The organism is Aeromicrobium sp. WCS2018Hpa-31 (assembly GCF_031843905.1).
Lineage (GTDB): Bacteria > Actinomycetota > Actinomycetes > Propionibacteriales > Nocardioidaceae > Aeromicrobium.
In genome coordinates this window covers 1-54,645 of record NZ_JAVTJF010000014.1, presented here as the reverse complement: position 1 = coordinate 54,645, position 54,645 = coordinate 1, and the positions used below count along the sequence as shown (strand labels likewise).

General features: G+C 72.4%; 56 protein-coding genes (1 of these 56 only partly in view). 25 read left to right on the top strand and 31 right to left on the bottom strand.

Annotated features, from left to right (window positions below; all coding sequences use genetic code 11):
- The 6 genes from RQG84_RS17070 to RQG84_RS17045 form a co-directional block, all read left to right on the top strand.
- Window positions 1-1,563, top strand: the 3' portion of a protein-coding gene (locus tag RQG84_RS17070) for a maltotransferase domain-containing protein (RefSeq protein WP_311211012.1). It extends 408 nt beyond the left edge of the window; 1,563 of the gene's 1,971 nt are visible here — the last part of the coding sequence; the start codon falls outside the window, past its left edge; the stop codon is at window positions 1,561-1,563.
- Window positions 1,564-1,699: 136 nt separating this feature from the next.
- Window positions 1,700-3,433 (top strand): maltose alpha-D-glucosyltransferase, encoded by a 1,734-nt coding sequence (gene treS, locus RQG84_RS17065; RefSeq protein WP_311211028.1) that lies wholly within the window; start codon window positions 1,700-1,702, stop codon window positions 3,431-3,433.
- Complete coding sequence (locus tag RQG84_RS17060) at window positions 3,430-4,857, top strand: maltokinase N-terminal cap-like domain-containing protein (RefSeq protein ID WP_311211011.1); 1,428 nt, start codon at window positions 3,430-3,432, stop codon at window positions 4,855-4,857. Before treS ends, RQG84_RS17060 begins: the two co-directional genes overlap by 4 nt.
- A gap of 1 nt (window position 4,858) precedes the next feature.
- On the top strand, window positions 4,859-6,763 hold the full coding sequence (glgB, locus tag RQG84_RS17055; protein ID WP_311211010.1) for a 1,4-alpha-glucan branching protein GlgB: 1,905 nt from the start codon (window positions 4,859-4,861) through the stop codon (window positions 6,761-6,763).
- A 160-nt stretch (window positions 6,764-6,923) separates the two neighbouring features.
- On the top strand, window positions 6,924-8,258 hold the full coding sequence (locus RQG84_RS17050) for a DUF222 domain-containing protein (protein WP_311211009.1): 1,335 nt from the start codon (window positions 6,924-6,926) through the stop codon (window positions 8,256-8,258).
- A 194-nt stretch (window positions 8,259-8,452) separates the two neighbouring features.
- On the top strand, window positions 8,453-9,643 hold the full coding sequence (locus tag RQG84_RS17045; RefSeq protein WP_311211008.1) for an arginine deiminase: 1,191 nt from the start codon (window positions 8,453-8,455) through the stop codon (window positions 9,641-9,643).
- Window positions 9,644-9,646: 3 nt separating this feature from the next.
- Here the strand turns inward: RQG84_RS17045 and RQG84_RS17040 are convergent, their stop codons facing one another.
- Both RQG84_RS17040 and RQG84_RS17035 read right to left on the bottom strand, forming a co-directional pair.
- Window positions 9,647-10,168 carry a cysteine hydrolase gene (locus RQG84_RS17040; RefSeq protein ID WP_311211007.1) on the bottom strand — a complete coding sequence of 174 codons (522 nt, stop codon included), beginning with the start codon at window positions 10,166-10,168 and terminating at the stop codon, window positions 9,647-9,649.
- Complete coding sequence (locus RQG84_RS17035) at window positions 10,165-11,667, bottom strand: cytosine permease (protein ID WP_056557114.1); 1,503 nt, start codon at window positions 11,665-11,667, stop codon at window positions 10,165-10,167. Before RQG84_RS17035 ends, RQG84_RS17040 begins: the two co-directional genes overlap by 4 nt.
- A gap of 134 nt (window positions 11,668-11,801) precedes the next feature.
- Here RQG84_RS17035 and RQG84_RS17030 point away from each other — a divergent pair, with 134 nt between their 5' ends.
- Both RQG84_RS17030 and RQG84_RS17025 read left to right on the top strand, forming a co-directional pair.
- Entirely contained in the window at window positions 11,802-12,257 is a 456-nt protein-coding gene (locus tag RQG84_RS17030; RefSeq protein ID WP_311211006.1) for a hypothetical protein, read from the top strand.
- Window positions 12,258-12,285: 28 nt separating this feature from the next.
- Entirely contained in the window at window positions 12,286-12,756 is a 471-nt protein-coding gene (locus tag RQG84_RS17025) for a hypothetical protein (protein ID WP_311211005.1), read from the top strand.
- A 9-nt stretch (window positions 12,757-12,765) separates the two neighbouring features.
- Here the strand turns inward: RQG84_RS17025 and RQG84_RS17020 are convergent, their stop codons facing one another.
- Window positions 12,766-13,611: a DUF5926 family protein gene (locus RQG84_RS17020; RefSeq protein ID WP_311211004.1), complete on the bottom strand. Its 846-nt coding sequence runs from the start codon at window positions 13,609-13,611 to the stop codon at window positions 12,766-12,768.
- Between the two features lie 47 nt (window positions 13,612-13,658).
- Complete coding sequence (locus RQG84_RS17015; protein WP_311211003.1) at window positions 13,659-14,006, bottom strand: ATP-binding protein; 348 nt, start codon at window positions 14,004-14,006, stop codon at window positions 13,659-13,661.
- Window positions 14,007-14,219: 213 nt separating this feature from the next.
- Between RQG84_RS17015 and RQG84_RS17010 the strand changes: the two genes are divergently transcribed.
- Complete coding sequence (locus RQG84_RS17010) at window positions 14,220-14,525, top strand: rhodanese-like domain-containing protein (RefSeq protein ID WP_311211002.1); 306 nt, start codon at window positions 14,220-14,222, stop codon at window positions 14,523-14,525.
- A 110-nt stretch (window positions 14,526-14,635) separates the two neighbouring features.
- Here RQG84_RS17010 and RQG84_RS17005 read toward each other — a convergent pair whose 3' ends face one another.
- The 3 genes from RQG84_RS17005 to RQG84_RS16995 all read right to left on the bottom strand — a co-directional run bounded on the left by RQG84_RS17005 (window position 14,636) and on the right by RQG84_RS16995 (window position 16,660).
- Window positions 14,636-14,908, bottom strand: coding sequence for an HU family DNA-binding protein (locus RQG84_RS17005; RefSeq protein WP_200914486.1), 273 nt, complete (start codon window positions 14,906-14,908; stop codon window positions 14,636-14,638).
- A gap of 85 nt (window positions 14,909-14,993) precedes the next feature.
- Entirely contained in the window at window positions 14,994-15,683 is a 690-nt protein-coding gene (aat, locus tag RQG84_RS17000) for a leucyl/phenylalanyl-tRNA--protein transferase (protein WP_311211001.1), read from the bottom strand.
- A 17-nt stretch (window positions 15,684-15,700) separates the two neighbouring features.
- A complete protein-coding gene (locus tag RQG84_RS16995; protein ID WP_311211000.1) occupies window positions 15,701-16,660 on the bottom strand; it encodes a phosphotransferase in 960 nt (319 codons plus the stop codon).
- A 77-nt stretch (window positions 16,661-16,737) separates the two neighbouring features.
- Here RQG84_RS16995 and RQG84_RS16990 point away from each other — a divergent pair, with 77 nt between their 5' ends.
- Complete coding sequence (locus tag RQG84_RS16990; protein WP_311210999.1) at window positions 16,738-17,418, top strand: EcsC family protein; 681 nt, start codon at window positions 16,738-16,740, stop codon at window positions 17,416-17,418.
- A gap of 100 nt (window positions 17,419-17,518) precedes the next feature.
- Here RQG84_RS16990 and RQG84_RS16985 read toward each other — a convergent pair whose 3' ends face one another.
- On the bottom strand, window positions 17,519-18,157 hold the full coding sequence (locus tag RQG84_RS16985; RefSeq protein WP_311210998.1) for a GyrI-like domain-containing protein: 639 nt from the start codon (window positions 18,155-18,157) through the stop codon (window positions 17,519-17,521).
- The gene (locus RQG84_RS16980; protein WP_311210997.1) at window positions 18,154-18,693 is read right to left on the bottom strand and encodes a CGNR zinc finger domain-containing protein; all 540 of its coding nucleotides are present in this window, start codon (window positions 18,691-18,693) and stop codon (window positions 18,154-18,156) included. The genes RQG84_RS16985 and RQG84_RS16980 overlap by 4 nt, the downstream gene beginning before the upstream one ends.
- Before the next feature lie 39 nt (window positions 18,694-18,732).
- Here RQG84_RS16980 and RQG84_RS16975 point away from each other — a divergent pair, with 39 nt between their 5' ends.
- Window positions 18,733-19,731: a DMT family transporter gene (locus tag RQG84_RS16975; protein ID WP_311210996.1), complete on the top strand. Its 999-nt coding sequence runs from the start codon at window positions 18,733-18,735 to the stop codon at window positions 19,729-19,731.
- A gap of 18 nt (window positions 19,732-19,749) precedes the next feature.
- Here the strand turns inward: RQG84_RS16975 and RQG84_RS16970 are convergent, their stop codons facing one another.
- The gene (locus RQG84_RS16970) at window positions 19,750-20,319 is read right to left on the bottom strand and encodes an XRE family transcriptional regulator (protein ID WP_311210995.1); all 570 of its coding nucleotides are present in this window, start codon (window positions 20,317-20,319) and stop codon (window positions 19,750-19,752) included.
- 65 nt (window positions 20,320-20,384) lie between these two features.
- On the opposite strand from RQG84_RS16970, the gene RQG84_RS16965 reads away from it, so the two are divergent.
- Window positions 20,385-21,959 (top strand): bifunctional NAD(P)/FAD-dependent oxidoreductase/class I SAM-dependent methyltransferase, encoded by a 1,575-nt coding sequence (locus RQG84_RS16965; RefSeq protein ID WP_311210994.1) that lies wholly within the window; start codon window positions 20,385-20,387, stop codon window positions 21,957-21,959.
- On the opposite strand, the gene RQG84_RS16960 is transcribed toward RQG84_RS16965, so the two are convergent.
- Genes RQG84_RS16960 through RQG84_RS16945 form a run of 4 tightly spaced genes read right to left on the bottom strand, consistent with a single transcriptional unit; the run spans window position 21,956 to window position 27,915 of the window.
- Complete coding sequence (locus RQG84_RS16960) at window positions 21,956-23,380, bottom strand: NAD(P)/FAD-dependent oxidoreductase (RefSeq protein ID WP_311210993.1); 1,425 nt, start codon at window positions 23,378-23,380, stop codon at window positions 21,956-21,958. The genes RQG84_RS16965 and RQG84_RS16960 overlap by 4 nt on opposite strands.
- A gap of 56 nt (window positions 23,381-23,436) precedes the next feature.
- Window positions 23,437-24,396 (bottom strand): hydroxymethylglutaryl-CoA lyase, encoded by a 960-nt coding sequence (locus RQG84_RS16955; RefSeq protein WP_311210992.1) that lies wholly within the window; start codon window positions 24,394-24,396, stop codon window positions 23,437-23,439.
- Window positions 24,393-26,267 carry a biotin carboxylase N-terminal domain-containing protein gene (locus tag RQG84_RS16950; RefSeq protein WP_311210991.1) on the bottom strand — a complete coding sequence of 625 codons (1,875 nt, stop codon included), beginning with the start codon at window positions 26,265-26,267 and terminating at the stop codon, window positions 24,393-24,395. Before RQG84_RS16950 ends, RQG84_RS16955 begins: the two co-directional genes overlap by 4 nt.
- A 7-nt stretch (window positions 26,268-26,274) precedes the next feature.
- Window positions 26,275-27,915: a carboxyl transferase domain-containing protein gene (locus RQG84_RS16945; RefSeq protein ID WP_311210990.1), complete on the bottom strand. Its 1,641-nt coding sequence runs from the start codon at window positions 27,913-27,915 to the stop codon at window positions 26,275-26,277.
- Window positions 27,916-27,961: 46 nt separating this feature from the next.
- Here RQG84_RS16945 and RQG84_RS16940 point away from each other — a divergent pair, with 46 nt between their 5' ends.
- On the top strand, window positions 27,962-28,510 hold the full coding sequence (locus tag RQG84_RS16940) for a TetR/AcrR family transcriptional regulator (protein WP_056557304.1): 549 nt from the start codon (window positions 27,962-27,964) through the stop codon (window positions 28,508-28,510).
- A gap of 73 nt (window positions 28,511-28,583) precedes the next feature.
- Here the strand turns inward: RQG84_RS16940 and RQG84_RS16935 are convergent, their stop codons facing one another.
- On the bottom strand, window positions 28,584-29,468 hold the full coding sequence (locus RQG84_RS16935) for an EamA family transporter (RefSeq protein ID WP_311210989.1): 885 nt from the start codon (window positions 29,466-29,468) through the stop codon (window positions 28,584-28,586).
- Between the two features lie 72 nt (window positions 29,469-29,540).
- Between RQG84_RS16935 and RQG84_RS16930 the strand changes: the two genes are divergently transcribed.
- Window positions 29,541-30,434, top strand: a complete 894-nt coding sequence (locus RQG84_RS16930) for a LysR family transcriptional regulator (protein WP_311210988.1) — start codon at window positions 29,541-29,543, stop codon at window positions 30,432-30,434.
- A 20-nt stretch (window positions 30,435-30,454) separates the two neighbouring features.
- On the opposite strand, the gene RQG84_RS16925 is transcribed toward RQG84_RS16930, so the two are convergent.
- From RQG84_RS16925 to RQG84_RS16915, 3 genes are read right to left on the bottom strand one after another with little or no spacing between them, the layout of a single operon-like run.
- Window positions 30,455-32,044, bottom strand: a complete 1,590-nt coding sequence (locus tag RQG84_RS16925; RefSeq protein ID WP_311210987.1) for an FMN-binding glutamate synthase family protein — start codon at window positions 32,042-32,044, stop codon at window positions 30,455-30,457.
- 36 nt (window positions 32,045-32,080) lie between these two features.
- Entirely contained in the window at window positions 32,081-32,563 is a 483-nt protein-coding gene (locus RQG84_RS16920; RefSeq protein ID WP_311210986.1) for a hypothetical protein, read from the bottom strand.
- Window positions 32,564-32,582: 19 nt separating this feature from the next.
- Window positions 32,583-34,157 carry an MFS transporter gene (locus tag RQG84_RS16915; RefSeq protein ID WP_311210985.1) on the bottom strand — a complete coding sequence of 525 codons (1,575 nt, stop codon included), beginning with the start codon at window positions 34,155-34,157 and terminating at the stop codon, window positions 32,583-32,585.
- Window positions 34,158-34,303: 146 nt separating this feature from the next.
- Between RQG84_RS16915 and RQG84_RS16910 the strand changes: the two genes are divergently transcribed.
- Window positions 34,304-34,831 (top strand): TetR/AcrR family transcriptional regulator, encoded by a 528-nt coding sequence (locus RQG84_RS16910; protein ID WP_055961854.1) that lies wholly within the window; start codon window positions 34,304-34,306, stop codon window positions 34,829-34,831.
- A 62-nt stretch (window positions 34,832-34,893) separates the two neighbouring features.
- Complete coding sequence (locus RQG84_RS16905; protein WP_311210984.1) at window positions 34,894-36,024, top strand: glycerophosphodiester phosphodiesterase; 1,131 nt, start codon at window positions 34,894-34,896, stop codon at window positions 36,022-36,024.
- A gap of 78 nt (window positions 36,025-36,102) precedes the next feature.
- On the opposite strand, the gene RQG84_RS16900 is transcribed toward RQG84_RS16905, so the two are convergent.
- The 3 genes from RQG84_RS16900 to RQG84_RS16890 all read right to left on the bottom strand — a co-directional run bounded on the left by RQG84_RS16900 (window position 36,103) and on the right by RQG84_RS16890 (window position 39,036).
- Complete coding sequence (locus RQG84_RS16900; RefSeq protein WP_311210983.1) at window positions 36,103-36,864, bottom strand: class I SAM-dependent methyltransferase; 762 nt, start codon at window positions 36,862-36,864, stop codon at window positions 36,103-36,105.
- 350 nt (window positions 36,865-37,214) lie between these two features.
- Complete coding sequence (locus tag RQG84_RS16895; protein ID WP_311210982.1) at window positions 37,215-38,018, bottom strand: crotonase/enoyl-CoA hydratase family protein; 804 nt, start codon at window positions 38,016-38,018, stop codon at window positions 37,215-37,217.
- Between the two features lie 37 nt (window positions 38,019-38,055).
- Window positions 38,056-39,036, bottom strand: a complete 981-nt coding sequence (locus tag RQG84_RS16890) for a MerR family transcriptional regulator (RefSeq protein ID WP_311210981.1) — start codon at window positions 39,034-39,036, stop codon at window positions 38,056-38,058.
- A 183-nt stretch (window positions 39,037-39,219) separates the two neighbouring features.
- Here RQG84_RS16890 and RQG84_RS16885 point away from each other — a divergent pair, with 183 nt between their 5' ends.
- Window positions 39,220-39,516, top strand: coding sequence for a WhiB family transcriptional regulator (locus RQG84_RS16885; protein WP_311210980.1), 297 nt, complete (start codon window positions 39,220-39,222; stop codon window positions 39,514-39,516).
- A 31-nt stretch (window positions 39,517-39,547) separates the two neighbouring features.
- A complete protein-coding gene (locus tag RQG84_RS16880) occupies window positions 39,548-40,108 on the top strand; it encodes a DJ-1/PfpI/YhbO family deglycase/protease (protein WP_311210979.1) in 561 nt (186 codons plus the stop codon).
- Between the two features lie 85 nt (window positions 40,109-40,193).
- Here RQG84_RS16880 and RQG84_RS16875 read toward each other — a convergent pair whose 3' ends face one another.
- The 3 genes from RQG84_RS16875 to RQG84_RS16865 all read right to left on the bottom strand — a co-directional run bounded on the left by RQG84_RS16875 (window position 40,194) and on the right by RQG84_RS16865 (window position 41,833).
- Window positions 40,194-40,505, bottom strand: coding sequence for a DUF4235 domain-containing protein (locus RQG84_RS16875; RefSeq protein WP_055966037.1), 312 nt, complete (start codon window positions 40,503-40,505; stop codon window positions 40,194-40,196).
- Between the two features lie 118 nt (window positions 40,506-40,623).
- On the bottom strand, window positions 40,624-40,791 hold the full coding sequence (locus RQG84_RS16870) for a hypothetical protein (RefSeq protein WP_156364910.1): 168 nt from the start codon (window positions 40,789-40,791) through the stop codon (window positions 40,624-40,626).
- A gap of 121 nt (window positions 40,792-40,912) precedes the next feature.
- The gene (locus tag RQG84_RS16865) at window positions 40,913-41,833 is read right to left on the bottom strand and encodes an NADP-dependent oxidoreductase (RefSeq protein ID WP_311210978.1); all 921 of its coding nucleotides are present in this window, start codon (window positions 41,831-41,833) and stop codon (window positions 40,913-40,915) included.
- Window positions 41,834-41,918: 85 nt separating this feature from the next.
- Between RQG84_RS16865 and RQG84_RS16860 the strand changes: the two genes are divergently transcribed.
- Complete coding sequence (locus RQG84_RS16860) at window positions 41,919-42,392, top strand: NUDIX domain-containing protein (RefSeq protein ID WP_311210977.1); 474 nt, start codon at window positions 41,919-41,921, stop codon at window positions 42,390-42,392.
- Between the two features lie 3 nt (window positions 42,393-42,395).
- On the opposite strand, the gene RQG84_RS16855 is transcribed toward RQG84_RS16860, so the two are convergent.
- Window positions 42,396-43,016, bottom strand: a complete 621-nt coding sequence (locus tag RQG84_RS16855; RefSeq protein ID WP_311210976.1) for a LysE family translocator — start codon at window positions 43,014-43,016, stop codon at window positions 42,396-42,398.
- A gap of 154 nt (window positions 43,017-43,170) precedes the next feature.
- On the opposite strand from RQG84_RS16855, the gene RQG84_RS16850 reads away from it, so the two are divergent.
- Genes RQG84_RS16850 through RQG84_RS16835 form a run of 4 tightly spaced genes read left to right on the top strand, consistent with a single transcriptional unit; the run spans window position 43,171 to window position 45,033 of the window.
- Entirely contained in the window at window positions 43,171-43,641 is a 471-nt protein-coding gene (locus RQG84_RS16850) for a DoxX family protein (protein WP_311210975.1), read from the top strand.
- A gap of 25 nt (window positions 43,642-43,666) precedes the next feature.
- A complete protein-coding gene (locus RQG84_RS16845) occupies window positions 43,667-44,323 on the top strand; it encodes a class I SAM-dependent methyltransferase (protein WP_311210974.1) in 657 nt (218 codons plus the stop codon).
- The gene (locus RQG84_RS16840) at window positions 44,320-44,712 is read left to right on the top strand and encodes a universal stress protein (RefSeq protein WP_055961890.1); all 393 of its coding nucleotides are present in this window, start codon (window positions 44,320-44,322) and stop codon (window positions 44,710-44,712) included. The genes RQG84_RS16845 and RQG84_RS16840 overlap by 4 nt, the downstream gene beginning before the upstream one ends.
- A 12-nt stretch (window positions 44,713-44,724) precedes the next feature.
- Window positions 44,725-45,033, top strand: coding sequence for a hypothetical protein (locus RQG84_RS16835; RefSeq protein WP_311210973.1), 309 nt, complete (start codon window positions 44,725-44,727; stop codon window positions 45,031-45,033).
- Window positions 45,034-45,066: 33 nt separating this feature from the next.
- On the opposite strand, the gene RQG84_RS16830 is transcribed toward RQG84_RS16835, so the two are convergent.
- The gene (locus RQG84_RS16830; RefSeq protein ID WP_311210972.1) at window positions 45,067-46,527 is read right to left on the bottom strand and encodes a carboxypeptidase regulatory-like domain-containing protein; all 1,461 of its coding nucleotides are present in this window, start codon (window positions 46,525-46,527) and stop codon (window positions 45,067-45,069) included.
- 99 nt (window positions 46,528-46,626) lie between these two features.
- Between RQG84_RS16830 and RQG84_RS16825 the strand changes: the two genes are divergently transcribed.
- Window positions 46,627-48,807, top strand: coding sequence for an adenylate/guanylate cyclase domain-containing protein (locus RQG84_RS16825; protein WP_311210971.1), 2,181 nt, complete (start codon window positions 46,627-46,629; stop codon window positions 48,805-48,807).
- Window positions 48,800-50,242, top strand: a complete 1,443-nt coding sequence (locus RQG84_RS16820) for a mechanosensitive ion channel family protein (protein WP_311210970.1) — start codon at window positions 48,800-48,802, stop codon at window positions 50,240-50,242. Before RQG84_RS16825 ends, RQG84_RS16820 begins: the two co-directional genes overlap by 8 nt.
- Before the next feature lie 34 nt (window positions 50,243-50,276).
- On the opposite strand, the gene RQG84_RS16815 is transcribed toward RQG84_RS16820, so the two are convergent.
- The 5 genes from RQG84_RS16815 to RQG84_RS16795 are packed head-to-tail and all read right to left on the bottom strand — an operon-like array spanning window position 50,277 to window position 54,386.
- Window positions 50,277-50,714 (bottom strand): hypothetical protein, encoded by a 438-nt coding sequence (locus RQG84_RS16815; protein WP_311210969.1) that lies wholly within the window; start codon window positions 50,712-50,714, stop codon window positions 50,277-50,279.
- Entirely contained in the window at window positions 50,711-51,520 is an 810-nt protein-coding gene (locus tag RQG84_RS16810; protein ID WP_311210968.1) for an MFS transporter, read from the bottom strand. The genes RQG84_RS16815 and RQG84_RS16810 overlap by 4 nt, the downstream gene beginning before the upstream one ends.
- Window positions 51,521-51,550: 30 nt before the next feature.
- Window positions 51,551-52,522, bottom strand: a complete 972-nt coding sequence (locus RQG84_RS16805) for an ABC transporter substrate-binding protein (protein WP_311210967.1) — start codon at window positions 52,520-52,522, stop codon at window positions 51,551-51,553.
- Window positions 52,519-53,316 (bottom strand): ABC transporter ATP-binding protein, encoded by a 798-nt coding sequence (locus RQG84_RS16800; RefSeq protein ID WP_311210966.1) that lies wholly within the window; start codon window positions 53,314-53,316, stop codon window positions 52,519-52,521. The genes RQG84_RS16805 and RQG84_RS16800 overlap by 4 nt, the downstream gene beginning before the upstream one ends.
- Window positions 53,313-54,386 carry an iron ABC transporter permease gene (locus RQG84_RS16795; RefSeq protein ID WP_311210965.1) on the bottom strand — a complete coding sequence of 358 codons (1,074 nt, stop codon included), beginning with the start codon at window positions 54,384-54,386 and terminating at the stop codon, window positions 53,313-53,315. Before RQG84_RS16795 ends, RQG84_RS16800 begins: the two co-directional genes overlap by 4 nt.
- Window positions 54,387-54,645: the final 259 nt, after the last annotated feature.

Sequence of the window (54,645 nt, the reverse complement as noted above, 5' to 3'; positions counted from 1 at the left end):
GCCGAGCGCGCGACCCTCCTGGGTGCGGCCTCGGCCCTGCGCGACGACACCCTGCCGCTCGGGGCGCGTGTGGGCCCGGCCCTCGGCGACGCCGTCCGCTCCACGATGCAGGAGCACCCCGTCCGCGAGCTCGTCACCCAGGGGCCCGAGCGGCACGTCTGGGTCGACCGGCAGCGCGCCGCGTTCGGCTCCTGGTACGAGTTCTTCCCCCGCTCCACCGGTGGCGTCGACGCCCAGGGCACCCCCGTGCACGGCACGTTCGCCACGGCCACGAAGGAGCTCGACCGCGTCGCCGCGATGAAGTTCGACGTCGTCTACCTGCCCCCGATCCACCCGATCGGCCGCGACAACCGCAAGGGGCCCAACAACACTCTCACCCCCGGCCCCGACGACGTCGGCTCGCCGTGGGCCATCGGTGCAGCCGAGGGCGGTCACGACGCGATCCACCCCGCACTGGGCACCGAGGAGGACTTCGCGGCGTTCGTGGAGCGCGCCCGCGAGCTGGACCTGGAGGTCGCGCTCGACCTCGCCCTGCAGGCCGCGCCCGACCACCCCTGGGTGGCCGAGCACCCCGAGTTCTTCACGACGCTGCCCGACGGCACGATCGCCTACGCCGAGAACCCGCCCAAGAAGTACCAGGACATCTACCCGCTCAACTTCGACCTCGACCGCGACGCCATCTACGCCGAGATGCTGCGCGTCACCCTGCACTGGGTCGAGCGGGGGGTGCGCATCTTCCGCGTCGACAACCCGCACACCAAGCCGCCGGACTTCTGGGCGTGGCTGATCGCGTCGGTCAAGGCCGACCACCCCGACGTGCTGTTCCTCGCCGAGGCCTTCACCCGCCCCGCGCGGCTGTGGGGCCTGGCCCGGCTCGGGTTCACGCAGAGCTACACGTACTTCACCTGGCGCACGACCAAGCAGGAGATCACCGAGTTCGGCGAGGACCTGCGCGAGCACTGGGACGAGGGGCGCGCCAACCTCTTCGTCAACACGCCCGACATCCTGCCCGCGCACCTGCAGGTGGGTGGTCCGGGCATGTTCGCCCTGCGCGCCGCCCTCGCGGCGACGCTGGCCCCCACGTGGGGCGTGTACGCCGGCTACGAGCTGTTCGAGTCCGCGGTGCTGCGACCCGGCGCCGAGGAGTACCTCGACTCCGAGAAGTTCCAGCTGCGCCCGCGCGACTTCGCCGGGGCCCTGGCCGAGGGCCGCTCCCTCGAGCCGTGGCTGACCCGGCTCAACGAGATCCGCCGCGCACACCCGGCGCTGCAGCAGATGCGCACGCTGCACTTCCACCACGTCGACCACGACGCCCTGCTCGCCTGGTCCAAGCAGGACCCGGCCACGGGCGACACCGTCGTCGTCGTGCTCTCGCTCGACCCGCACGAGGCGCGCGAGGGCACCCTGTTCCTCGACCTGCACGAGCTCGGGTTCGACCACGACGCGCGTCTCGTCGCCCACGACGAGGTGACCGGCGAGACCTACGACTGGGGCGCGGCCAACTACGTGCGCCTCGACCCCGCGCGCACGTGCGCGCACGTCGTGCACGTCAGGTCCCGATGACATCCCTTCCCCCTGATCCCACCGAGGTGATCGCATGACCGACGACCCCACCCGCCAGGACACTGCACCCGATGCCGCCCTCGACGGCCTCGAGCAGACCCCCCACACCGGCGAGAGCGTCGAGGCCGACGGGACCATGACCGAGCCGAGCTCGGAGGACTTCGAGCACGCCGAGCAGGTGCCCGCCGACCCCGACTGGTTCAAGCGCGCCGTCTTCTACGAGGTGCTGGTCCGGGCGTTCAACGACTCCAACGGCGACGGCACGGGCGACCTGCGCGGCCTGGCCGACAAGCTCGACTACATCGAGTGGCTGGGCGTCGACTGCCTGTGGCTCCCCCCGTTCTACGCCTCCCCGCTGCGCGACGGCGGGTACGACATCAGCGACTTCCGCGCCGTGCTGCCGGAGTTCGGCACGGTCGACGACTTCGTGCACCTGCTCGAGGAGGCGCACCGGCGCGGCATCCGCGTCATCACCGACCTCGTCCTCAACCACACGTCCGACGCGCACCCCTGGTTCCAGGCGTCGCGGCAGGACCCCGACGGCCCGTACGGCGACTTCTACGTCTGGAGCGACGACGGCACCGAGTACAGCGACGCGCGGATCATCTTCGTCGACACCGAGACGTCGAACTGGACCTATGATCCCGTGCGCGGCCAGTTCTTCTGGCACCGCTTCTTCAGCCACCAGCCCGACCTGAACTTCGAGAACCCCGACGTCCGCGAGGCCATGCTCGACGTCCTGCGGTTCTGGCTCGACCTCGGCATCGACGGCTTCCGCCTCGACGCCGTGCCCTACCTGTTCGAGGAGGAGGGCACGAGCAGCGAGAACCTCCCGCGCACGCACGAGTACCTCCGCGAGGTGCGCGCGACGATCGACCGCGAGTACCCCGGTCGGGTGCTGCTGGCCGAGGCCAACCAGTGGCCGTCCGACGTCGTCGAGTACTTCGGCGACCCCGCGGTCGGCGGCGACGAGTGCCACATGGCCTTCCACTTCCCGCTCATGCCGCGCATCTTCATGGCGGTGCGGCGCGAGTCGCGCTTCCCGATCTCGGAGATCCTGGCGCAGACGCCGCCCATCCCTTCGGGCACCCAGTGGGGCATCTTCCTGCGCAACCACGATGAGCTGACGCTGGAGATGGTCACCGACGACGAGCGCGACTACATGTACCGCGAGTACGCGCGCGACCCACGCATGAAGGCCAACATCGGCATCCGCCGACGGCTCGCGCCCCTGCTGGAGAACGACCGCAACCAGCTGGAGCTGTTCACCGCCATGCTGCTGAGCCTGCCCGGCTCCCCCGTCCTCTACTACGGCGACGAGATCGGCATGGGCGACAACATCTGGCTCGGCGACCGCGACGCCGTCCGCACGCCCATGCAGTGGTCCCCCGACCGCAACGCCGGCTTCTCGCGGTCCGACCCCGGCCGCGTGTACCTGCCGCCGATCATGGACCCGACGTACGGCTACGAGGCGGTCAACGTCGAGGCGCAGATGGGCAACAGCGCCTCGCTGCTGTCGTGGACCCGACGCATGATCGAGGTGCGCAAGCAGCACCTCGCGTTCGCCGAGGGCGACTTCACCGACCTGGGCGGCTCGAACCCGAGCGTCCTCGCCTACAAGCGGGTCTGGACCCGCCCCGACGGCGAGCGCGACGTGGTGCTCTGCGTCAACAACCTGTCCCGCTTCCCCCAGCCCGTCGAGCTCGAGCTCGGCGAGCACGAGGGGTGCACCCCCGTCGAGCTGACCGGCAGCGTCCGCTTCCCCCGCGTCGGTGAGCTGCCGTACCTGCTCACCCTGCCGGGCCACGGCTTCTACTGGTTCCAGCTGTCCGAGCTCGGCGACGAGGGCGAACGAAGGAGCATGACATGAGCGATCCCGTGAGCACTCCCGACCAGGACACTCCCGACCACGGCCACGAGGTCGGGGCCGCCGACGTCGACCGCGTGGTGGCGGCCCTGCCCGACTGGCTTCCCGCGCAGCGGTGGTTCGGCGGCAAGGACCGACCCGTCACCGGCACCCGCACCGTCGACTGGACCGTGGTCCTGCCCGGTGAACCCCTTCTCGTGCACCTCGTGGTGGAGGTGCAGCAGGGCGACCGCACCGAGGCCTACCAGCTGCTCCTCGGTCGACGCAGCGACGGACTGCCCGACGTCCCGGCGGCTGCGGCGATCCCCGCGGGCGACGGTCCCGTCTGGTACGAGGCCAGCGGCGACGCCGACCTCACGGGCGTGCTGCTGGACCACATCGCCGCGGGCGAGCGCGTCGGTGACCTGAGCTTCGACCCCGAGCCCGGCGTGGAGCTGACCACCGGCCTGCGCGCGCACCCCATCTCCTCGGAGCAGAGCAACACGTCGCTCGTCTACGGCGGCCAGTACATCCTCAAGCTGTTCCGCAAGCTCACCCCGGGCGTCAACAAGGACCTCGTGCTGCACCGCGCCCTGCGCCAGGTGGGTTCCGCGCACGTGGCCGAGCCGCTCGGTGCGATCAGCGGACGGATCGGCGACGACGAGGTCAGCTTCGGGATGCTGCAGCGGTTCCTGCCCGACGCCGCCGACGGCTGGGTCATGGCCACCACGAGCGTCCGCGACTTCATGGCCGACGACTCCGGCCTGCCGCCCGGCGACCTGGGCGGCGACTTCGCCGGGGAGGCGTACCGGCTGGGCCGGGCCGTGGCCGACGTGCACGCCGACCTCGCCCGTGCCCTGGGCACCGAGCCGGCGGCCGACGACGACCTCGAGCGCACCGTGGCGGCCATGGAGGCACGGCTCGACCGCGTCGCGGCCGACGTCGACGACCTCGCCTCCCACGTCGACGGGATCCGCGAGGCGTTCCACCGGCTGCACGGAATCGAGCTGACCCTGCCGCTCCAGCCCGTGCACGGCGACCTGCACCTCGGCCAGGTGCTCCGCACCGTCCACGGCTGGCTGCTGCTCGACTTCGAGGGCGAGCCCGCCTCGAGCCTGGCCGAGCGGTCGGCGCTGCGCTCGCCCCTGCGCGACGTCGCCGGCATGCTGCGCTCGTTCGACTACGCGGCCCAGCAGCTGCTCGTGGGCCAGCCCGCCGACGAGGAGCAGACCGAGCGGGCCGCGGCCTGGGCGCGCCACAACCGGCTGGCGTTCTGCGACGGCTACGCGAAGGCGGCCGGCCGCGACCCACGCGACGACGCCGACCTGCTGCGCGGCCTCGAGCTCGACAAGGCCGTCTACGAGGTGTCCTACGAGCACGCCAACCGACCCGACTGGTCGAGCGTCCCGCTGGGGTCGATCGCCCGGATCCTGCGTGAGGGTGAGTGACATGAGCGAGTCCACGACGAGCTGGCCCCCCGCGGTGGGTGACCTCGACCTGCACCTGGTGGCCGAGGGCCGCCACGAGCGGCTCTGGGAGGTCCTCGGTGCGCACGTGCGCACCCACGAGGGTCCGTCCGGGCCCGTGGACGGGACGTCGTTCGCGGTCTGGGCGCCCAACGCCCAGGCCGTGCAGGTGGTCGGCGACTTCAACGGCTGGGACGGCGGGGCCCACGCGATGCGGGCCCTCGGCGGGTCGGGCGTGTGGGACCTCTTCGTCCCGGACGTCGGCGCCGGCGCGCGCTACAAGTTCCGCCTCCAGGGCCCCGACGGCGCGTGGCACGAGAAGGCCGACCCGCTCGCCTTCGGCACCGAGGTGCCCCCGGCCACGGCGTCCGTCGTCGTGGAGCCGCAGCACCGCTGGCGCGACGACGCGTGGGTGGCCCGACGCGACGCGACCGCGTGGCTCGAGGCGCCGGTGAGCGTGTACGAGGTGCACCTCGGGTCGTGGCGACCGGGGCTGTCCTACCGGGAGCTGGCCGACGAGCTCGGCGACTACCTCGTCGAGATGGGCTTCACCCACGTCGAGCTCATGCCCGTGGCAGAACACCCCTTCGGCGGCTCGTGGGGCTACCAGGTCACCTCGTACTACGCCCCCACGTCGCGCTTCGGCTCCCCCGACGACTTCCGCTGGTTCGTCGACGAGCTGCACCAGCGCGGCATCGGCGTCATCGTCGACTGGGTGCCCGCGCACTTCCCGCGCGACGAGTGGGCCCTCGCCCGCTTCGACGGCACCCCGCTGTACGAGCACCCCGACCCGCGTCGCGGCGAGCAGCCCGACTGGGGCACCTACGTCTTCGACTTCGGCCGCAACGAGGTGCGCAACTTCCTCGTGGCCAACGCGCTCTACTGGCTCGAGGAGTTCCACCTCGACGGCCTGCGCGTCGACGCCGTCGCCTCGATGCTCTACCTGGACTACTCGCGCAACGACGGCGAGTGGGTGCCCAACAAGCACGGCGGTCGCGAGAACCTCGAGGCCGTGCAGCTGCTGCAGGAGCTCAACGCCACGGTCTACAAGCACCACCCCGGCGTCATGATGATCGCCGAGGAGTCCACCGCGTGGCCCGGCGTCAGCGCGCCCACCGACGCCGGCGGTCTCGGCTTCGGCTTCAAGTGGAACATGGGCTGGATGCACGACACGTTGTCCTACCTCGGGCAGGATCCCGTGCACCGCTCGTACCACCACGGCGAGATGACCTTCGCGATCGACTACGCCTGGACCGAGAACTTCGTCCTGCCCCTCTCGCACGACGAGGTCGTGCACGGCAAGGGCTCGCTGTGGGGCCGGATGCCCGGCGACGCCTGGAACAAGGCGGCCGGAGTGCGCGCGCTGCTGGCCTTCATGTGGGCGCACCCCGGCAAGCAGATGCTGTTCATGGGCGGGGAGTTCGGCCAGGAGGGCGAGTGGGCCGAGTCGCGCGGGCTCGACTGGCACGCGCTGGAGGACCCGCTGCACGCCGGTGTGCTCGAGCTGGTCAGCGACCTCAACCTCACCTACCGCGACACCCCGGCCCTGTTCACGGCCGACGCGCGTCCCGAGGGCTTCCGGTGGATCGACGCCTCCGACACCCAGGGCAACGTCATCTGCTTCCTGCGCATCGGCTCGGACGGCTCCCAGCTGGCCTGCCTGGCCAACTTCTCCGGCAGCCCCCACCACGACTACCGGGTGGGCCTGCCCCTGCCCGGCACCTGGCGCGAGGTGCTGAACACCGACGCCGAGTCCTACGGCGGCTCCGGTGTCGGCAACCTCGGCAGCGTCGAGGCCGAGATGGTGCCGCAGCACGGGTTCGCGGCATCCGCCGAGGTCCAGCTGCCCCCGGCCGGGGTGCTCTGGCTGGTGCCCGAGTCGTCGTAAATCGGTCTCGATCCGCGATGTGCACACCACCCTTCGGCCCCGCTCCACCCAGTGGGGCCGAAGGTCTGTGGGCCGACGGGACCTTCTGCTTGTATTCGAACGTATGCTTGTTTTCTGCCTGATCTGCCCTATAGAATGGGGGTAGCCAGGAGGAGGAAGCATGAGCGTCGCCGCACTCGACACCCACCCGGTGCCGGCGTGCGTGCACGGACTCCACGCCCTGCTCGACACGGTCTCCACCGCGGCGTGGGACGGCCTGGACCCCACCGAGGTCCGACGGCTCCTCGCCGAGATCGGTCGCGCCGAAGCACGGCTGTCGGCCCACAAGATGGCCGCCGCTCGCGTGCTGGAGAAGGCCCGCAAAGCTGCAGCCAACGGTGACAGTCCGCGACCGGGAACGGGCACCTCGACCGGGGCCACGATCTCGTTCGACTTCGGTGGGGACCGCAGCGGCGCCGACGCGTTGGTGAATACCGCGCAGCGGATCGAGGAGCAGACCACCCTCATCGAGAACGCGCTCGCCGCCGGGGTGATCAGCACCAAGCAGGCCGACCTCATCTCCCGCGCGTTGGCCAAGCTTCCCGACGATGTGACCGCAGAACAGCGCGAACGGTGTGAAGAGACCCTGCTGAAGGACGCGCAGCGGCTGACTCTGAAGGACCTGCGCCGCAGGGCGGCGCGGATCACCGAGACCTACCGCAAGAAGACCGAGGACGTGGACGCCGACGAGGACGAGATCCTGCGCAAGAAGGAAGAGGCCGCACGGGCGAAGACGTCGTTCTCGATGTGGGACAACAACGACGGCACCGTCACCGGCAGGTTCACCCTCCCCGAAGCCCAAGGCGCGATGCTCAAGACCGCGCTCGACGCATTGGCCGCACCCCACCAGAAGGTCGGCACCGTCAATGCCGCGACCGGCCAGATGGACGAGATCGGCTTCGGGCAGACCTACCCCCAGCGCCTCGGCCACGCCTTCGCCACCCTCGTCGAGCACCTGCCCGCCGATCAGCTCCCATCCAACGGCGGTGTGAGCGCCGTCGTGACGGTGAACCTGGACCTCGACACCCTGGTCGGAGGCGTGAAGGCCGCCGGGCTGTCGGACGGCACCCGGATCAGTGCCGGTGAGGCGAGGCGACTGGCGTGCTCGGCGCAGATCGTCCCCATGGTTCTGGGAGGCACGAGCCTCCCGCTCGACCTCGGATCGACCAACCGGTACTTCAACCGCAGCTCACGCCGCGCCATGGAGAAGCGAGACGGCGGATGCACCACACCGGGGTGCGACCGCGACGCCCGGTGGACCGAGGCCCACCACCTGAACCCCTACGCGATCTCCAAGACCACCGACATCCGTGACGGCGCACTGCTCTGCCCGTTTCACCACCACCGAGCCCACGACCAAGGCTGGATCGGCCGCATCAACCCCGACGACGGCCACGTCGAGTGGAAGCTCCCCGGCTCCGACGCCTGGCAACGAAACCAGCGCTGGCGACCCTGACACCGGATCACCCACGACGCCCTGCCCACCCGGTCGGGGCACTCGTGCTGCCCGCGCACTGCTGAACCGCCCGGAGTGGTCTCGATACGCCTCCCCTCGCTGACGCTCGTGCAGGCACTCGACCACCGGGGTCGGGATCGGCGCCGCGGCACTGTGCCGCGACCACCCGGCCGGCTGCACCTAGGCTGACGACCATGACGACGTGGGGTGCATCGAGCGAGGTCGGACGTCTGCGGACGGTCATGCTGCACCGGCCGGGCCAGGAGCTGGCGCGGCTGACGCCACGCAACAACGACTCGCTGCTGTTCGACGGCATCCCGTGGCTGGGGCGCGCGCAGGACGAGCACGACGCGTTCGCGCAGGCGCTGCGCGACCACGACGTCGAGGTGCTGTACCTCGTGGAGCTGCTCGTCGAGACGCTCGAGCAGCCCGAGGCGCGGGCCGAGATCATCGCCAGCACCACGGCCACGCTGCACCTCGGTGACAGCCTGCGCCGCTACCTCGTGTCGGCGCTGACCGACCTGCCTGCCGACGAGCTGGCCGCGGTCGTCACCGCCGGCCTGCGCAACGACGAGATCGCGCACCGCAGCATCGTCACGAGCCTGCTGCGCCCCGACGACTTCCTCGTGGACCCGCTGCCCAACCTGCTGTTCACGCGCGACTCCTCGGTGTGGCTGCCCGACCGGGTGGCCGTGACCAGCCTGGCCATGCCGGCCCGCGTGCGCGAGACCCAGCTGACCGGCCTGATCTACACCCACCACCCGCGGTTCGCCGGGGCCGAGCGCGTCCACGGCCCGCACCTGGAGCACCTCGAGGGCGGCGACGTGCTGCTGCTCGCCCCCGGCGTGATCGCCGTCGGCGTCGGCGAGCGCACCACCCCGGCGGGGTTCGAGCGGTTCGCCTCGACCGTGCTCTCCACCGGGCTCGCGCAGACGGTGCTCGCGGTGCCGATCGCGCAGGAGCGCGCCACCATGCACCTCGACACGATCGTCACGATGGTCGACGTGGACAGCGTGGTCATCTACCCCAACATGGCCGACGAGCTCCGCGCCATCGCCGTCACGGCAAGCGGCGACGAGGACGGCACACTGGTGGTGGGAGCCGAGCGGTCCTTCTTCGAGGCTGCGGCCGAGGCGATGGGCATCGACGCGCTGCACCGCATCGACACCGGCCTGGACCCGGTCACGGCCGAGCGCGAGCAGTGGGACGACGGCAACAACACCCTCGCGATCGACGCCCGTCTGGCCGTGGCCTACGAGCGCAACGAGCAGACCAACGCCCGGCTCGAGGAGCACGGCATCGAGGTCGTCGCGATCAGCGGCTCCGAGCTCGGCTCCGGCCGCGGTGGCCCGCGTTGCATGAGCTGCCCGATCCTGCGCGACTGACCCTCAGACGATCGTGACCTGCGGCGCGTAGAGCGCCATCGCGTCGAGGGCGCGGCGGTGGTTCTCCGGCGAGGAGCCTGCGCAGGCGTCGGCCACGACCTCGACGGTCGCGCCCGCATCGGCGGCAGCCAGCACCGTCGAGAGCACGCAGCAGTCGGTGGACACGCCGGCCACCACGAGCGTCGGGGCGGGCCCGGTGACGGTCTGGACCGCGTCCCACTTGCCGAACGTCGGCGCGGACACGACCGTGGCCTCGGCCGCGAGGTCGGCCAGGTCGGGCACGACGTCGAACATCGGGTCGTCGGCGGGCCGGTCGGCGAAGGGCCATGCGGCGAAGTAGGTGCGCCAGGACCCGATGCGCTCGGCGTCCGGGGCCGGGACCCATCGCGTGACGATCGTGGGCAGAGCGGCGGCCAGCGCCCGGATCGGCTCGAGCGTGTCCGCGAACATCGGCGACCCCCACGGGGAGTCCGGGTCGGCGAACACCCGCTGCGGGTCCACGACGACCAGCCAGCGGTCGATCATGGGACCAGCGCCTCCTGGCGGCGGACCACGGAGCGGCGGGCGACGAGCGTGACCACGAGACCGAGCGCGAAGGCCACGAGGACGCCGAGGTTGGCGTACGGCCACGCACCGTCCCAGCCGGCACCGTCGGGCAGACGGGTGCCCAGGCCGAACGGCTGGATGAGGTAGCCCTGCCAGTCGTTCCACGCGGTGCCCGAGACCTGGTTGACGACCAGGCCCCAGCCGATGACCGAGGCCACGAGCATGGTGCCCACCGACGTCCAGTCGACGGCTCCGTAGCGGCCGGAGGCGTCGAACAGGGCGGCGTCGTCGTAGTCGCGCCGACGCAGCGCGATGTCGCCGATCATGATGCCGGCCCAGGCGGCGATGGGGACCCCGAGCGTGATGAGGAAGCTCGTGAACGGGCCGAGGAACGTCTCCGCCACGAACACGACGTAGACCGTGCCGAGCGTCAGGATCACGCCGTCGATGCCGGCCGCGGCGGGGCGGGGGATCCGCACGCCCAGGCTGAGCAGAGTGAGACCCGAGGAGTAGATGCCGAGCACCGCACCCGAGACGAGGGCCAGCACCGACGCGACCAGGAAGGGCACGAGGAACCACGTGGGCAGGACGGACGCCAGGGTGCCGATGGGGTCGTCCACGATGCCCGCGCTGAGCGTGTCCGAGGATCCGGCCAGCAGCACGCCGTAGACCACGAGGACCACCGGGGCGAGAGCGCCGGCGATCGTGTTCCACAGCACGATCTGCGAACCGGGGGTGTCACGCCGCTGGTAGCGCGACCAGTCCGCGGCGATGTTGATCCAGCCGAAGCCGAAGCCCGTCATCACCATGACGAAGGCGCCGACGACGGCCTGGCCCGAGCCGCCGGGCAGCGCCGTCACGCGGTCGAGGTCGATCTGGTCGAAGGTCAGCAGGATGTAGCCGATGGTCACGGCCCCGGTCAGCCACGTGAGGACCGACTGCATCCGCATGATCAGGTGGTAGCCGGCCACCGACGCCGCGACGATCAGCGCCGCGATCACGACGCACGCCACGACCTTGGTGCCGGTGCCGCCGCCCCAGCCGAGCTCCCGGAAGATGGTCGCCGTCGCGAGCGTCGCCATGATCGCGAGGAACGTCTCCCACCCGATGGAGATCAGCCAGCTGAACACGCCAGGCACCTTCTGGCCGACGACGCCGAAGGGCGCGCGGCTCAGGACCATGGTCGGCGCCGACCCTCGCTTGCCCGCGATGGCCACGAGACCGCACGCGGCGAAGGAGACCACCACGCCGAGCACGGTCACGAGGACGGCCTGCACCAACGAGAGGCCGAAGCCCAGCACGTAGCTGCCGTAGGAGATGCCGAACACCGACACGTTGGCCGCGAACCACGGCCAGAACAGGTCGGAGGGCTTGGCGGTGCGGTCGGACTCGTCGATGACCTCGATGCCCGTGACCTCGATGCCGGCACGCCGCACGGCCTCGAGACCGGACGGACCTGCGGTGGGCTGCTCGTTCATGCACCCAGCGTCCCACGGTCGGGCCCGACGTGGGCCCACCATCGGGCCCACGGGCCCGGGTGCCCAGCCGTCCGGGCGGCCTAGCCTCGCTCACCGGCACCGGCCCCCGGAGCCCATCCCCCTCGGAGACTCCCATGAAGCGCACCCTCCTCGCCCTGGCCGCGTCGGCCGCCGTCGGCCTCGCCACCACCGTCGCCCCCGCCTCGGCCTCACTCCCGGCCGACGTCACCAAGTCCAGCTGCCTGAACAACAAGACGCTTCGGGCCGCCTGCGTCCAGATCCGGTGGGACGGCGAGACCCGCAAGGTGACCGGCAACGGCAGCACCTTGTCGTTCGGTGACCCCAAGCTGGGGGCCGTGACCGAGCTCGTCGTACAGCGCCGCACCTGCGGCGGCGCCTGGCGCACGTCCTTCTACGACGCCGACACGGACGGGTACGCCGTGTTCGACTTCGTGGGCTCGGCGCCGGTCACGTCACCGATCCGCGGCCAGCAGTGGCGCGCCAAGGCCGTCCTGTCCTGGAAGGTCGACGGCTACCCCAGCACGCGCCAGAGCACCGTCCGCACGACCCCCGCCATCGGCACCTGCTGACTCCGACCCACCCCGAGAGGAACCCCTCATGAAGCGCCTGATCTCCGCGACCGCCCTCGCCGTCGCGTCCACGGTCCTCGCGGCCGCCCCCGCCCACGCCGACACCGTCAGCAAGGTCAACTGCGACGGGAGCGACGGAAGCGGACTGACCGCCACCGAGTACATCGGGATGCTTCTCATCAAGCCCTGCGTCCACGTCGAGTTCGACCGCACGGCCAAGCGCGGCACGGCCAAGGGCTTCTCCCGCCCCAAGCCGGGCCAGGGAGCCGTCACCCAGCTGGCGCTCTTCCGGCGCCCCTGCGGCGGCAGCTGGGCGCGCGTGGCCTACGCCCCCGACGCCGACGGCTGGTTCGGCGGTGGGAAGCGGGACGTCGCCCAGACGTCCGCAGCCCAGGGCAGCGGCCGGGTCCAGTGGTACGCCTCGGGCAAGTTCTCCACGCGCGTCAACGGCACGATCGTGGCCAAGCGACTGAAGACCGGCGTCGTCGGCGCCTGCTGACCGCCCGGCTCAGCGGATGGTGAGCTGGCGGCTCGTCAGGTTGGAGCGGGCGTTGCGCTGCTCCGACGTGAGCGGGGCGTCGTCGTCGATGGCGGCGTCCAGACGCTCGGACAGCGCCGCGAGGGGGGCGTCGAGCGCCGCAGCGCCGTCGTCGACCACGTCGGGGTCCATCTCCCACACCGGCACGAGCAGGCCGTGCGCGCGGAACATGCCGATGAGCTTGGTGCCCTCGCCCAGCGTCTCCTCACCGGCGGCGGCCAGGCGGGCGAAGCCGTCGAGCACCGTGTCCTCGTTCTTGGTGACCACCCAGCGCAGGTAGCGCTTGTCCGCCATGCGCACCCAGTAGGCGGCCTCGACGGAGGTCAGACGCTCGGTCGGCGAGACCGACTCGTTGGCCTGGGCGAGCGCGTCGGAGCCCTCGGCATCGGTGCCCTCCACCCAGAAGTCGAAGCCGTCGTGCACCTCGACGTCGAACGACGACGCCGGGTCCACGACCTGCTGCAGCCGGTCGCCCACGCCGGGGTCGCGCACGGGGACGGGGTTGCCGGGCTCAGTCTCGCGGGCCGTCTCGATGGTGCCGGCGAGGTCGCGGCTCACGTCGCCGTGGTTGTGCAGCACCTGCAGACCGAGCCAGATCTCGCCGTCGGGACGGCGGATGCCGGCCCCACTTCCGGGGAGCAGGGAGCACACGCGCACCTGCTCGCCGTCGTTGAGCGTGACCGTGGCCGTGGCTGCGGGCACGAACTCGCGCAGCGCGATCCAGTCACCCTCCCCGGGCAGTCCCTCGAACGTGCGGGCCACGAACGGCATGCGGGCAGGCTTCGGGGCCTTGGTGCGGCGCGACTTCTTTCCCATGGCCGCACCCTAACGAGCCGGGCCGAGGCTCGCGGCGGAGAGGGTCGTCAGTGGTCGAGGGCGAGCTCGGCGCCCACACGCGTGCCGGCCGACATGTCGACCCACCAGCGGTCGGCCACCCGGTTGATGATCGACAGGCCACGACCGCTGAGGGAGTCCTCGTCGAAGTCGATCGGCTCGAGCGAGGCACCCTCGCCGCCGTCGTGCACGCTGATCTCGAGCAGCTGGCGATCGACGTCGATCGTCCAGGCGATCTCCATGGTGCCGTCGGCGGCGGGCCGGCCGTGGGCCACGGCGTTGGCGACCATCTCGCTCAGCACGATGAGGGCGTCGTCGATGGTGCCGGGGCCGGCGCGATGGACGGTCAGGAAGCCCGCGAGCTTGGTGCGCGCCATGCTCGGTGTGGACGGCTCGAACGGCAGTCGCACGGTCGCGGAGGGGCGTGACGACGCCGGTGTGGCGCCGGCTCCGCTCTCTCCGTCTGCACGCATATAGTCCAAAGTAACCATGTCCCCCCTGGTTTTCCACCCCCTGGCCCCACTCGCCTCCCGAGACGGACGATGCCGGTGGGACGGGCGGGACGCCCGACCAGACGAGGAGTGAGACCTGTGGACGTCCCCACGACGACCGTCGAGGACCTGCCCGACCCCCTGCCCGACGACCTCGTGGTGCTCGACGTGCGCGAGCAGCACGAGTGGGACGCCGGGCACGTCGACGGCGCGACGCACGTGCCGCTCGGCGACCTGCCGACGCGCGTCGGCGAGCTCGACCCGCAGGCCCGCACGCTCGTGGTCTGCCACGTGGGTGGACGCTCGGCCCGCGCGACGGCCTGGCTGGCGCAGCAGGGCCACGACGTCGTCAACCTCGCCGGCGGCATGGACGCCTGGGCGGCCGCAGGGCGGCCGACGACCTGACCCGGCTCCGTCGCGGCCCACGCCATGGCCGCGGACGCGGCGAGGCCCCCGGACCGTGTGGTCCGGGGGCCTCGCCGTAGCGTTGCCGGGCGTGCGGTGCACGCCCTAGCTCACTTGGCGGCAGCCTTCAGCTTCGAGCCGGCGCTGACCTTCACGCCGAAGCCGGCGGGGATGTCGATGGTCTCGCCGGTCGCGGGGTTGCGGCCCGTGCGCGCGGCACGGGAGACGCGCTCGACCGAGAGGATGCCGGGGATGGCAACCTTCTCGCCCTTGCTGACGGCGTCGATGAGAACGTCGGCGAGCGCGCTGAGCACGTCGTCGGCGGTCGTCTTGGTGGTGTCGGCCTTCTCGGCGAGAGCCGAGACGAGGTCGCTGCGGGAGATAGCCACGGGGACTCCTAGGAGATTCGGATGTTGTGCGCTTGTCAGTCTAGGGAGGAAACACCGACATTCCGCGGCACCCCGGGCCCTACGGCGTGCCTCGTCCCCGTGATATCGGGCCTCGGAGCGACTCCCAGGCCGGTCCGGGGGCGTCCACGAGCGCCGGGAGGGCGTCGAGGTAGCGCTCGCGCGGCCACGTGACGACACCGAGCGACTCCAGGTGCGGGGTGGACCACTGCACGTCCACGAGGGCGTCGGGCCCCACCAGGTCCACCAGCGCGACGAGGGCCACCTTCGAGGCGTCACGGGCGCGGTGGAACATCGACTCCCCCGCGAACAGCCGCCCCACCGACAGGCCGTACAGCCCGCCCACGAGCGCGCCGTCGCCGTCGCGCGTCTCGACCGAGTGGGCCCAGCCCAGCTCGTGGAGGCGCACGTACGCGTCGCGGACGCCCTGGTCGATCCACGCCCCGGGCCGGCTCGGGTCGGCGCACGCGTCGACGACCTCGGCGAAGGCGGTGTCGACGGTGACCTCGTAGCGCCGGACCGACTGGCGCAACGACCGCGACACCCGCAGGGCCGACGGCTCCAGGACGCCGCGCTCCGTCGGCGACCACCAGTAGAGGCGGTCGTCGTGGGGCATCGGGAAGGCCCCGCCCCGGTAGGCCTCCACCACGGTGGACGGGTCGAGGTCGGCACCCGCGGCCACGCAGTCGCCGTCGGGCCACTCGTCGGGGTGGAACTCCCACATCGACCGCGGGAGGGGTGTCGGGCTCATCGGGCCGGGCCCATCGGTCAGGCCTCCAGGACCCGGAGCAGGTGGTGCCGTGGGGCGTCGCCCCACTCGGTCCACTCCTCGGGCGTCGCGGTCTCGAGGGACTCCCACCAGGTGAGCGCGCGGTTGACGGCCTGGGTGAACGCCGTGGCCGCGTAGAGCTCGGCGACGTCACGCGGGCTCGCCACGTCGGACCACATCTCGGCGTAGGTGGCCATGACCTCGTCCCACGCGATGTCGGTGCGCGACGTGATCCAGCCGTACGGGACGCTCAGGACCTCGAGGGCGTGCGCCCACTGCAGGTCGCCGAAGTCGAAGACGCGCAGGTCGGCGAAGGCGTTCCAGGGGTGGACGTCGCCGTGCTGGACCGTCACGGGAATCGCCGACGTCGCCAGCCGGGCGACGGCCTCCACCAGCTCGTCGCGTCGCGCGGCCAGCCGCTCGGCGGTCTCGGCATCAACGAAGGACGGGTGGTCCGCCGGCACCGACCGGAGCAGGTCGAGGAGCGCGTCGAACCGGTCGGGCACGGTGACGGGGGCACAGTCCGGGACGCCGGTGGCGAGGACGTCGTCGCGGTGGTCGGCGAGGCGGCGCTGCAGGCGCGCGGTGGCGATCAGCACACCCCGCCAGTCGGCGAGCGTGGGCTCGCGCGAGTCGCCGAGGGTCTCGCCGCGGTCGACCGTGAGCATCCAGCCGCGGCCCGGGTCGATCGCGAGTGGGGCCGCGACCTGGTCGGGGGCGATCCCGGACAGCAGCTCGTGCAGGGCGGGCTCGAAGGCCATCGACGGACAGTTCGCCTTGAACCACAGCCGTCCGCGGTCGGTCGGCACGACCAGCTGGGTGGACCACGGCCGCACGCGGGGCTGCTGGATGGGTCCGGCGAGCACGTGCCCCGCCTCCTCGGCGCGCTCGTGCAACCAGGCGTGCGCCTCGTCGAGCCAGCCGCGCGAGGTGACCCGCTGGCTGAACGCCTGGTCCATGGGGTGAGCGTAGGGCCACCCGCCGTCCACGCCCACGTTCGGCGGGCGGCCGAGGCCCGCTTCCCTAGGATGAGGGCATGGCAGGACTACGTGGCAAGGCGGCTGTGGCCGCCACCAACAAGATCGCTCCCCAGGTCGCCGGCGGCTTCGTCCGCCAGGTGCTGGACCGGGCGATCGACGGTCTCGGACCGCTCCCGTCGGCGCGCAAGGCCGCGGACGCGCACCTCGTGGACAGCGACGGCGACGTGGAGCAGGCGATCGCGCGCCACGTCCGTCGTCACACGGCGCTCGCGGGTGCCCAGGGCTTCGTGACCAACCTCGGCGGCATCGCTGCCGTGGCGGTCGCCGTCCCGGCCAACGTCGTCGGCGTGACGCTCGTCCAGGCCCACATGGTGGCCGGCATCGCGGCGCTGCGCGGCTACGACCTCGAGGACCCGCGGGTCCGCAACGCGATCCTGGTCTGCATGCTCGGCGAGGACGCCGTCAAGGACCTGCTGCGCTCGGGCAAGCTGCCCTCGGCGCCGATGACGCTCGCGACGTCGCCCATGCACTCGCCCGAGCTCGACCGGATCATCTCCCAGGAGGTCACGGCCGAGCTGGTCACGCGCACCGTCGGACGTCGGGCGGTGACCCTCGTCGCGCGGCGCGTCCCGCTCATCGGCGGCGCCGTGGGCGCCGGCAGCGACGGCTGGGCCACGCGCCAGATCGGGCAGTACGCCGCCCGCGAGCTGCGCGACCGCAACGTCCGCTCCGCCTAGCCCCCCGAGCGGTGACTTCTCCACCGATTGAGGCCGCAGGCAACGAGAGGTGGAGATTCCACCTTCTGGACGCCGAGACGGTGGGATCCGCACCGGTCGATCAGGCCGTGCAGCCCGTGGTACGCGGGCCGCGCTCGACGGGCTGACGCAGGATGGTGCGAAGCCGTTCCGGCGCGGTGCGCCGCGGGTCACCGAGGTAGATCTCGTGGTGGTGGCCCGTCATCCGTAGTCCGGCGGCTGGGATCTCGTGGTCGTGCATGCGGGCGAGCACGGGTCCCTCGTCGTCGTAGGGACCGACGTGGAGCGTCTGCATGCACAGGCCCTCGTGAAGCGTTCGGAGCGTGACCCGCTCCAGCCCGACCGGCCGATCCTTCTCCCGCGTCACCGCGGCGACGGCGTCGGCGAGGGCGGAGTCGTCGACCCAGGTCGGCGCCAGGATCATCGCCGTCCAGCTCCATCGACTCTTGTCCCGCGAGGTCGTGAACGTGGCCATGTCGTCGGACCACCAGAGCGCCTCGAGCGGCATGACCACCTCGTCGTGGCCGAGCGCCTTGCCGGCGAACCGCAGCGTGTAGACGACGGGGTAGAGCGCACCGAGCGCCTCGGCGTAGGCGGGCGAGGTGTTCGGGTCGCCCCGGCCGTCGACCGCGAGGTAGGTCAGCGACGGGACGTCGACCACGCGGAACTCGCCCTTCCGGGCGCGGTAGCAGTCGAGCTCGGTCTTCCGGTCGAGGCTCACTCCTGCTCCCGCTGCCGGGCCCGGTAATCCGCGGCCGCGTACCGGTTGCCGCACGTGGTGCTGCAGAAGCGCCGTGACCGGTTGCGGGTGAGGTCGAGGACGATGCCGTCGCAGCCGTCGTCCGCGCACACGCCGAACCGCGACAGCTCGCCGGCGCTGACGACGTCGGCGAAGGCCACGGCCGTCTCCACCCCGATGCGGGACGGGAGCGGGCTGTCGTCGTCGGCGACGTGCAGGTGGTGCCCGAGGCGGCCGTGGTTGACCAGCCGCAGCCGCGCAGGGTGCTCGTCGAGCAGGGCGTTGACCCGACGGACGGCGTCGTCGACGGAGGCCGTGAACAGCGCACGGAGGTCGGCGCGCAGAGCACGGACGGCGTCGAGCTCCGCGCGGTCGCGGTCGTGCCGGCCGGTGTAGCCGTGCCGGGCGTAGTACTCGTCGAGCGCGCTCACCGAGGTCAGCGTGTCGGGATCCGACGCCGTGTTCACGAGCTCGACGGCCGCGACGAGGTTCGCCTCGGTGTCAGGAGCGAAAACCATGTTGACACCTTATGCCACGACGCTCTACCGTCATGAGCCATGACCACTTACGCTCCTGACGGCACTCGACGGTCGTCGACCTCCGGGTCCGGCCACACGTCGAGCGGCCTGGTCTTCGCGCTCGTCTCGGCCGCCGCCTTCGGGCTCTCGGGGTCGCTCGCTCGCGGGCTGCTCGACACCGGCTGGAGCGCGGGTGCCGCGGCGACGATCCGCATGGGCGTGGCCGCGCTCGTCGTGGCCGTGCCCGCCGCCCTCGCGATGCGCGGACGGTGGCACCGCGCCCGGGCCGCCGGCCCCGCCGTGGTGGTCTACGGGATCCTCGCCGTCGCCGGGGCCCAGCTGTGCTTCTTCTACGCCGTGCAGACGCTCCAGGTGGGCGTGGCGCTGCTCATCGAGTACATGGCACCGGTCGCCGTGGTGCTCTTCCTGTGGGTGGCGCGGGGCGAGCGCCCGGGTCGGCTCACGGTGGCCGGCGCCGTGGTGGCCATGGGCGGCTTGGCCCTCGTGCTCGGCGTGGTCTCCGGAGTCTCGCTCGACGGCATCGGCGTGCTCTGGGCGCTCGGTGCGACGGTCGGTGCCGCCACCTACTTCCTGGTCTCGGCCGACGACCGCGTGGCGGTGCCGCCGCTCGCGCTCGCCGGCGGTGGGCTGATGGTGGGCACCGCGGTGCTCGGCCTCGGGGGCCTCGTCGGCGTGCTGCCCATGACGGCCTCCACCCGCGACGTGGCCCTGGGTGGCGCGACCGTCGACTGGTGGGTGCCGGTGCTGCTGCTCGGCGTGGTGACCGCCGCGCTCGCCTACGTCACCGGCATCGCGGCCGGTCGGCGGCTGGGCTCGCGGGTCGCGTCGTTCGTGGCGCTGTCGGAGGTGCTGCTGGCCGTCGTCTTCGCCTGGCTGCTGCTCGGCGAGCTGCCCGGTCCGGCCCAGCTGGTCGGCGGCGCGCTCGTGCTCGCCGGCGTGGTGCTGGTGAAGCTGGGCGAGCGCAGTGTCGCGACGTCGGCCGGTCCGACCGTCGAGCCGGTCCCGCCCGGCGCCTGACCGTCCAGGTCGGCCGACTCAGGTGCGCACGTGCATCCGTTCGCCCTGGGGGCCGAAGATGGCCAGCACCTCGGCGGGGTGGGGCCCGGGGCAGGAGACCCAGTGCGGGGTCCGGGTGTCGAACTCCACCACCTCGCCCGGTCCGATCGTCAGGTCACGGGTGCCGAGCACGAGGCGCACCCGCCCGGACAGCACGTACATCCACTCGTAGCCCTCGTGCGTCTGCAGGGTCGGCTCGGCGCCGGGCTCGGGCGGCATGACGATCTTGTACGACTGGAGCCCGCCGGGACGTCGCGTGAGCGGCACGAAGGTCCGCCCGTGCCGCACGACCGGGCGGGCACGGACCCGCGGGTCGCCGGTCTCGGGTGCGTCGACCAGCTCGTCGAGGGCCACGCCGTGGGCGGCGGCCAGCGGCAGGAGGAGCTCCAGCGTCGGCTTGCGCTGCCCGGACTCCAGCCTCGAGAGGGTGCTCACGGAGATCCCGGTCTGATCGGCCAGGTCGGTGAGCGTGGCCTCCTGCTCGAGGCGGAGCTGGCGCAGGCGCGGGCCGACGCCGGCCAGCACGTCGCCGAGATCCGAGGCTTCCATCGGACCAGTTTGCCATTACGGCAACACTGCTTGTCAAGTCAGCACGCGCGGTGCAGGCTCGTCCCATGAGCCTGAACTCCACTCCTGACCCCACCTCCGTCGACGTCGTCGTGGTGGGCGGAGGTGCCGCCGGTCTGAGCACCGCGCTGGTCCTCGCCCGCTCGCGACGCTCCGTCGTCGTGGTCGACGCCGGCGAGCAGCGCAACGCGCCGGCCGACCACATGCACAACTACCTCGGCCGCGAGGGCATCCCGCCGCTCGAGCTCGCCCGGATCGGTCGCGAGGAGGTCGAGTCCTACGGGGCGACCGTCGTTCACGGTCGCGTCACCGGCGCGGAGGCGCTCCTCGGACCGGTTCCCTCGTTCGCCATCACGGTCGACGACGGCAGCCGGTTCGTGGCGCGCCGCGTGGTGCTGGCCACCGGGGTCGTGGACGAGCTGCCCGACGTCCCCGGCCTGGCCGAGCGGTGGGGACGCGACGTGCTGCACTGCCCCTACTGCCACGGCTGGGAGGTGCGCGACCAGCGCGTCGGCGTGCTGCTGACCAGTCCCCTGGGCCTGCACCAGGCCGGCCTGTTCGGCCAGCTCACCGACCAGCTGACCGTCCTGGCGAACGGCGTCGCACTGGACCACGGGCAGCGTGAGCCGCTGCGCGCCAAGGGCCACCGCGTGGTCGACGACGTCGTGGCCGAGGTGCTGGTGACCGATGACCGGCTCTCGGGCGTGCGCCTCGCCGACGGCACCGTGGTGGAGCTCGACGCGATCGCCGTCGCGTCGTTCCCCCGCGCCCGCACCGACGTCGCCGACCTGCTCGGCGTGCCGACGGCGCCGGTCGAGATGAACGGGACGCCGATGGCCGTGGGTCTCGAGGTCGACGCGACCGGGGCGACCCCCGTGCCCGGCGTCCTCGCGGTCGGCAACGCCGCCGCGCCGATGTCGACCGTCATCGGCTCGGCTGCGGCCGGCATGCAGACCGGTGCCTTCCTCAACGCCCAGCTCGTCGCCGAGGACACCGACACCGCCGTGGAGGACTCGCGCGCCGCGATGCGCGAGCCCGAGGCGTGGGAGGAGCGGTACGGCGAGGCGGCTCCGGTCTGGAGCGGTCGCGTGAACCCGCAGGTCCCGGTGAAGGCGTCGGAGCTCCCGCCGGGCCGCGCGATCGACGTCGGCTGCGGCGAGGGTGCCGACGTCATCTGGCTGGCCCAGCACGGGTGGGACGTGACGGGCATGGACTTCTCACCCACCGGTCTCGACCGGGCGCAGCAGCACGCCGAGGAGGCAGGGGTGGCCGAGCGGACGTCGTTCCGGGTGGGCGACATCCGCACCTGGGAGCCGGGCGACGAGCGCTGGGACCTCGTGACCGCGCACTACGTGCACCTGCCGCCCGAGCCGATGCTCGACGTCGTGCGCCGGCTCTCGGCCGCGGTGGCGCCGGGCGGCACGCTGCTCGTCGTGGGGCACCACCCGGGCGACGTGCCGGCGGGCATCCGCGACCGCGACGACCTCTTCGTGCCCGAGGCGCTGCTGCCGGCCCTCGGCGACGGGTGGGACGCACGCACCGAGGTCGTCGAGCGCACCCACACCGGCATGGGCGCCCACACCGTCCGCGACAGCATCCTCGTCGCGACGCGGGCGACCTAGAGGCGCCGCAGCGCGGCCTCGGCGGCGTTGAAGCCGCCCATGCCGTGCACGCCGCCGCCGGGCGGGGTGGCGGCGGAGCACAGGTACACGCCGTCGACGCCGAGCGAGTACGGGTCGAGCGTGGGGCGGGGGCGCAGCGGGATCTGGCGCCACGTGTTGGCGCCGGTGCCGATGTCGCCGCCCACGTAGTTGGCGTTGCCGGCCTCGAGCTGCGCCGTGCCCTTGGAGACCACCTGCACGACCCGGTCACGGAAGCCGGGGGCGAAACGCTCGACCTGGCCCAGGATCAGGTCCGTCGCGTCACCCGGCCATGCGTGCGGAACGTGCGCGTACGCCCAGATCGGGTTGATCCCGTCGCGCGAGCGGCTGGGGTCGGCGAGGTGCTGCTGGCCGAGCAGCACGAAGGGACGGTCCGGCATGACACCGCGGGCCGTGCGCCCCTCGGCGTCGACGATCTCGGCGGCGGACCCGCCGACGTGGACGGTGCCGGCGCGGCGGACCTCGGCGTTGGTCCACGGGATCTCGCCCTCGATCGCCACGTCGATCTTGAACGCCGCCGGACCGTAGCGGTAGCCCCGCAGCTGCCGGGCCACGAGGGGCGGGATCGCGTCGCCGACGATGCCCAGGGCGCCGCGCGGCGAGGTGTCAAGCAGGACGACGTCGGGGCGGGTGCCGATCTCCTCGGCCAGCTGGCCCATGCTCGTGACCTCGACGCCGGTGCGCACGGTGCCACCGAGCTCCTCCAGTCGGGCGACCAGCGCTGCTGCGATCGACCCCGAGCCACCCTCGGCGACCGGCCAGCCGTAGCGGTGGCCCGCGGCGCCGAGCATGAGACCCACCGAGGCGCTGAGCGGCGTGTCGAGGCGACCGAACACGTGCGCGGCCACGCCCATGAACAGGGAGCGGGCGGGCTCGTCGTCGAAGCGACGGACCAGCACGTTCGCCGGCAGGGCCGCCTGGAGCCCGAAGCGGGCGAGGGTGAGCGGGTGCGACGGCACGTGCACGACGGGACGCAGCACGTCGGCGAGCAGGTCGTCGAAGTCTCGCGTGATCGGGCCGAACAGCTTCTTCCACGAGCGCGCGTCGGCGCCGAGCGAGGCTGCCGTGCGCTCCATGTCGCGGCTGACCACCCCGGCGCGGCCGTCGTCGAGCGGGTGCGCGAGGTCGACCTCGGGCCAGAGCCAGCGCAGGCCGTTCCGCTCGAGCTCGAGGGACGCGAGGTAGGGCGAGGCGACGCCCATCGGGTGGAACGCCGAGCACTCGTCGTGCAGCACCCCGGGCACGGTCAGCTCGCTGGTGCGCGTCCCACCGCCGACGCGGTCGGCGGCCTCGAGGACGGTCACGTCGAGACCCTCCTGCGCCAGGCGCACGGCGCCCGCCAGCCCGTTGGGTCCACTGCCCACCACCACCGCCGACGTCATGGCTCCATCCTGTCACCGCCCCCGACGCCCGCAGCCCGGCCGCAAGGCCGCACGGCTCAGGACAGGGCGCGGACCACGGCGCTGGCCGGGGGCTTGCCCAGCTGCTCGGCCATCCAGGAGCTGGTGGCCACGAGCGCGTCGAGGTCGACGCCGTGCTCGATGCCGAGACCGGTCAGGAACCACACCAGGTCCTCGGTGGCCAGGTTGCCGGTCGCGCTCTGCGCGTACGGGCACCCGCCCAGGCCACCGGCCGAGGCGTCGAAGGTCGTGACGCCGGCCTGCAGCCCGGCGTGGACGTTGGCGAGGGCTTGGCCGTAGGTGTCGTGGAAGTGCAGGGCCAGCCGCTCGGGCCCCACGCCGGCCGCCCCGAACCGACGCACGAGGTCGCCCACCTGGCCGGCGGTCGCGACGCCGATCGTGTCGCCGAGCGACAGCTGCACCGCACCCAGCTCGAGCAGGTCGCAGCCCACGCGGACGACCACGTCGGGGTCGACCGGACCCTCCCAGGGGTCGCCGAAGCACATCGACACGTAGGCACGGACGTCGGCGCCGGCCTCGCGGGCACGCCGCACGACGGGCTCGAACATCGCCATCTGGGCGTCGAGGTCGCTGTTGAGGTTCTTGGCCGCGAAGGTCTCGGTGGCACTGGCGAACACGGCCACGTGGCTGCACCCGGCCTCCAGCGCTCGGTCGAGGCCGCGCTCGTTGGGCACGAGCACCGGGTGCTCGAACCGCGGCCCTTCTCGCAGGGCCTCGACCAGGTCGGCGGCGTCGGCCAGCTGCGGCACCCACCGTGGATGGACGAAGCTGGTGGCCTCGACGACGGGCAGCCCGGCAGCGACGAGGCGACGCACGAACGCGGCCTTCACCTCGAGCGGGACCACGGCCTTCTCGTTCTGGAGGCCGTCACGAGGGCCGACCTCGTAGATCGTCACGCGGTCGGGGAGGCCGTCGTCGGGGACGACCATCGGCAGGGACGCCGGGCCCTGGGCGGCAGAGGATGCGGGGAGGGTCATGCGTCGCCCGCCGCGGGCTCCACGTGCACCACGACGTGGCCCATCGCCACCTGGTCGCCGACCACTGCTCCCACGTGCGTGACGGTGCCGTCGTGCGGGGCGACGAGCGCGAGCTCCATCTTCATGGCCTCCACGGCGCCGAGCCGCTGACCCGCCGTCACCGCGTCGCCGACCGCGACGTCGAGCGCCACGACCGCACCAGGCATGGGCGACACGACGTCGGCGGTGCCGGCGGCCGCCACCGACGAGCGACGCATGGCGTCGGCGGCCTCGAGCACCCACGTCTGCCCCTGCCAGGTGGACCAGACGCGGCGCCCCCGCGCGGTCGCGTCGGCATGCGCGAGACCGGAATCGTCGACGACGTCGTGCGTCGTGCCGTCGGGCTCGGCGACGTGCACCGTCAGCGGCACGGGGGGACCGGCCGAGCGCCAGCCGTCGCCGCGACCGAACGGCGACTCGTCGTCGGCCTCGCCGAGCAGCAGCGCCGCGGATCGCAGCGCCTCGGGCGCGACCGACGGCCGCTCCAGCAGCGGGCCCTCGTAGGCGTCGAGCCAGCCGGTGTGCACCTCGCCGGCGCGGAACTCCGGCGAGTCGACGAGCCGCCGCACCCAGCCGAGGTTCGTGTCGATGCCCTCCACCGCCGAGGAGTCGACCACGTCGAGCAGTGCGTCGACCGCGGCGTCGCGGTCGGGCCCGTGGGCGACGAGCTTGGCCAGCATCGGGTCGTACGCCGACGAGACGACCGCCTCCCCCTCGATCGAGGCGTGCACCTCGGCCCGGCGGGGGTGCCGGGCCGTGGGCGGCAGATCGACAGAGCCCCAGCGCGCGTCGAGCACGTGCCCGGCCTGCGGGAGGAACCCGGTGTACGGGTCCTCGGCGTACACGCGCACCTCCACGGCGTGGCCGGTGCACGTGATCTCGTCCTGCGCGAGGGGCAGCGGCAGGCCCGCCGCGACGTCGAGCTGCCACTGCACGAGGTCGAGGCCCGTCACCTGCTCGGTCACGGGGTGCTCCACCTGCAGGCGCGTGTTCATCTCGAGGAAGTACCCCACCTGGCTGCCGTCGGGGCCGTTCGCGACGAGGAACTCGACCGTCCCCGCCCCGGTGTACCCGACCTCGCGGCACAGCGCCACGGACGAGTCGTGCAGCAGCGCACGCAGCGCGGGGTCGAGACCGGGCGCGGGCGCCTCCTCGACGACCTTCTGGTGGCGACGCTGCGCGGAGCAGTCGCGCTCGAAGAGGTGCACGACGGTGCCGTGGTCGTCGCCGAAGACCTGCACCTCCACGTGGCGGCCGCCCTCGACGTACGCCTCGACGAGCAGGGTGTCGTCGCCGAACGACGACGCCGCCTCCCGACGCGCGGTGGCCACGGCGTCGGCGAGGTCCTCGGGGCGGCGCACCACGTGCATGCCCTTGCCGCCCCCGCCGGCCGCGGCCTTCACGAGCACCGGGTAGGCGTCGGCGGGGACGTCGTCGGTCTCGTACCTCGGGGTCACCGGAACGCCGGCTCGCTCGGCGACCTCGCGGGCCCGGTCCTTGCGACCCATCAGCTCGATGACGTCGGCCGACGGACCCACGAACACGAGCCCGGCGGCCTCCACGGCACGCGCGAAGGCGGCGTTCTCGGACAGGAAGCCGTAGCCGGGGTGCACGGCGTCGGCACCGGAGGACACGGCAGCGGCCACGACCTCGTCGACGTCGAGGTAGGAGTCGATGCGCACGGCCTCGTCGGCCTCCTCGACGTGGAGCGCGTGCGCGTCGAGGTCGGTGAAGACGGCGACGCTGCGCAGGCCGGCGGTCCGGCACGCACGGACCACGCGGCGGGCGATCTCGCCGCGGTTGGCCACGAGGACGGTCTGGATCTCGGTCATGATCGGCTCACATCCGGAAGACGCCGAAGCCGGGGGCTCCACCGTCGAGATCGGGTCGGTCGGCGAACGACGGCACGGGCGCGTTCGCGCAGGTCTGGAGGGCGAGCCCGAGCACGCGGCGGGTCTCGCGCGGGTCGAGGATGCCGTCGTCCCACAGGCGCGCGGTGGCGTAGTAGGGGTTGCCCTGCGCCTCGTACTGGTCGCGGATCGGCGCCTTGAACGCCTCCTCGTCCTCGGCGGACCAGGCGCCGCCCTTCCCCTCGATGCCCCCCTCCTCGATGGCAGAGCGTCGCACGGTTGCGAGCACCGATGCGGCCTGCTCGCCGCCCATCACCGAGATGCGCGCGTTGGGCCAGGTCCAGAGGAAGCGGGGGTCGTAAGCCCGGCCGCACATGCCGTAGTTGCCCGCGCCGAACGAGCCACCGATGATCACCGTCAGCTTCGGCACGACGCTGGACGCGACGGCGGTGACGAGCTTCGCGCCGTCCTTGGCGATGCCGCCGTTCTCGTACTCGCGGCCGACCATGAAGCCGGTGATGTTCTGCAGGAACAGCAGCGGGATGCCGCGCTGGTTGGCCAGCTCCACGAAGTGGGCACCCTTGAGGGCCGACTCGCTGAACAGGATGCCGTTGTTCGCGACGATGGCGACGGGATAGCCCTCCACGTGGGCGAACCCGCACACGAGCGTGTCGCCGTAGAGGGGCTTGAACTCGTGCAGGCGCGAGTCGTCGACGACGCGGCGAATCACCTCGCGCACGTCGTAGGGCGTGCGGCCGTCGACGGGCACGACGTCGAGCAACGTCTCGGGGTCCTCGCGCGGCGGCAGCGCCGGCTGCGGCTCCAGGTGGGTGCGGGCCGGACCCAGGGTGCCGACGATGGAGCGGACGATGTCGAGGGCGTGAGCGTCGTCGTCGGCCAGGTGGTCCACGACGCCGGACGTGCGGGCGTGCACGTCGCCGCCACCGAGGTCCTCGGCCGTCACGACCTCGCCCGTCGCGGCCTTCACGAGCGGGGGCCCGCCGAGGAAGATCGTGCCCTGCTCCTTGACGATGACCGACTCGTCGCTCATCGCCGGCACGTACGCACCGCCGGCCGTGCACGAGCCCATGACGGCCGCCAGCTGCGCGATGCCGCGCGCCGACAGCTGCGCCTGGTTGAAGAAGATGCGGCCGAAGTGGTCGCGGTCGGGGAACACCTCGTCCTGCATCGGCAGGAAGGCGCCCCCGGAGTCGACGAGGTAGACGCAGGGCAGCCGGTTCTGCAGCGCCACGGTCTGGGCGCGCAGGTGCTTCTTGACCGTGAGCGGGTAGTAGGTGCCGCCCTTCACGGTGGCGTCGTTGGCCACCACCATCACGTCACGGCCGGCCACGCGGCCGATGCCGGTGATGATCGACGCGCTCGGCACGGCGTACTCGTCCGCAGCCCCAGGCCCGTCGCCCCCGTACATCCCGTAGGCCGCCAGGGGCGCGATCTCGAGGAACGGCGAGCCCGGGTCGAGCAGACGGTCGACCCGGTCGCGCGGAAGGAGCTTGCCGCGGGCGACGTGCCGCTCGCGCGAGGCGTCGCTGCCGCCGCGGCGGACGCGGGCGGTGCGCTCGTGCAGCTCGTCGACGAGGTCGCGCAGCGTGGAGGGGGAGCCGGTGCTCATGCGCCTGAGGTTAACACCCATTAACCAGATGCGGTACGGTCGTGCCATGTCCGACCGCCGTCGCGAGATCGCCCGCAGCGCGGTCGAGCTGTTCGCCGACCGCGGCTTCCACGGCGTCAGCGTCGGCGACGTCGGCGCGGCGTCGGGGATCTCGGGCCCGGCCATCTACAAGCACTTCCGCAGCAAGGAGTCGGTGCTCGCCCAGGCACTGGTCGACATCAGCACGGAGCTGCTGGAGACCGGTCGGGCACGCGTGTCCGCCGCACCCGACGGACCGGGTCGGCTCGACGCTCTCATCGACTGGCACATCGACTTCGCCGTCACCCACCCCGCCTACATCGTGGTGCAGGAACGCGAGTGGTCGTCCCTCGACGCCGACGCCCGCGCCGAGGTGCGGGCCCTGCAGCTGGCCTACGTCGACGTGTGGGTCGACGTCGTGCGCACGCTGCGCGACGACCTCACCCGCACCGCCGCCCGCGCCGCCGTGCAGGCCACGTTCGGCCTGCTCAACTCCACCCCGCACAGCGCGCGCATCGCCGAGGCCGACCTGCGGGTCCTGCTCGCACGGATGGCGCGAGCGGCGCTGCTCGGCTGACGCCCGTCTGCGACGGAGCAGTCAAGGGGGGCAGTCAAGGGGGGCAGTCAAGGGGGCAGCCAGGAGGGGGCAGTCAGGAGGGCGTCGCCACCACCACGGCGGGTCGCCGGCTCGACGTGACCGCGACCGTCACGCCCACCAGCATGACGAGGGCGCCCACCGCCTCGAGCAGGTTCGGGACCTCCCCCAGCACGAGCCAGGCGCTGAGCATCCCGACCGGGGGCACGAGCAGGATGTACGGCACCACCGACGACGCGGGGTGCTTCGCCATGAGGCCGTTGAAGATCGTGTAGCCCACGAGCGACGCGCCGACCACGGTGTAGAGGGTGCTCAGCAGCGCCGTCCAGCCGAACCCGGCCAGCGCCTCGACCATGACGTCGGGGCCGTCGACGACCCACGAGACCGCCAGGCACGGCAGTGGGACCACGAGCGCCGACCACACGACCAGCGACAGTCCCGACTCCACCTTGGCCGCGCGGGCCACCACGTTGCCGACCGCCCACGACGCAGCGGCGGCCACCGTCACCAGGAGCGGCACGATCGACGCGTCGGCCCCGAAGCCGACGGCCACCACGGCCAGGCCGGCCGTGCCCACGACGGCTCCGACGCCCTGGCGGCGCGTGGCCCGCTCCCCCAGGGCGAGCGCCGCGAACAGCATCGTCAGCACCACCTGGGCCTGCAGCACGAGCGAGGCCAGGCCGGCCGGCATCCCGATCGACAGCGCGAGGTACAGCAGGCCGAACTGGCCGAGGCTCATGAACGCGCCCACGGCGACGACGGCCTGCCACGACGCCTTCGGCCGCGGGACGAGGAACACGAGCGGGACCGCCACGAGCACGAACCGGATCGCCAGGAACAGGAACGGCGGCACGTCCTCCAGCCCGAGGTGGATGGCCACGAAGTTGCCGCCCCACAGGACGGCGACGAGCACGGCGAGGAGGCTGTCACGACGGGTCACCGCGCCAGTCTGGTGGCCAGGACCGTGAACGTCCAGCGATGCTTTCTTCACGATTCCATGTACGGTTTCTGCATGATCGACCTGAGTGCCCTCCGCTCCCTGCTCGCCGTGCACCAGCACGGCAGCGTCGTGGCCGCGGCCCACGCCCTGGGCTACACGCCGTCGGCGGTCTCCCAGCAGGTCAAGCGCCTGGAGCGGCAGCAGGGCCGCCCCCTGCTGGAGCGGGTGGGACGCGGCGTCGTGCTCACCGACGTCGGCCGACTGCTCGCCGAGCGTGGGTCGGCGGTGCTGGACGAGCTGGAGTCGCTGTCGAACCTCGGGCGCGACGGCAGCCGTCCCCAGGGTCCGTTCCACCTGGCCACGTTCGCGACGGCGAACCGCGGGCTCGTGGCACCCCTGCTCGCCCGCCTGGCCGTCGAGGCGCCGGAGCTGCGGGTCACGGTGGTCGAGGCGGACCCGCGCGACGTCGTGCTCCAGGTGGCACGGGGCACCGCCGACGCCGGGCTCGTGCACGACTGGGAGTCCGTCCACCTCGAGATCCCCCCGGGCGTCGACGCGGCGCCCCTCCTCACCGACCGGGCCGACCTCGTGGTCCACCGCGACCACCCGCTCGCCACCCGGACGTCGGTGACCCCGCGCGACCTGGTGCAGGAGCAGTGGGTGTGCACGCCTGCCGGCAGCATCTGCCACGACTGGCTCGTGGCCATGTTCGCCGATCACGCGCTGCGGCCCGAGCTGCGCTACATCGACCACGAGTACGCCTCGCACCTCGCGCTCGCCGCTGCGGGCGTGGCCGTCGCCCTCGTCCCACGGATGGGTCGCGGGCCCCTGCCCCCGGAGGTCGTCACGGTGCCCGTCGTCGACCCGGTGCCCGAGCGACGCGTCCAGCTCGTCTGGCGGCGCGCCACCACCGACCACCCGGCACGACGTCTGCTCCACGACCTCCTCGTCGACGTCGTGGGCTGAACGGCGATCCGGCGGCGGCGCTAGAGCTTCGGCTCGAACGTCTCCGGCGAGGCCGTGGTCCAGTCCCTCACCCAGCCCTCCGGCGGCGTGGCGAGCAGGGCACCGGGCTCGAGCCACTCGAAGAGCTCGGCGTAGGTCTGGGTCACCTGCGGGTCGACGCGCCGGAACAGCTTGCGCGGGGTGAGGTCGTCGAAGGAGTCCAGCCCCATCGACGCGACGATCTGCTGTGCGCTGTTGACCGTGTTGGCCTGGAAGTCGCGCACCCGGTGCACCTTGTCGTCGACCACGAGGGCCCGAGCGCGCCACGGGTCCTGCGTCGCGACGCCCACCGGGCAGGTGTTGGTGTGGCAGGTCTGGGCCTGGATGCACCCGACGGCGAACATCATGGCGCGGGCCGCCAGCGTGAAGTCCGCGCCCTGGCAGATCCGCTTCACGATGTCGATCCCGGTCGCGACCTTGCCGCTCGCGCCGATCTTGACCCGGTCGCGCAGCCCGGTCCCGACCAGGGCGTTGTGCACGAACATGAGGCCTTCGGTGAGCGGCATGCCTACGTGGTCCTCGAACTCCACCGGCCCGGCCCCCGTCCCGCCCTCGGACCCGTCGACGATGATGAAGTCGGGCGTGCTCCCGCGCTCGACCATCGCCTTGCAGACGGCGAGGAACTCCCGCCGCGAGCCGATGCACAGCTTGAACCCCACCGGCTTGCCGCCGCTGAGCCGGCGCAGGTCGGACACGAAGTCGACCAGCCCGAGGGGCGTGTCGAACGCACGGTGCGTGGGCGGGGAGACCACCGTCGTGCCGATCGCGACGCCTCGCGCCTCGGCGATCTCGTCGTTCACCTTCGCGCCGGGCAGCAGACCGCCCAAGCCCGGCTTGGCGCCCTGCGACACCTTGATCGAGATCGCCTTCACCTGCCGGTCGACCGCCCGTTCGGCGAACTTCTCGGGATCGAAGCCACCGTCCTCGGTCCGGCACCCGAAGTAGCCCGAGCCGATCTCCCAGATGAGGTCGCCGCCGCGCCTGCGGTGGTACCGGGAGATGGAGCCCTCACCGGTGTCGTGGGCGAAGCCGCCCAGCGCCGCGCCGCCGTTGAGCGCCTCGATCGCGTTGCCCGACAGCGACCCGAAGCTCATCGCCGACACGTTCAGCAGGGCGATGTCGTAGGGCTGCGTGCACTCCGGCCCACCGAGCCGCACGGTCGGGCGGACGTCGGGCTTGGAGCGCGCGCGCATGGAGTGGGCCACGAACTCGTAGCCCACGGCGTTCACGTCGCGCTCGGTGCCGAAGGGCTCCTCGCCGTGGTTGCCCTTGGCCCGGTCGTAGACGAGGTCGCGGGTCTCGCGGTCGAAGGGCGTGCCACCGGTGTTGGACTCGATGAAGTACTGCTGGATCTCGGGCCGCAGCCGCTCCATCGCGAAGCGCGCGTGCCCGAGCACCGGGTAGTTGCGCAGGATGCTGTGCCGACGCTGCAGCAGGTCGTGCAGCCCCGTCACCGCCAGCACCGTGAGCGGGGCCGCGGCCCACCACCACAGCGCTGACGTCCCGAGTGCGAGAACCCACCCGACCGCGGCCGCCACCGACAGCACGAGGACCGCGAGGTATCGGATCATCTCGTCATGCTGGCACGGACCGTCGGCGCGTGCCCGTCAGTCGAGGCCGAACGTCGTCTCGGGCCGCTCGAGGACAGCAGCACGATCCGGCACGTCCACGCACTCGGTGTCGACCGAGAACCTGGCTCCGAGGCCTTCGACGTTCAGGTAGGCGACCATCGGTCCGCGGTCGGCTCGGAACCCGTCGCCCGGTCCCAGCTCGACCGTCCAGCCCAGGTCCTCGAGCACCCGCTCGGCGATCTCCTCGGCCTCCCCGTCGGACACGCCGAGCGAGCGGAAGGTCACCCTGGCGCCGTAGTCGACCTGCCGCGACGGCGGAAGGCACTCACCGTAGGTGCCTCTCCCGGGTCCGGTGGTGCGACCACCAGGCTCCTGCAGCAGGCTCGTCCCCACCGCCTCCATGGCGCGGTCCGCCACAGCGACCTGCCGCTCGAGTGCCGCGAGGTCGTCCTCGCCTCCGCCGCCGCATGACCCGACGAGAAGCACGCCCACCAGCACCGCCCCGGCCGACCGCCCCATGCGGACATGCTGGCACGGATCAGTGCTGGACGCCCTCGACCGCCGGCGCGTGCTTGAGCGTGCGCCACGAGACCAGCGCCGCGAGCAGGGCGATGCCGATCGCGAGCCCCGACGTGCGCTGGACCCCGAGGTCGAAGGCAGCCCGTGCCGACTCGGCGAGCGCCGCCCCCATCTCGTTGGGGTAGCGCTCGGCCATGGTGAGCGTGCTGCCGAGCGTCTCGAAGGCGTGGTCGCGCTCGCCGTGCTGCAGCATGGCCGGCACGGTCAGCTCGGCGCGGTAGGTGGCCGTGAGGATGCTGCCCAGCACGGCGGTGCCCAGCACGGCGCCGATCTCGTAGGCGGTCTCGGAGATCGCCGACGCCGACCCCGCCTTGTGCGGGGGCACCGCCGCGAGCACGAGGTCGTTGGTGAGCGTCTCGGCCAGGCCGATGCCCACCCCCATCACCACGAAGGCGACGAGCACGGTCGCGACGGTCGGGTGGCCGGTGAAGGCCGCCACGGCGTAGCCGGCCGAGGACGCCACGAAGCTGAGGCTCACGAGGACCCGCACGGGGAAGCGGCGCACGAGACGCACGGCCAGGAAGCCGGCGGCCATCGTCACGACGAGACCCGGGAGGAGCACCATGGCCGAGTCCATGGGCGACATGCCCAGCACCAGCTGCAGCAGCTGCGCGGCGAAGAACAGGAACCCGGTCAGGCCCATCAGGCTGAGCAGGTTGGCCGCGAGCGCACCGCTGAAGACCCGGTTGCGGAACAGCGACAGGTCGAGCATGGGCGAGGCGCTGCGCTGCTGGCGACGCACGAACAGCGCGCCGGCAGCGATGCCCAAGGCGAACGAGCCGAGCGTCACGTCGTCGACGCCGGCCTTGGCGAGGTGCTTGATCCCGTAGACGACGGGCAGCATCGCCACGACCGCGAGCACGATCGAGGTCGGGTCGAGCGGGCCGGGGCTCGGGTCCTTGGACTCCGGCACGAGCCACAGGGCCAGCGGGACGAGCAGCACGATGAGCGGCACGTTGATGAGGAAGACCGAGCCCCACCAGAAGTGCTCGAGCAGGTACCCGCCGAGCACCGGGCCCAGGGCGGCGCCACCGGAGAACATGGCGGCCCAGGCGGCGATGGCCAGGCGTCGGTCCTGCGCGTGGTGGAAGACGTTGCGGATCAGCGACAGCGTCGACGGCATGAGCGTGGCGCCGAAGAAGCCCAGCAGGGCACGGGCGACGAGCAGCGTCTCGGCGCTGCTCGCGTACGCCGCGACGAGCGAGGCCGCACCGAAGCCCACCGCACCGATGACCAGCAGACGGCGCCGGCCCACGCGGTCGCCGATGCTGCCCATCGCGATGAGCAGACCGGCGAGCATCAGTGCGTAGACGTCGACGATCCACAGCAGCTGGTTGCCGGTCGGGCGCAGCTCGGTGCTGATGGAGGGGAGCGCGAAGCTGAGAACGGTGTTGTCGACCGAGACGAGGAGCACCGGGATCATCAGGACGGCGAGGGCGCACCACTCGCGCAGGCCCGCACGGACGGGGGGCACCTCGGGCAGTGCTGCAGATGACGGGGCAGATGAGCTCAAGCGGGGATCGATGGTGGTCATGGCGGGCCTCCTTCCGGCGGACGGCGAACGGCCCGGACAGTCGTCCGGGCCGAGCACCACTATACCGTCCAGCCGGTACAGTCACCACCCCCTGCGCTGCTGTGCGGCGGTGATCCTCGTCGCACCGCCGCAGGTAGGCTCGCGCCATGCCGTCGGCCGAACGCTCCACCCGTGACCGCGTGCTCGACGCCTTCGAGACGCTCCTGGTCACGCAGGGCAGCCGCGCAGCCACCCTCGACGCCGTCGCCGCGCTCGCCGAGGTGTCCAAGGGCGGGCTGCTCTACCACTTCCACAGCAAGGACGAGCTGGTCGACGGCATGCTGACCCGCCTGCGCGAGCAGGGAGCCCGCGACGCCGACGCCATGAGCCGTGCTCCGAAGGGTCCGGTCGACTACTACCTCGAGACCTCGGTCGACTCCGGCAGCGACTTCGACCGCGCCCTCATCGCAGCCGGACGCATCGCCCAGGAGAACGACGCACGCGCCTCCGACGCGCTGGCCGACCTGCGCGAGGGCTGGTTCGTCGTCCTGCGCGAGCACCTGGGCGACGAGTCGCTCGCCCGCACCATCCAGCTGATCGGCGACGGGCTGTACTTCGACGACACGACGGGCCTGGCCGAGAAGAACGCCCTCGGGCACGTGCGCGACGTGCTGCGCCGCCTCGACGCCCTCTGACCGTCACGCGCCCGGCGGACGCACGTCGCCCGGCGTTCACCCGCAGCGGTTGCCCTGGAGTCATGAAGCTCCTCGCCATCGGCATCGCCGCAGCCGGCATCATCGCCACGCCGAGCGTGGCCGTCGCCGCACCCTCCGCTCCGGTCGTCGACAAGCCGACCACCACGCAGGGACCGAAGAAGCCCACCCGCAGCATCACGGTGTTCGCGCACCGCGGTGCCTCGGGCTACCGGCCCGAGCACACCCTCGCCGCCTACGAGCTGGCCATCCGTCAGGGCGCCGACGTCATCGAGCCCGACCTCGTCAGCACGAAGGACGGCGTGCTCGTGGCCCGCCACGAGAACGAGATCAGCGGCACCACCGACGTCGCCTCGCACCCGGAGTTCGCGGACCGGCGCACCACGAAGGTCATCGACGGCGTGGACGTGACCGGCTGGTTCACCGAGGACTTCACGCTGGCCGAGCTGAAGACGCTGCGCGCCATCGAGCGCCTGCCCCAGGTCCGTCCTGGCAACACGGTCTACGACGGCCGCTACGAGGTCCCCACGTTCGACGAGGTGATCGAGCTGGCCCGGCGCGAGAGCCGCGGACGCCGCACCATCTCGGTGGCGCCGGAGACCAAGCACCCCACGTACTTCCGGTCCATCGGCCTCGACCTGTCCAAGCCGCTCGTGCGGTCGCTGCGCCAGGCCGGGTGGGACCGCCGCAACGCGCCGGTCGTCATCCAGTCGTTCGAGACGTCGAACCTCCGCGAGCTGGCTCGCTGGACGAGGGTCCCCCTGGTGCAGCTCACGTCGGGGTCCGGCGCCCCGTACGACCTGGTCGCTCAGGGCAGGAGCACCACCTACGCGGACCTCCTGACGCCCGAGGGCCTGCGCGACGTGGCCCGCTACGCCCGGTGGATCGGCCCGGAGAAGAGCCAGGTCATCCCCCGCGACGCGTCCGGCGCCCACACCGAGGCGACGTCGCTCGTGGACGACGCGCACCGCGCCGGCCTCAAGGTGGCCGTCTACACGATCCGCGACGAGAACCGGTTCCTGCCGACGGACCTGCGCATCGGGTCCGACCCCAATGCCCGTGGCGACGTGGCCACCGAGCTGCGCCGCTACTTCGAGGCCGACGTGGACGGGGTCTTCGCCGACTACCCCGACACCGCGGTCGCGGCTCGCGCCGCCTGGGTCAAGCGCCGCTGACACCTCACCGAGACGCACCACGGGCCGGTCCTTCCGAGGAAGGACCGGCCCGTCGTCGTGCGCGTCGGGTGGTGCCGCTCAGCGGCGGCGCAGCTCCAGGAAGATGCTGGGGCCGAAGTCGTTGGCGGCGAGCCGCTCCTGCAGCGCCTTCTCGACCGACACGAGCAGCCGCGTGGGGAGAGCCTTCTTGAGCTTCTCGCTGCGCAGGTTCGAGACCGACAGCTTGCGCTCGAGACCGAGGCCGACGTCGGACAGCTGGGCGACCACGGTGTCGACGTTGTGGTTGACGAAGGCGATCGCATCGGGCTCGTCCGCCGTGGCCGTGCGGATGCTCACCGGCTCCTTCGGCAGCGGCGTGCCCTGCTTCTTGAACCGGCGCCGGTTCAGGAAGTGGCCGTAGTTCGCGACCTCGATCAGCGCCGTCGCGCCGGGCTTGAGCACGCGCGCGATCTCGCCGAACTCCGTCGACGGCTCGGGGATGTGGTGCATGACCCGCACCATCGTCAGCAGGTCGAGCGAGGCGTCGTCGAACTGCAGGTCGTCGGCCTGCATCTGCACCTGGGCGATGTCGGTGCCGGCGAGGACGCGCTCGGCGGCCTCCAGCTGGGTGCGGCTCGGCTCGGCCAGCGTCACGTGGTCGGCGTACTCGCGCAGCAGCAGGCAGAGCCGGCCGAAGCCGCCGCCCACGTCGGCCGCGCGACCGAAGTGCCGGCCGTCGAGCAGGCGTCGGATCGCGGCCTCCTCGGCAGCGTGCTCGTAGTCGCGGTTGTCCCAGTACGTCGTGTAGTCGTAGCCGCGGTCGTACTGGTCGGCGACCTTCTTGCGCTTCTCGTCCGTCACGCGCGTCAGCCTAACAACGGCAGCCAGCGGCCCGACCGGCGCCGACGCCACCCGCTGGTCGAGTAGCGCCGACGGCGAGCGCCAGCGAGCTCGTCGGCGCGTATCGAGACCACTCGGCAACGGCTCGGCGGTGCTGACGTGTGGTCAGCCGGGTCTGGACGCTCGCCGGATCTCGATCTCCGCCGCAGCTGTGCCCTGGTTGCGACGGCTCCACATGACTGAACCGTTCAGGCTCTGCGCGCGGGCATGGCTGAGTCTGGACGCTTGCTGGATCTCGATACAGCTGGACCGGCTCCGCCGGTGGACCACTCGATCTGACTGAACCGCTCGCTCGCTGCGCTCGCTCGGGTTCAGTCAAACGTGCGGGGGCCGAACTCGGGGGTCTCGCGCTTCATGCCGGCACGGCGAGCGATGGCCGTGTTGGGCGAGCGGAACATCCGCAGCTGGTAGACCCGCTCACGCCGGAACGCCGACCGCAGACCGCCGAGCCGCACACCGTTGAGCAGCTTCTTGGTCGCGGCGACCGAGTCGGGCGAGCGGGCGACGATCGCGTCGACCAGCTCGAGCGCCGGCTTCAGCGGGTCGTCGGCCACGCCGGACGCCAGGCCGATCTCGACCGCCTCCGACCCGCTCACGACCTCGCCCGTCATGGCGAGCCGCTTGGCGACGTCGGCGCCCACCAGCTCGACGAGGGGGACCGTGCCGCTCATGTCGGGCACCAGACCCCACTTGGCCTCCAGCACCGACCACTGCGCGTCGGGCGTCGTGAACCGGAAGTCGGCTGCGAGGGCCAGCTGGATCCCCGCCCCGAACACGTGGCCGCGCGTCACGGCGATGACCGGCACGGGGAGCTCCCGCCAGGCCCAGAGCGCCTGCTGGAACCCGTTCGTCGCCCGCCACGGAGGCGTGAGGAAGAACGCGGCGACCTTCTTCTTCTGCGGGCTGACCGTCGCGAAGTCGAGTCCGGCACAGAAGGAGCTGCCCTCGCCCTGGAGCACGACCGCGCGGACGTCGCGGTCGCGGCGCAGCTCGGCCGCGGCCTCGAGCAGCCCGTCGAGCACCTCGAAGTCGACCCCGTTGAGCTTCTCGGGCCGGTTGAGGCTCACGTAGGCGAGGTGGCCCTCGATGCGGGTGGTGACGGCGGCACTGGTCATGACCTCAGGTTACCCGCCGGTAGTGCCGGACCGACCGTCAGCGGACGCGGTCGAGGACCTGCCGGACCGCACCGTGGACGTCGGTGGGGATCTCGGGGGCCTCCAGGCCGAACCGGATGCTCATCTCGTCGGGCCAGGCGCCGGAGGCCCGGATGAACGAGCCGGACTGGCCGGCGTCGAGGTGACGACGGACGAGCGACGCGGACTCCGCGGGGGCGCCCCACGTGACCACGACGGAGGGCGACAGGTGCGTGGCGAGGTCGAGCACCTCGCGCAGGTCGACGTCGGGGCCGACGATCCGCAGGCCGATGTCGGCCTGGGCGAGCGCCGCCCCCCACGCGACGAACGGCAGCGCCTTCGCCTCGTCGACGAAGGTCGCGAGCAGCACCTGCGCCTTGACGCCGTTGCGACGCCGGGCGTCCTGGGTGCCACGGACGTCGTGCAGGTGCTCGAGCACGGCCTTCCGGGCGAGGGTCTGGGACTCCGCCGTGACCGCACCGCGGGACACCTCGTGGGTCAGCCGGCAGAGGGTCGGCGAGAGCACGTCACGCCAGACCTCCAGCACCGGGGTGCCGGCCAGCATGGCGAGCAGCAGGTCGTGGAGCCGCTGCTCGTCCGCCGCCGTGGCGGCAGCCAGCAGCGAGTCGAGCAGGTCGTCGGTCGCCAGGTCGGTCTCGCTGGGCGTCTCGCCCCGCAGGGCCGACGACAGGTCGTCGCGGTCGAGGTGGCGCGCCACGCGGGCCGCGTCCTGGGCGGAGACACCGCGGGCCACCATGCGTCGCACCAGCTCGACCCGACTGATGTCGCGCTCGGTGTAGCGACGGTGACCACCGTGGGTGCGATGGCTGGGACCGATCCCGTAGCGGCGCTCCCACGTGCGGAGCGTGGAGGCAGCGACGCCCAGACGCGACGACACGGCTCCGACGCCCCACGTGAGGTCGCCTCCGGCGTGAGCGACGTCGACCCACTCGCCGGCCGTCGGGCGCGGTTCGTCGGGACGTCCCGGCGAGTCCTTCACCACGTCACCTCCCGGCCGCATCGGGCCTTGCTGCCACTGTAGGCCTCTTGCGCAGGGTTGCCATTCGGGGAGCCACCTGGATAGGTTGTGAAGAAGTTGCGTTCGAGGTGGAGCACACCGCTTCGGGCCCATCGAGGTGAGACAGGTCGGAGCTTCCGACGTCCGCCGAGAGGGGGCACGATCATGGTCAGCATCAAAAGACTCCCCATGCCACTGCAGGAGACGTACGAGTGGCAGTACGACGGCCTCTGCCGCGACGTCGACCCGGAGGGGTTCTTCTCCCCCGAGGCCGAGCGCGGCACGCCGAAGGCCCGACGCGAGGAGGCGGCGAAGGCGCTCTGCGCCCGCTGCCCGGTCATCGAGCAGTGCCGTGAGCACGCGCTCGCCGTCCAGGAGCCGTACGGCGTCTGGGGCGGCCTGAGCGAGGCGGAGCGGCGCGAGATCCTCGAGCGCCGACCCCGCACCCACGACGTCGCCTGAGACGTCGACTCCCACGAACAGGAGGACAACCATGTCCGAAACCTCGTTGAACGGCAGGACCGTCGCCTTCCTCACCGCCCAGATCGGCGTGGAGAAGCCCGAGCTCGAGCAGCCCTGGCAGGCCGTCCTCGACGCCGGCGGAACACCGGTGCACGTGGCACCCGAGGCCGCGACGGTGCAGTCGATGGTCGGTGACGTCGACAAGGACGCCACCTTCGAGGCCACCGTGGCCGTGGCCGACGCCTCGGCGGCGGACTACGACGCGCTCGTGCTGCCCGGTGGAACCGTGAACGCCGACAAGGTCCGTGCCGACGCCGACTCCGTCGCGCTCGTGAAGGCGTTCGTCGACGCCGGCAAGCCGATCGCGGCGATCTGCCACGCGCCCTGGATCCTCGTCGAGGCCGGCGTGCTGCCGGGCAAGACGCTCACGTCCTTCCCGTCGCTGACCACCGACGTCCGCAACGCGGGCGGCACGTGGGAGGACGCGGAGGTCGTGCACTGCCCGGCGAACGGCTGGGACCTCGTCACCTCGCGCAACCCCGACGACCTGCCCGCGTTCGACGCGAAGCTCGTCGAGGTCTTCGCGGGCTGACGCCCCCGACGCCCACCCGGACAGCACCGAGGCGCCACCTGCTCCGTGGAGCGGGTGGCGCCTCGTCGTGCGGGTCGGTCGGGACTCAGGAGCCGGGCCACTCCCCGGTGACCTTCTCGAAGGTGCGCGCGCCCTGGCGGTCGATGACGGCCTTCACGGCGGCGTAGATCGCGCCCTGGAGCACGGCGGCGAGCATGATCTCCTTGAACGGGTACTCGCTCTGCAGCGGACCGGGGACGTCGCCGCTGGCGTCCGTCGAGGGGCTCACTCGCTTCCAGACCTGCTTGAAGATCATGCTGGCGAACAAGCCGCCGAGGATGGAGCTCACGAGCCCGACGGGCCGGTAGAGGACCTTGGCGGAGGTGCTGGGCTTCTTCTGCGGGGCACTGGACGGCATGGTCCCGACGGTAGCCACGGACGCTTCGATCCGCATCACGACGCCCGTCCCCCCGATGCGGACGGGCGTCGCGGACCGGACGCGTCGCCGCCCCCTGGAGGAGGGCGACGACGCGGCCTCAGGAACGACCGTGTCCGGAGAGCACGGTCGGCCGGCGACGGTGTCCCGCCGTCGCCGGATGGGTGAGGGCGGCCTCGAGCGCGGCCGTGGCGACGACGCGGCGCACCTGGCGTCGGCGTCGCTCGATCTCGGACCTGCGGTGAGCAGGTGCGGCGATGCGCTCCACGGTGTCTCCTCTCGTCGTCGCGTCCACTGTGTCGCGCCCGGTCGTGACGGCGCGAGGGTCGAGCGGCTCAGCCGACGTGGGCCTGCGGGCCCACCCGGCGCGCGGGAGGAGCCGAGCGGAGTCAGTCGGTGCTGACGCGCACGGCGAGCTTGCCGTGCACGTGACCCTCCTGGCTGCGGGCGAAGGCCGCGGGAAGCTCCTCGAGGGGGTAGGTGTCCTCCACCTCGATGCGCAGCGTGCCGTCGTCGACCAGCCCGACGAGCCGACCCAGGTCGTCGGCGTCGGGGCGCACCCACAACCAGGCGCCACCGGCACCGAGCACGGCGTCGTCGGCGATGGAGGCGTGACGGCCGTCCTCCTCGAGCAGCGCCGTGGTCTGGTCCACGACACCGCCGACGAGGTCGAGCACCACGGAGACGCCGTCGGGGGCGAGCCCGCGCACGGCCTCGACCAGGCCGTCGCCGTACTCGACCGGCTCGCCACCGAGGTCGCGGATGCGGTCGTGCTGGCTGCTGGACGCCGAGCCGATCACCCGGGCGCGGAAGGCCCGCGCGGCCAGCTGCACCGCGAACGAGCCGACGCCTCCGCCGGCGCCGTGCACGAGGACCGTGTCCTCCGGGCCGACCTCGAGCCGCTCGAGCGCCTGGAAGGCGGTGAGGCCGGCGAGCGGGAGCGACGCGGCCTCCTCCCACGACACGTCGACCGGCTTGCGGGCGGCGGCACGCACCGGGACCGTCGTGTACTCGGCGAAGGTCCCGCCGTGGACGTAGTCCTTGCGGTTGTAGGCCACGACCTCGTCGCCCACGGAGAACTCGGGCGTGTCGATGCCCACCTGGGCCACGACACCGGCGACGTCCCAGCCCGGGACCACGGGGAACCGGACGTCCATGAGGGCGTCGAGACCACCGCTCATGAGCTTCCAGTCGACGGGGTTCACGGAGGCCGCTCGCACCTCCACGAGCAGCTCACCCGGTCCGACCTTGGGGGTCGGCTGGTCGGTGAGCTCGAGGACGTCGTTGTCTCCGTACTGGGCATAGGTCATGGCACGCATGTCATGGTCAACGGACCACGGCGGCGGACCATTCCATCCGCGCCCCCGCCGGAGTCGTGCCGCCTACCCTCGTGCCATGAGCACCCCGGACTTCATCCTCGCCCTCCGCGAGAAGATCGGGACCGACCCGCTGTGGCTCCCCGGCGTCACGGCGGTGACCACGCGCGGCGACGAGGTCCTGCTCGTCCGCCGGGCCGACGACGGCACGTGGACACCGGTCACCGGCATCATCGACCCCGGCGAGGAGCCTGCCGACGCCGCGGTGCGGGAGACCCTCGAGGAGGCCGGCGTCGTGGCGGAGCCGGTGCGCGTCGCGCGCGTGGGGGTCACCGACGTCGTCGTCTACGCCAACGGCGACCGGACCCAGTACACGGACATCACCTTCGGCCTGCGGTGGGTCTCGGGCGAGCCGCATCCCGCCGACGACGAGAACACCGAGGCGCGCTGGTTCGACCTCGACGACCTGCCGGACATGACCGCCGACATGCGCGGTCGCGTGGCCGCCGCCCTCGAGGACGGTCCGACGACCTTCGGCTGGTCGGGCGCCTGAGCCTCAGGACTCGGCGGCCAGGGCGGTCGCGAAGCCGAGCATGACCACGCCCGTGCCGCCGTCGATGCCGCGCCGGAACCCCGGGCGGGCGATCCGTGACGCGGCGGCGGACGCCCCGTGCACGACCACGAGCAGCACCACGGCGCCCACCGCGACGAGGGTCAGCGCATAGGCAGCGAGCACGGCCACGCCCTGGTCGCGGCCCACGAACTGCGGCAGCACCGCAAGGTTGAAGGCGAGCACCTTGGGGTTCGTGATGTTGCAGACGAAGCCCTGGCGCACGGCGGTGCGACGCCGCACCTGGGCGCGACCCGAGCCGACGGCCCAGGCGCTCCCGTCGCGGCGCAGGGCCGAGCGCAGGGCCGTGACCCCGAGCCACGTGAGGTAGACGACCCCGGCCCACCGGATCGTGAGGAACACCGGCTCGGAGGCGGCGAGCACCGCACCCAGTCCCATGGCGGCGAGGAGTCCCTGGACCGCACCGGCGGCCGTGATGCCGACGGCCGTGTACATCCCGCGCCGACGTCCGCCCACGACGCTTGCGCGCAGGGTCAGGAACGTGTCGGGTCCCGGCGCGACGGCGAGCAGCGCCGCGAACGCCAGGAAGGAGAGGTACGTGGCCACGGGACGAGCGTAGGGCCCCGCGCCCGTGGTCGTGACCGCTTCCGCAGGGGCCAGCGCCGGCCTCGACGCGACCCGGCTCACACCGGTCCCCGGAACGGTCGGGGCGGGCCGTTCGTCCCACCTCTCGTACCGTCCACACGACCTCGGGGGTCCCATGTCCACGCAGTCCACATCGACCCGGGCCACGTCCGGCCTCGCTCGCACGCTCGACCACCACCGGCCCGCCGTCGCCCGCGACGCCGGCCTGCTCCTCGGGCGAGTGGTCGTCGGCGTCGTCTTCGTCGTGCACGGCTGGCAGAAGTGGTCGGCCGGCATCGGTGGCACGCAGGACGGGTTCGCTCAGATGGGCGTGCCGCTGGCCGACGTCACCGCCGTGCTCCTGGCCACGCTCGAGGTGGCGGGCGGCGTCCTGCTCGTCGCCGGCGCACTGACCACGGTCGTGGCACCGCTGCTCGGCGTGGCCATGCTGGGCGCGGCCTGGTTCGCCCACCGTGACGCGTTCCTCGTGGCCGACGGTGGTGCCGAGTTCGTGATCGTGCTGGCGGCCGCGGGCTTCCTGCTGGCGCTCGTCGGGCCTGGACGCTGGAGCGTCGACGCCCTGCTCGCGCGCCCCCGCCCCGCCTGACTCCCTCGGCGGCCTACGGTGGCCCATGGGCTGGTGGGACCGGCACGTGGTGCCACGGATCGTCGACCGCGCCTGCGGTGACGCGCAGCTCGACGACGTCCGCGTGCGGGTCGCCCGCGGGTTGAGCGGCCGTGTGCTCGAGATCGGCTTCGGCTCGGGCACCAGCTGTCGCTTCCTGCCCCCGGCGGTGGACGAGCTGCTGGCCGTCGAGCCCTCCGACGTGGCGTGGGAGCTGTCCTCCGGGCGGCGTGCCGACTGCTCGGCGGCGGTCCGGCGTGTGGGGCTCGACGGGTCCCGGGTCGACGTCGGGACCGGGTCGGTCGACGCGGTCCTGGTCGCGTTCACGCTCTGCACCGTCGACGACCCGGCCGCCGTGCTGGCCGAGGCTCGTCGCGTGCTGCGCCCGGACGGCGCCCTGCACCTGGTCGAGCACGGGCTCGCTCCCGACGCGGGCGTCGCGCGCTGGCAACGTCGGCTCGACGGCGTGCAGCAGCGGTTGTTCGGGGGCTGCCACCTGACGCGCGACCCCGTCGAGGCACTCGCGCAGGCCGGGTTCGCGACGAACCAGCTCGACCAGGGCTACCTCCCGGTCCCGTCGGTGGGACGCCCGTGGGCTTTCGTCACGACCGGCGTGGCCACGGCGACTACGGTGGGGGACGTCGACGACGAGGAGATGACATGAGCACGATCGTGGCGGGATACGTCCCGACCCCCGAGGGCGAGGCCGCGCTGGCGTGGGCCCTGGCCCAGGCCAAGAGGGACGGCTCGCGGGTGGTCGTGGTGGCCACGCCCGGCGCCGACACCGACGAGGCGATCTCCGAGGAGCAGCAGATCGACGCGCTCGAGTCGCGCCTGGCCGAGGACGGCGTGACCGGTGAGGTCGTGCACTTCCGCGGCGCCGGCGGGGCCGCCGACTCGATCCTCGACCACGCGAAGGCCGATGACGTCTCGCTCGTGGTCATCGGTCAGCGTCGCCGCTCCCCCGTGGGCAAGCTGGTGCTCGGCAGCACGTCCCAGCGCATCCTGCTCGAGGCCGACGCGCCGGTCGTGGCGGTCAAGGTCCCGCACTGAGACGACGCGGCCGTGGGTGACGGACCGGTGGAGGACGACCACTTCTTCGTGGTCAAGGGCCGGCGGTGGCGCCGGACCGACCCCTGCCTGCCCGACGACGTGGTCGAGGCGCTCACGTCGCACCTCGGCCGCGGACGTTCAGGAGTCCGCGTGGCGAAGAAGGACGGCGACGACGAGGCCGTGGCCGCCGCGCGTCACCGCGTCGGGCTCGCGAAGCACGGCCTCGGCGAACGCGGCCCGCGCTGGTGGGAGGACGATCCCGACGCCCGTCGCGCCCGGGCCCGCGAGGCGCTGGAGCAGCTCGACGCACTCGACGACTGACGCGGCGGCCCGTCGCTCGCGAGCGACGGGGGGTCAGGCCCGTCCGCGCCGACGCGCCATCGCGAGTCCCGATAGCACCGCGCTGACGCCACCGAGGATCAGGGCCAACGCAGGACCCCCGGCGTCGGGCAGTCCTGGCGACGTCGGTGCCCCGTCGGCCACGGGACCTCCGCCGGCACCGGCGTCGACCTCGCCCTCGTCGGACCCGACCGGCGGTTCGACGGGCGGGTCGATCTCGCGCTCGAGGGTGAAGTCGACCGCACGGTCCTCGCCGTCGTCGGTCACCGTCACGGTGACCGTCTCGTCGCCGACGACGGTGTAGCCGTCCGGCGGGGCGATCGCGATCGACGCCTCACCCGGCGGGAGCTCGACCGGGCCGTAGACCCCGTCGTCGTCCGTCGTGGCCACGCTCGTCGTGCCGTCGGGCGACTCGACCGTCAGGGCGACCTCGGGCAGGGGTGATCCGTCCGTCTCGGTGACCTGACCCCCGACCGAGCCCGTGACGACCTCGAGGTCGACGTCGACGACCGCGTCGGTGCTCGACAGGTCGACCGACCGGGTGGGCGGCCCGACCACGCTGCAGCCGTCGGGTGCGTCCACCTCGACCGACCAGTCGTCGTAGGTGGCGAGGTCGTCGACCGACCAGGTTCCGTCGGCGGCCGTCGTGGTGGACGCGACCACGTCGCCGCCACCGTCACGCAGCGTCACGGACAGGTCGGCAGCGCTGCACTCCGGCGTCGCGGTCACGGTGCCCGACGCATCGCGAGAGAGGGCGGAGAACCAGGTCTGGTACGTCGGGGACCCGATGCGCCAGGTGGCTCGAACGGTCAGTGAGCGCAAGGGGACGGACGGCTCGAACCACGCTGCGGCGCCGTCGGTGTCGCTCCACCCGGGGACCGGGGCGCCGTCGGAGTCCACCTCGGGTCCGGCGAGCCGTCCGGCGGTCGCGTCCCAGAGCGGCTCCGGCTGCGCCTTGGCCGCACTGCACCCCGACGGCCTCGGCGATCCCTGGCAGTAGTTGAAGCCGGACCGGAAGCCCAGGTCCGCCAGGTCGACGGGCTCACCGTCGACACCCTCGGCGGCGACGTCGAGGTACTCCGCGTCGACGTCGCCCAGCGTGAAGGCCCATCCACCCGCGGGCGTCGGGTGCTCGAACGTGTAGGTGCTGACCGAGGGAGAAGCAGCGCTGTTGCCGGCGGGTCGCAGGCTCAGGTACTGCTGCCCCTGGCTCGATCCGTAGGTCCCGCCCGGGCCCGTGAACGCTCCCAGCCACCTGGTCGCACCCGACTCGGGTCCGGCCGGTCCGGCCGTCGTCGACGTCAGGGCCGCGTCGGGGAAGCCGCCGACGTCGGGCACCGCGATGGTGGCGGTCTTGGCGTCGTTGTCCCAGTCCTGGACCTGCGCCCAGTGACCGCGTGTGTCTGCCGCTGCGGGACCCGCGGTGCACAGCAGCACAACCAGGGCAGACAGACCCACGACGAACGACTGTCGCATCCCGGCTCCCAAGAAAAAGAAAAACCACCGAAGGACTCCCGAGCGGGCTCCTGGCACTTCTAGGATAAGCATGCCACTTTTCATTTGGAAGGTCTTCCCATGACTGCCGATGCCGGCACGCCCCTCCCCGCGACGACCTCGGCGGACGCGAGCCCCCGACCCCCCCGATGGCGGGGCGTCGGCAGCATCCAGACGAAGCTCCTGGTCATGCTGCTGCTGTCCAGCATCATCGCTGCCGCAGTCGTCGGCTTCTTCGGCTATCGGTCAGGGACCGAGGCGCTGCGCGAGACGTCCTTCGCGCGGCTCACCGACCTCCGTGAGCAGCGCACCACGGCCGTGCGGGACTACGTCGCCAGCGAGCGTGCTGCCGCCATCCTCAACAGCCAAGGGATCTCGATCGATGCGCTCGCGGCGTTCGACGAGGGCTACGACGAGCTGCGTGGGACGACCGTCTCCGACGACGACCGAGCGGCACTGCAGACCTACTACACCGACGTGTTCGTCCCGAAGCTCCAAGAGGCTAGCGACGGCGAGCTCCAGGCCGAGTCGTTCGTCCCGACGTCGCCGGCACGGTCCTACCTGCAGGCGAACTACACCGCCGCGTCGGAGGACTTCGACGAGAAGCTGGCGATCACCGACCCCGGCGACGGGAGCGAGTGGACCGAGGCCCACCGCCGCTACCACCCGTTCTACCGAGAGGTCGTGGAACGAACCGGTGCCGAGGACATCTTCCTCATCAACCTCGAGGGCGACATCGTCTACTCCGCCTACAAGGGCGTCGACCTCGGCAGCAACATCAAGCGCGGCGAGTTCCGCGGCGGAGGGCTGGAGAAGGTGTTCGACGAAGCCGTGCGGTCGAACTCGCGCGACTTCGTGGCCGTCGCCGACCTCGAGCTCTACCAGCCGTCCTACAACGAACCGACCGGCTTCCTTGCGTCCCCGATCGCCGACGGGTCCGAGATCGTCGGCGTCTACGTCAGCCAGATCCCCATCACGCGCCTGAACGGCATCATGACCGGTGACCAGCGCAACGATGTCGTCGCCGGTCTCGGGCGGACCGGTGAGACCTACCTCGCCGGGCCCGACAACCTGATGCGGACGAACTCGCGCGAGCTGATCGAAGACCCCGAGGAGTACGCCGAGCACGCGGTCGAGCGAGGGACGCCGGAGCAGACCGTCGAGCGGATCATCGCAGCCGGCAGCAGCGTGATGCGCCAGCCGATCAAGTCCGAGGCGCAGAACCGCGCCGCCAACGGCGAGACCGGCACGATGGTCACGACCGACTACCTCGGGCACGAGGTCCTGGACTCGTACGGGCCGGCGGACGTCGGAGGCCTCAACTGGACCGTCATCGCCAAGATGAACACCGAGGAGGCGTTCGCGCCGGTCCAGGACTTCGCGCGCAACATGCTCCTTGCCACGGCGGTGGTCGTCCTGCTCATCGCCGCGGCATCCGTGCTGATGGCCCGGGTGTTCACCGCACCCCTGCAACGCCTGCTGGGAGGGGTGCGGGCGGTGGCCGCCGGCGACCTCGGCGCACGGGTGGATGCCGGCTCGCGGGACGAGTTCGGCGACCTCGGCGCCGCCTTCAACGACATGAGCGCCAGCCTCCGGTCCAAGCAGGACCTCCTCGAGGCCCAGCAGCAGGAGAACGAGGCACTGCTGCGCACGATGATGCCGGAGTCGGTGATGACCCGGTACCGCGGCGGAGAGACCGGGATCGCCGACGAGCACCAAGACGTGACCGTCGTCCTGGCCGACGTCGAGGGCTTCGACGACTTCGCCGCCTCCAAGACGACGGACGAGGCGCTGACGCTCCTCGAGGGGCTGTCGCGCAGCGTCTCGGAGGTAGCCCGCAGCACGGGTGTGGAGAAGGTGCGCGCTTCGGGGACCAGCTTCGTCATGAGCAGCGGCCTGGTCGTGCAGCGCGTGGACCACGTTCGCCGCGCGGCCGACTTCGCCGTCGGCGTCGCCCAAGCCGTGGACCGGTTCAACACCCAGAACGGTGCGGCCCTGACCCTGCGGTCGGGCATCGACACCGGCGCTGTCCGCAGCGGGCTCCTCGGCCAAGACGGAGTGGTCTACAACCTGTGGGGCGAGGCGGTGAACCTGGCCTACCGCCTGCGGTCGGTGGCCGGGGAGCCCGGCGTGTACGTCTCGGACGACGTCAAGGAGCAGCTCGTCGGCGCCTACATGGTCCAGCAGGCCGGCACGCTCGCCTCGGGCGGGACGGAGTCGCCGGTCTGGCGGCTGGTCACCGAGGACGGCGGCCATGACTGACCTGACGTCCCAGCCGTGGTTCGGCTGGTCGCTCGCCCTCATCGTCGTCCTGCCCGCGCTGGTCATCGTCTTCGCCGAGGTGCACCTGCGGCTCCAGCGCAGCGGCAGCCCGCTGGCCGGTCCGGTCAACCGGCTCCGCCTCGTCCTGCTGCCCCTGACCGGACTGCTCGTCCTGCTCACGCAGGCGTCCGGGCTCTCGAACGACAACGACGGCGTTCGGATCGTCGCGACCGTCGTGGGCGTCACGGCCGTGGCGACCGCGCTCGGCGGGCTCAACGCCGTGCTGTTCGGCAACGCGGTCGAAGGCACGTGGCGCGACCGCCTGCCAAGCATCTTCGTCGACCTGGCCCGGCTCGTCCTCATCGTCGCAGGTGCGGCGATCGTCGCGTCCTTCGTGTGGGGCCTGGACGTCGGCGGTCTCTTCGCGGCCCTCGGCGTCGGGTCGATCGTCATCGGCCTCGCTCTTCAGAACGCGGTGGGCAGCGTCGTCTCAGGCCTGCTGCTGCTGTTCGAGCAGCCGTTCACCATCGGCGACACCCTCGACGTCGGCGGAGTCACGGGCAAGGTCGTGGAGATGAACTGGCGATCCACCCACGTGGACGTCGGCTCCGGCATCCAGATCATCCCGAACGCCACCATCGCGGGGGCCTCCTTCACCAACCTGAGCCGACCCACGGTGGCGCACGACCTCTCCGTCGACGTCTCCCTGGCGACGACCGACCAGCCGCACCAGGTGGTCGCGACGCTGACCGACGTCGCGACCAGCCTGCCGCTGCTGAGGGCCGACGCCGTCCCGACCGTGCGCAACGACGGAGGAGGCAGCTACGCCGTCACCCTCCCCCTCCGCACGGCCACGGACGCCGGACGCGCCAAGCACTTGTTCCTGACCTGGCTCTGGTACGCCTCGCGACGCGACGAGATCAGCCTCGACGGCGCGACGTTCGTCCAGCGCCCCCGCGAGGACGTGGTCGCGGCCCTGGAGGCGGTCTCGAGCACCCTGGACCTGCAGCCCGAGGAGGTGCAGGCCCTCGCCGATGCGTGCGAGATCGAGACGTACGGTCCCGGCGAGCGCATCGAGTGGGAGGGTCGCGCGCCGCGGCGCATGTCGTTCATCGTCTCCGGCGCCGTCCGCGTCTCGGCCGCCGCGCTCGACGGGGCGCGCCTCACGATCACCGACCTCGACGCCGGAGAGATCGTCGGCATCACCGGACTCACGCGCGAGCCCGCGCTGGCCTCGAGCGAGGCGACCAGCGTCGTGGAGGTGCTCCAGGTGCCGCTGGACCTCGTCGATCGCATCGTCGGGAGCAAGCCGCGGGTGGCGCGCCGCCTGGCCAACCATGTCGAGACCCGACGCACGCAGATCCGCACGGCGTTCGAGACCGTCAACGACGACGACGCACTGTCGGCGCCCCTGGTGCCGGCTCGCCCGAGCTGACCTCCCGGTGCATTCGGCGCCGCTGCGGCGCCGGTCAGTCCGGGCCCGAGGTCGGCTGTGCCGTTGCATCCGGCGCCTCGGTGGACACCGAGACCCCGACGAGTCCCGACACGACGGCGTAGACCACCGCCGCGGCGCACACGACCGCCACGCCGACGAGCGCCGTGGTCGTGTCGGCACGCTCGGCCAGTGCACCGGCGGCGAGGGCGCCGAACGGCGTCCCACCCCAGGCGAGCATCCGGGCCGACGTGTTGACCCTCGCCTGGAGCCGGTCGGGGGTCAGCTGCTGCCGCGTGGAGATGCCGTTGAGCACCACGAGCGTGGTGGCCAGGCCCCACACCAGGAGCGCCGCGAACGCGAACGGGACCCCCGGCGCGACCGCCAGGACGAGGACCGCGGGCAGCCCAAGGACGAGCGCGCCGACCGTCACGACACCCAGGCGCACCGCCCGCAGGAGACGCGGAAGGGTCACGGCCGCGAGGAACCCCCCGGCGGCCACGGCGGTGAGCAGCAGCCCCGGCACGTCGCCGTCGGCGCTGGCGTGAGCTCCTCGACGGCCAGCACCACCACGAGCCCGGTGACCCCGCCGGCAGCCACGGAGTTCAGCGTGCCGGCGAGCGTGAGGGGCCGGATGACAGGGTGCCGCAGCACGAAGGCGAGCCCCTCGACCATGTCGGCCCACAGCCGTGTGGGGGGACCGTCACGGCGGGCGGGGCCGGTCGGCACCCCGATGGCAGCGAGCAGCGCCGCGGCCAGCAGGCACGCGGCCACGTCGAGCGCCAGCGCCGTGGTCGCCCCCCATCCGGCGACCACCAGGCCCGCCACCGCGGGACCACCGATCCCCACGAGGGTCGTGGCGGTCCACAGGGCGCTGTTGGCCTCCACGATCCTCTCCCGACCGACGATCGCCGGGAGGGCACCGAACGCGGCGGCGTCGAACCACACGAAGGCGGTCGGCACCACGGTCGCCACCACGAGGATGTGGCCCACCGACACGTCACCGCCGACGAGCACCAGGCTCGCCAGTGCCGCAGCGCTCACCACCTCGCCGCCGACCATCAACAGACGGCGCGACACCCGGTCGGCGACGGCACCGGCCACCAGCCCGAGGACGAGGTAGGGCAGGACCTGCAGCGCGGCGATCGCCGAGGTCAGGAGCGGGGAGCCCGAGCGCTGGTAGGTCAGGACCGGCAGCGCCACGGCGGTGATGGTGGCCCCGGCCACCGCCAGGACTCGCGCCGCCCAGAAGAGGGCGTAGTCGCGCCCGAGCTCCTTCATCGACCCCGCCCCACGGCCCCACCCCACCACTCAGCCGTGCAACGCCTCGGCGACGATGCGGGCCCCGGTGATGGCCGACAGCGTCCCGGGCTGGACGTAGGTGTTGTCGACGGCGACCAGCGTGCCGCTCTTCACTGCGGGCGTGTCGGCGAGGGTCCGCTCGAGGTAGGCGCGGGTCTGCTTCTCGTGCTTCGCGTCGTTGACGGCGAAGACGAAGGCGTCGGGCTGCAGGTCGACCACGACCTCGGGGTTGACCTCGGCGGCGAAGAAGTCGTCGAAGCGCGAGTCCCCGGCGAAGAGGTTCTCACCACCGCCGAGCCGGAGGACGTCGATCTCGACGGCGCCGCCGATCGCGTAGAGCTTGCCGCCCTCGACGTAGACCTGGACGGCCCGGACCGGGTCGTCGTCCCCCACGATCTGCTCCACCTCGGCGAGGTCCGCCTTCGCCTCGGCCACGAGGGCGTCGGCCCGGTCGGTGACGTCGAAGACCCGTCCGAGGTTCTCGATGTCGGTGAACGTGTCGCTGACGGCGCCCTCGGAGCGACGGTCGATGCAGCCCGCCGTGGCGACGTAGGACGGCGCTCCGGCCTTCTCCAGGTCGTCGTAGCCGGCGAAGCCCTGGTCGCCCGAGAACTCGTACTCCGTGCCGCTGATGACGAAGTCCGGGCTCTGGGCCAGCAGGTCCTCGCGCGTCGGGGGGACGTCGGCGCTGATGGACGTGATGGCCTCGACCTCGTCCTCCAGCTCCGGCGACGGCTCGCCCAAGGCGTCCTGCGCCTGCGCGACGACGCGGTCGCCGAGGCCCAGCTGGACCATGAGCTCGGTCAGGCTCGGGTGCATGCTGACGACTCGCTCCGGGACGCCGTCGACGGTCACGTCGCGGCCGCAGCTCGTCACGTTCACCGAGGCGTCATCGGCGTCGGACGCCTCCGACGTGCTCACGGACCCGCATCCGGCGGTGACGGCCGCCGTGGCGACGAGCAGAAAGATGGTGCGCTTCATGGTGCCTCCTGGGCAGTGGGGGAACGGTGGTCCCGCGGGGCGAGCGCCACGAGCGGGCGGCCGGTGCGGGGGTGGGTCAGCAGGTCGCACGCGACCCGGTAGGTGGCCTCGACGCGCTCGGGCGTGAGGACCTGGGCCGGGGTGCCGAGGGCCACCAGGCGTCCGCCGTCGAGCAGTGCGAGACGGTCGCAGTGCGCGGCGGCGAGGGTGAGGTCGTGCAGGGCGACCACGCACGTCACGCCCAGCCGCCCGACCGTGCGCAGCAGGTCCAGCTGGTGGGTCACGTCGAGGTGATTCGTGGGCTCGTCCAGCAACAGCACCCGGGGGTCCTGGCACAGCGCCCTCGCGAGGAGCACACGTTGACGCTCACCGCCGGACAACGTCGGGAACGCACGGTGCGCGAGATGCGCCGCGTCGGTCCGCTCCAGCGCCTCCGACGCCCGACGGAGGTCGTCACGGGCCGAGCGGCGTGATGCGGCGTGCGGGATGCGACCCAGCAGCACGACGTCGAGCACGGACAGCTCGACGTCGTGCGCGTGGTCCTGGGTCAGCACGGCGCACCGGCGCGCGACCTCGCGGCGACGAGTGCGGCCGACGTCGAGGCCGTCGAGGTGCACGGTTCCCCGGCTCGGCCGCTGCGTGCCGTACATCGTCCGCAGCAACGTCGACTTGCCGCACCCGTTGGGTCCGAGCAGCCCGAGCACCTCACCGGGACGGACCTCGAGGTCGATGCCGTCGAGCGCGAGGGTGTCGGCCAGGCGGACCGACAGGTCGTCCACCACCACCGCGCTCATCGCTCTGCTCCCACGGGGCGGGTGCGCAGGAGCCACAGGAAGAAGGGGGCGCCGACGAGTGCGGTGACCACGCCCAGCGGGATCTCGCGCGGCGACGCGGCCGTCCGGGCCACGGTGTCGACCACGACCACCAGCAGGGCACCGGCGAGCGCTGCGAACGGCAGGAGGGAACGGTGCCCGGCGCCGACCAGCAGCCGGCAGACGTGGGGCACGACCATGCCGACGAAGCCGATGCCACCGGCGACGGCGACGACCGCTCCGGTCATCGCGGCGGTGACGACGAGAACCTCGACCCGCAGCCGCGTCATGTCGACGCCGAGCGAGGCGGCGGTCTCGTCGCCCGTCATCGCCGCGTCGAGGTGGCTCGCCCTGCGCAGGGCGTAGACCACACCGAGCACGAGTGCCGCGGCCGGCAGCGCGAGCATCTCCCAGGAGGCCGAGCTGATGCTGCCGAGCAGGAAGAACAGCAGCCCGGGCAGCCGACCGTGGTCGGCAGTGGCGGTGATCCACCCGGTGACCGCGCTGAAGAGGTAGGAGAGCGCGACCCCGGCCAGCACGAGGCGGAGCGACTCGATCCGGCCTCCCCGGGACGCGAGGACGTAGACGACGACACCCGCCACGGCCGCACCGGCGAAGGCCGACCCGGAGACGAACAGACCGGGCACGCTGGCGCCGAGCGCGAGCGCCCCGACCGCACCGAGAGCCGCCCCCGAGGAGGCGCCCAGCACGTAGGGATCGGCCAGCGGGTTGCGGATGATCGCCTGCAGCAGGGCACCCACCACGGCCAACGACGCGCCGACGAGCACGGCCATCAGCACGCGCGGCAGCCGGAACGTCCAGACGATCTGGTCCTGCGCTGCCGTCCAGTCGGCCACGTGCTCCCCGGGCAGCACGTGGGCCAGGACGATCTGCGCCACGGTCAGCGGAGGCACGCCCACCGGGCCGGTGCCGATGCTCAGCAGCAGCACCACCACGAGTGCGGCCGCAGTCGTGGCCAGCGCCAGCCGCCCCCGCCGTCGGCGGGAGGCCTGTGCCGCAGCCGCCGTGCTCGGGGGCGCCAGAGTCGTCATGCCGCGAATGATACTCATTCTCATCTGCAAGTCGATTCGGACTCACCCACGCTCCCGCAGCCGGAGCCGTCCGCGCCGTCGCTGCCGAGGTGCAGGCTTCCTCCTGATGCGACGACACGCCCGCAGGGGCCGCGGGGTTGGCAGCGTCGGCCCTGGAAACGACAAGAGCCGGGCCGACGAGGTCTCCCTCGCCGCCCGGCTCATGGTCCAGGCGGGGTTCCTCTGCTTTCGGTGCGCGAGGGGGGGGGGGGGGGGGGGG

Excerpts from the sequence above, each read along its gene's own strand:
- aat (WP_311211001.1), bottom strand. The coding sequence starts at position 15,683 with ATGAGCCCGACACCCCTCCCGCGGTCGATGTGGGAGTTCCACCCCGAC.
- RQG84_RS16810 (WP_311210968.1), bottom strand. The coding sequence starts at position 51,520 with ATGAAGGAGCTCGGGCGCGACTACGCCCTCTTCTGGGCGGCGCGAGTC.
- RQG84_RS16880 (WP_311210979.1), top strand. The coding sequence starts at position 39,548 with ATGTCCGAAACCTCGTTGAACGGCAGGACCGTCGCCTTCCTCACCGCC.
- RQG84_RS16795 (WP_311210965.1), bottom strand. The coding sequence starts at position 54,386 with ATGACGACTCTGGCGCCCCCGAGCACGGCGGCTGCGGCACAGGCCTCC.
- RQG84_RS16925 (WP_311210987.1), bottom strand. The coding sequence starts at position 32,044 with ATGATCCGATACCTCGCGGTCCTCGTGCTGTCGGTGGCGGCCGCGGTC.
- RQG84_RS16805 (WP_311210967.1), bottom strand. The coding sequence starts at position 52,522 with ATGAAGCGCACCATCTTTCTGCTCGTCGCCACGGCGGCCGTCACCGCC.
- RQG84_RS16865 (WP_311210978.1), bottom strand. The coding sequence starts at position 41,833 with ATGACCTATGCCCAGTACGGAGACAACGACGTCCTCGAGCTCACCGAC.
- RQG84_RS16895 (WP_311210982.1), bottom strand. The coding sequence starts at position 38,018 with ATGACCAGTGCCGCCGTCACCACCCGCATCGAGGGCCACCTCGCCTAC.
- RQG84_RS16920 (WP_311210986.1), bottom strand. The coding sequence starts at position 32,563 with ATGGGGCGGTCGGCCGGGGCGGTGCTGGTGGGCGTGCTTCTCGTCGGG.
- RQG84_RS17025 (WP_311211005.1), top strand. The coding sequence starts at position 12,286 with ATGAAGCGCCTGATCTCCGCGACCGCCCTCGCCGTCGCGTCCACGGTC.
- RQG84_RS16970 (WP_311210995.1), bottom strand. The coding sequence starts at position 20,319 with ATGGAAGCCTCGGATCTCGGCGACGTGCTGGCCGGCGTCGGCCCGCGC.
- RQG84_RS16980 (WP_311210997.1), bottom strand. The coding sequence starts at position 18,693 with ATGGTTTTCGCTCCTGACACCGAGGCGAACCTCGTCGCGGCCGTCGAG.
- RQG84_RS16845 (WP_311210974.1), top strand. The coding sequence starts at position 43,667 with ATGGGCTGGTGGGACCGGCACGTGGTGCCACGGATCGTCGACCGCGCC.
- RQG84_RS16910 (WP_055961854.1), top strand. The coding sequence starts at position 34,304 with ATGCCGTCGGCCGAACGCTCCACCCGTGACCGCGTGCTCGACGCCTTC.
- RQG84_RS16950 (WP_311210991.1), bottom strand. The coding sequence starts at position 26,267 with ATGACCGAGATCCAGACCGTCCTCGTGGCCAACCGCGGCGAGATCGCC.
- RQG84_RS17060 (WP_311211011.1), top strand. The coding sequence starts at position 3,430 with ATGAGCGATCCCGTGAGCACTCCCGACCAGGACACTCCCGACCACGGC.
- RQG84_RS16930 (WP_311210988.1), top strand. The coding sequence starts at position 29,541 with ATGATCGACCTGAGTGCCCTCCGCTCCCTGCTCGCCGTGCACCAGCAC.
- RQG84_RS16915 (WP_311210985.1), bottom strand. The coding sequence starts at position 34,157 with ATGACCACCATCGATCCCCGCTTGAGCTCATCTGCCCCGTCATCTGCA.
- RQG84_RS16800 (WP_311210966.1), bottom strand. The coding sequence starts at position 53,316 with ATGAGCGCGGTGGTGGTGGACGACCTGTCGGTCCGCCTGGCCGACACC.
- glgB (WP_311211010.1), top strand. The coding sequence starts at position 4,859 with ATGAGCGAGTCCACGACGAGCTGGCCCCCCGCGGTGGGTGACCTCGAC.
- RQG84_RS16955 (WP_311210992.1), bottom strand. The coding sequence starts at position 24,396 with ATGACCCTCCCCGCATCCTCTGCCGCCCAGGGCCCGGCGTCCCTGCCG.
- RQG84_RS16905 (WP_311210984.1), top strand. The coding sequence starts at position 34,894 with ATGAAGCTCCTCGCCATCGGCATCGCCGCAGCCGGCATCATCGCCACG.
- RQG84_RS16825 (WP_311210971.1), top strand. The coding sequence starts at position 46,627 with ATGACTGCCGATGCCGGCACGCCCCTCCCCGCGACGACCTCGGCGGAC.
- RQG84_RS16960 (WP_311210993.1), bottom strand. The coding sequence starts at position 23,380 with ATGACGTCGGCGGTGGTGGTGGGCAGTGGACCCAACGGGCTGGCGGGC.
- RQG84_RS16975 (WP_311210996.1), top strand. The coding sequence starts at position 18,733 with ATGACCACTTACGCTCCTGACGGCACTCGACGGTCGTCGACCTCCGGG.
- RQG84_RS16965 (WP_311210994.1), top strand. The coding sequence starts at position 20,385 with ATGAGCCTGAACTCCACTCCTGACCCCACCTCCGTCGACGTCGTCGTG.
- RQG84_RS16840 (WP_055961890.1), top strand. The coding sequence starts at position 44,320 with ATGAGCACGATCGTGGCGGGATACGTCCCGACCCCCGAGGGCGAGGCC.
- RQG84_RS16995 (WP_311211000.1), bottom strand. The coding sequence starts at position 16,660 with ATGGACCAGGCGTTCAGCCAGCGGGTCACCTCGCGCGGCTGGCTCGAC.
- RQG84_RS16875 (WP_055966037.1), bottom strand. The coding sequence starts at position 40,505 with ATGCCGTCCAGTGCCCCGCAGAAGAAGCCCAGCACCTCCGCCAAGGTC.
- RQG84_RS16820 (WP_311210970.1), top strand. The coding sequence starts at position 48,800 with ATGACTGACCTGACGTCCCAGCCGTGGTTCGGCTGGTCGCTCGCCCTC.
- RQG84_RS17040 (WP_311211007.1), bottom strand. The coding sequence starts at position 10,168 with ATGATCGACCGCTGGCTGGTCGTCGTGGACCCGCAGCGGGTGTTCGCC.
- RQG84_RS17035 (WP_056557114.1), bottom strand. The coding sequence starts at position 11,667 with ATGAACGAGCAGCCCACCGCAGGTCCGTCCGGTCTCGAGGCCGTGCGG.
- RQG84_RS16850 (WP_311210975.1), top strand. The coding sequence starts at position 43,171 with ATGTCCACGCAGTCCACATCGACCCGGGCCACGTCCGGCCTCGCTCGC.
- RQG84_RS16940 (WP_056557304.1), top strand. The coding sequence starts at position 27,962 with ATGTCCGACCGCCGTCGCGAGATCGCCCGCAGCGCGGTCGAGCTGTTC.
- treS (WP_311211028.1), top strand. The coding sequence starts at position 1,700 with ATGACCGAGCCGAGCTCGGAGGACTTCGAGCACGCCGAGCAGGTGCCC.
- RQG84_RS17045 (WP_311211008.1), top strand. The coding sequence starts at position 8,453 with ATGACGACGTGGGGTGCATCGAGCGAGGTCGGACGTCTGCGGACGGTC.
- RQG84_RS16830 (WP_311210972.1), bottom strand. The coding sequence starts at position 46,527 with ATGCGACAGTCGTTCGTCGTGGGTCTGTCTGCCCTGGTTGTGCTGCTG.
- RQG84_RS16885 (WP_311210980.1), top strand. The coding sequence starts at position 39,220 with ATGGTCAGCATCAAAAGACTCCCCATGCCACTGCAGGAGACGTACGAG.
- RQG84_RS17015 (WP_311211003.1), bottom strand. The coding sequence starts at position 14,006 with ATGGCGCGCACCAAGCTCGCGGGCTTCCTGACCGTCCATCGCGCCGGC.
- RQG84_RS17030 (WP_311211006.1), top strand. The coding sequence starts at position 11,802 with ATGAAGCGCACCCTCCTCGCCCTGGCCGCGTCGGCCGCCGTCGGCCTC.
- RQG84_RS16990 (WP_311210999.1), top strand. The coding sequence starts at position 16,738 with ATGGCAGGACTACGTGGCAAGGCGGCTGTGGCCGCCACCAACAAGATC.
- RQG84_RS17020 (WP_311211004.1), bottom strand. The coding sequence starts at position 13,611 with ATGGGAAAGAAGTCGCGCCGCACCAAGGCCCCGAAGCCTGCCCGCATG.
- RQG84_RS17050 (WP_311211009.1), top strand. The coding sequence starts at position 6,924 with ATGAGCGTCGCCGCACTCGACACCCACCCGGTGCCGGCGTGCGTGCAC.
- RQG84_RS16860 (WP_311210977.1), top strand. The coding sequence starts at position 41,919 with ATGAGCACCCCGGACTTCATCCTCGCCCTCCGCGAGAAGATCGGGACC.
- RQG84_RS16945 (WP_311210990.1), bottom strand. The coding sequence starts at position 27,915 with ATGAGCACCGGCTCCCCCTCCACGCTGCGCGACCTCGTCGACGAGCTG.